Below are 56433 nucleotides of genomic sequence, written 5' to 3'. Positions count from 1 at the left end.
GAGGCCGATACCCTGGGCCGCGCCGGTGATCATGACGCTGCGACCGGAGAAACGTTCGGGGGCAAAGGAACTCATGATGCCGCCGCGGTGAGATCGCGCACGCCCGAGGTGGCGAACTTCTCGAAGTACAGATTGGCGGGGGTGATGCCGAGCTCGTGCAGCCGGGTTCGCACGGCCTCCACCATGGGCGGTGGCCCGCACAGATAGATATCGACCTCGCCGTCGCGCAGGTGCTCGCCGGTGAAGTGGTCGGTGACATAGCCCCGCTTGGCAGCGGTCGATGCCGGATCGGAAACGCAAGTGTCGTAACGGAAGTCGGCGAGCGTCTCGGTGAATTCGGTCAGCCGGTCGAGCTCCACCAGATCGTCGTCCTGGTTCACGCCGTAGAGCAGGCGTACCGGCTGCGCGTCGCCCCGAGACCGCATGGCTTCGAGGATCGACAGTATGGGCGCGAGCCCGGTACCGCCCGCGAGCAACAGCACCGGCCGGGTGACCTCACGCAGGAAGAAGCTGCCGCGCGGCCCGGTGAAGGTCACCGTATCGCGGACCCGGGCGCGGTCCCGCAGATACTCCGACATGGCGCCCTCGTCGAGCAGCCGCACGAGGAATGACAATTGGGCACTGTCGGGGCCGGTACTGAACGAATACGACCGTGCCGCAGTGGTTTCGGGCACCTCGACATTGACGTATTGACCGGGCAGGAAGGCCAGGGACTCCCGGTTCTCCACCTCGACGGTGAAACCCGCTGTGCCCGTGTAGAATCGCTCGATCGAGACGATTCGTGCGGTGAATGCCACCGCCCCGTCTTGGCGAGTTCGGAGGTGCCGGAGACACGCAGCGCCAGATCGCTGCGCGGGGTCATCTGGCAGGGCAGGCAATACCCGGCCTCGGCCTCTTCCTCGGTGAGTGCGTCGTCGATATAGAAACCGCCGTCGTAACTACCGGATTCGCAGAATGCCTTGCAGGTTCCGCAGGCACCGTCGCGGCAGTCCAGGGGAATATTGATGCGTGCTCGATAGGCGGCATCGGCGACGAGTTCGTCGGCGTCGCAGGGGACGAAACGGGTGACGCCGTCCTCGAAGCCCAGGGCCACTTGATAACTCATGATCGGCGCGCCCTCACACGTGGTAGATGTCGACGACATGGTGGACGTAGTCGTTCTTCAGCACGACCTTCTTCTTGCGAATCAACGGTCGCTCGCCGCCGAAATCGATGGTGTAGAAGGAGGTTCCGAAGTACGTGTCCAGGGTGTTGTAGCGGAAGTAGAGGGTGAACCAGTTGAATCGCACCTGCACCGTGCTGCCCTCGTACGCCAGCACCTCGACATTCGAAATATTGTGTCCCGTACGGGGTTCGGGCAGGCTGGTGGCGCTGGAGCGGTCGGTCTTGATGCGGAAGACGCGGTCCTCGATACCGCCGCGATTGGCGTAGTAGATGAGCGAGATCTCGGTCATCGGGTCGACGGTGAGGTCGCCGTCATCGGCCCAGGCGGGCATCCAGAATTCGGCGTCGGGGTGATAGCACTCCACCCATTCGTCGAATTCGTGGTCGTCGAGGTGCCGGGCTTCGCGATAGAGGAAGGACTCCACCGCCTCGCGGGTGACGGTTTCGCTGACTGCGGTCATGACGGCGCTCCTATTCGCTTGCGGCGGTGGCAGTTTCGAGGGCGGTGCGCAGGGCGGTGGCCCAGTATCCGTGCTGGATCGGGTACAGCCCCTCGTCTTCGACCTTCACGCCGCTGCTGATCGGATTGATGCCCAGCTTGCGCGCGTCCTCGTCCGGTCCGGCCAGTTGATGGCTCACGCCCCGGCTGAGATCGTTGAACGGCGCGTTGGCCGCCGCGTAGGTCTTCTGGCAGGACCGGAATTCCTCGAGATCGTCGGGAGTGGCCATGCCGGTGGCATTGAAGAAGTCCTCGTACTGCCGGATGCGGTTCGCGCGCGCGGCCGGGCTCTCACCCTTGGGGGCGATGCAGTAGATGGTCACCTCGGTCTTGTCCACCGAGATCGGCCGGAAATGCCTTATCTGCGAACCGAATTGGTCCATCAGATAGACATTCGGATACAGGCACAGATTGCGGGAGACACCGATCATCCAGTCGGCGCGATCCACCCCGAACTGGTCGATCAACGCGGCGCGGCGCTCGAACAGCGGCCGGTTCGCGGGGTCGGCCCATTTGGTCCACAGCAGCAGATGGCCGTGCTCGAAGGAGTAGTAGCCGCCCTGCTGTTTGGACCATTTGCCCGCGTCCATGGCCTTGGTGGCATTGCTGGATTCGCCGGTCTCGCGGCGGGTCGGCGCCGTTCTCCGCCTGCAACTTCCAATTGCCGTCGAAGGTGTAGGTGGAGGACCACCATTCTCGATGTGCCGCTGGTGCGTCCGCACAAGTTCGCCACCACCACCATGGATAAGCAGCCGCTGCTGCTGGTGCAGGTGCGCACCGCGGGCGGCACCATCGGCATCGGCGAGGGCGTCGTCCCCGGCGGACCGTGGTGGGGCGGCGAGTCGGTCGAGACCATGCAGGTGATCATTGAGAAATACCTGGCCCCGGTGGTGCTCGGCCGCCGCGCCGACGAGATCACCGGCATTATGCTCGATCTCGAAAGGGTGGTCGCCGGAGCCCATTTCGCGAAGGCGGCGGTGGATGTCGCGCTGCATGATGCCTGGGCGCGGGCGCTCGGCGTACCGGTGCACACCCTGTTGGGCGGCGCCTTCCGCGACAGCATCGAGGTGACCTGGGCGCTGGGCGCGGCCCCGGTGGCGCAGATTGTCGAAGAGGCACAGCACAAACTGGATCAGCGGCTGCACTACAGCTTCAAACTCAAGATGGGCGCGCTGGATCCGGCCGAGGACACCGCCCGCGTGGTCGCGGTGGCCACCGCACTGCGCGGGAAAGCCGGTGTGCGCGTGGATATCAACGCCCGCTGGGACCGGCTCACCGCACTGCGCTACCTGCCCGCGCTGGTCGAGGGCGGCGTCGAATTGATCGAACAGCCCACTCCGCGTGAGCAATTCGAGGTACTCGCGGAGCTGAATCGGTTGCTGCCGGTGCCGATCATGGCCGATGAGAGCGTGCAGAGTCCGCATGACGCGCTCGAGGTGGCGCGCCGGCGGGCCGCCGATGTGATCGCGGTGAAGACCACCAAATGCGGCGGGCTGGCGCGCAGCCGGGAAGTGGTGGCGATTGCCCGCGCCGCCGGAATCGCCTGCCACGGAGCGACCTCCATCGAGGGGCCGATCGGCACCGCCGCCTCGATTCACTTCGCCTGCTCGCAACCCGGAATCGACTACGGCTCCGAGCTTTTCGGTCCGCTGCTGTTCGCCGAGGAGCTACTCGTCGAACCATTGCGCTACGCCGAGGGACGGGTGGGGTTGCCCGCCGGGCCGGGCCTGGGAGTCGAGCTGAATCCGGACGCCGTCAAGACGTTCACCAGAAACTGACAGGAGTACGAAAACCCATGGCGCTCTTTCATATCCGCATGGATGTCCGCATTCCGCGGGACCTCGACCCGGTCGTGCGCGCGGAGACCGTCGCGCGCGAGAAGGAATACAGTCAGCAGCTGCAGCAGGCGGGAACCTGGCGGCATATCTGGCGAATCGTCGGGCAGTACAGCAATATCAGCGTCTTCGATGTCGCCTCCGCCGACGAATTGCACGAGATCCTGTGGAACCTTCCGCTGTTCCCGTACATGGATATCCAGATCATGCCGCTGACCCACCACGGCTCGGATATTCATCCCGCCGACTCGGCGCTGTCCGTGAGTAGGTAAGCGGCACAGCGTCTTTCCATCTCGAGAGTAAGGAGCAGGTTGTGGCGGCGCTCATGCGATTGCCCGACGCGGTGGCCGAACTGGTGCACGATGGGGACACCGTCGCACTGGAGGGCTTCACCCACCTCATTCCCGTCGCGGCGGGCCAGGAGATCATTCGCCAGCGCAGGCAGAATCTCACACTGGTGCGCATGACCCCCGATATTGTCTACGACCAGCTCATCGGCGCGGGATGCGCACGCGCGCTGATCTTTTCGTGGGGCGGCAATCCGGGAGTGGGTTCGCTGCACCGGTTCCGCGACGCCGTACAGCACGCCTGGCCGGCCCCGCTGCGGATCGAGGAGCATTCGCATGCGGGCATGGCCAATCGGTATGTCGCGGGTGCCTCCGGGCTGCCGTTCGCCGTGCTGCGCGGCTATGTCGGCACCGATCTGCCCACCATCACCGACACCGTCAAACCGATCACCTGCCCGTTCACCGGCGAAAAGCTCACCGCCGTACCGGCACTCAATCCCGATGTGACGATCGTGCACGCCCAGCGCGCCGATCGCAGCGGCAATGTGCAGCTGTGGGGTCTGCTAGGGGTGCAGAAGGAGGCGGTGCTGGCCGCGCGGCGCAGCCTGGTCACCGTCGAGGAGATCGTGGACGAATTGACGCCCGTGCCCGGCGCGATCGTGCTGCCGTCCTGGGCCGTCACCGCGGTCGCCGAGGTGCCCGGCGGCGCGCATCCGTCCTACGCCCAAGGGTATTCCGAGCGCGACAACGAGTACTACGCCGCTTGGGATGCCATCGGTAAGGACCGCGACGCCTTCACCGCCTGGCTCGATCAGCATGTCTTCACCGGGAGCAACGCGTGACCGCCGCCGAGATCGCACACGAGGCGCCCGTCGCCGAGTACACCGCCGATGAAATGATGACCATCGCGGCGGCCCGTGCGCTGAACAATGGCCAGAGATGCTTCGTCGGCATCGGATTACCCTCCACCGCAGCCAATCTCGCGCGTACTACACACGCGCCCGAGCTGGTGCTGATCTACGAATCCGGCACCCTGGGCTCCAAGCCGTCTCGGCTGCCCGCCTCCATCGGCGACGGCATTCTCGCCGAAACCGCCGATGCCGTGATCAGCGTGCCGGAGGTCTTCAACTACTGGCTGCAACCCGGCCGCATCGATGTGGGCTTCCTGGGGGCGGCCCAGCTCGACCGATTCGGCAATATCAATACCACCGTGGTCGGCGAATACGGCAGTCCCACAGTGCGATTGCCCGGAGCGGGCGGTGCACCGGAGATCGCCGCCTCCTGCGGTGAGGTATTCGTCGTGGTCCGGCAGACGCGGCGATCATTCGTCGAGCGGGTCGATTTCATCACCTCGTTCGGGCACGGCCGAGGCGAGGGGGAGCGGGCGGCATTGGGCCTGCGCGGTGCGGGGCCGACCCTGGTCATCACCGACGTCGGGGTCATGCGACCGGACCGGCACGGCGAACTCACCCTCGTCGCAACGCATCCCGGCGTCACCGTCGAGCAGGTCAGGGCGGCCACCGGCTGGGAGTTGCGGGTCGCCGAGCACCTCGAAACCTCCGCGCCGCCGAGCCCGGATGAGCTGGCGACACTGCGAAACCTGAAGGCGGCCTCGTGAATTCGATCGGATTGCACTACATCGACGAAGGACCGGCGGTAGCCCCCGCGGTCGTCTTCAGCGGTTCGCTCGGCAGTGACCTGCGCATGTGGGAGCCACAGCGAGAGGCATTGCTGGCGGCCGGATTCCGGGTGATCCGCTATGACCATAGGGGACACGGCGATTCGCCGGTCATCGCCGGGCCCTGCACGCTGGACGACCTCGGCTCGGATGTGTCGGCGCTGCTCGATCGCCTCGGCATCGACCGCTGCCACTTCGTGGGCCTCTCACTAGTCGGCATGGTGGGGATGTGGCTCGGTCAGCACGCCCCGGAACGAGTGCACACCCTCACGCTCTGCTGCACCTCGGTGGAGTTGGGCGGACAGGGAACCTATGGCGCCCGGGCGGATTCGGTCCGCGCGCACGGCACCGCGTCGGTGGCGGCCGCGGTCGTGGGGCGGTGGTTCACGCCGGAATGGCTGTCCGAGAACCCCGAGCGCGCAAGGTATTTCGAGGAGATGGTGGCCGCGACTCCGGCCGAGGGATATGCCGCCTGCTGTACGGCCATCGAAACCATGGACCTGGCCTCGGGGCTGATGCGGATCACCGCGCCGGTGCTGGTGATCGCCGGCGACGACGATCAGGCGACGCCGCCCGCACATGGAGAGCAGATAGCGCGGACCGTCGCACAGGGCACGCTGCGACGGGTCGGCCCGGCCGCGCACCTGGCCAATATCGGGCAGCCCGGCGCGGTCTCGGACCTCATCCTTGCCCACATTCGCGCGGAGGTCCGTCGAATGGATACGGCCGCAGGATGATTCGACGCGCGCCGACACCGTTACCCTCCGCGCGGCAACTTCGATGCGGAGGGTAACGGAGCAGGCGTTATCCGAGCGTGCCTACTTGACGGCCTTGCGGGCGCCGCTGAGGAAGGTGTTGATCAGGCCCTTGAGGCCGAGTTCGAGGGCCTTGGCCGGAATGGGCAGGCTGGGCTCGGACTCCATGGTGTAGACGACGCGGGTGCCGCCGGGTGCGTCGGTGAAGGTGATGGTGCCGACGTGCTGCTTGACCGGCGCGCCCTTGATGACGCGGTAGACCATGCGCTCACCGGGGACCAGTTCGGTGGTCTCCTCGGTGATGCCGACTCCGGCGAGGCCGATGAGGTACTGCGCGCCGACGCCCGACGGGCTGCCGACTCCCGGCTTCTTGAGCGAAATCTGTACCGGCAGATAGGAATTCAGGGCGTCGCGATCGCTGAAGAGTTGGTAGACGACCTCGCGCGGAGCGAATAGGACAGTATCGACGGTGGTGCTGGCCATAACGGTGGGTCTCCTCTCGAACCGTTGCGGTGAGCTTATCCTTACCGACGGGTAAGAAGACAGTCTCGATCTCACTGTCTCGAGGCTGACAAATCCCTTCAGCCCCACTGGTATCACTGTGACGAATGCCGAGCGGTCGGCGCGCCTTCACCAATGGTTGAGAGTTTGCGGTAAAGATCGATCGTTATGAAGATGCTGGCCCTGCTGTCGCGCACCACCGAAACGCTGCCCGGAATCACCGGGATGGCCCGGGTCGACCGCAATACCAGGCGTCTGCTGCAGCGCATCGGACCAGGTGACGTGGTGGTTCTGGACGAGATGGACCTGGATCGGCTCACCGCCGACCGGCTCGTCGAGGCCGGTGTCGCCGCGGTCGTCAATGCCTCGCCGTCCATCTCCGGGCGTTACCCGAATCTGGGGCCGGAGGTGCTGGTGGCCAATGGCATTCTGCTCCTGGACGCGCTCAGCTCCGATGTCTTCACCAAGATCAAGGACGGCGCGAAGGTCCGCATCGACGGCAGCGTGGTCTTCGCCGACAAGGTGGTGAAGAAGGAGCCCGAGGCTCTGGTCGAGGGCATCGAACTCACCGAGGCGGCGATTGCCGAGCGCATGGTCGAGGCGCGCAACGGCCTGGCCGATCATCTGGAAGCCTTCGCGGGCAACACCATCGAATTCATTCGCACCGAAAGCTCGCTGCTGATCGACGGTATCGGCGTGCCCGAGGTGAGCATCGACATGAAGAAGCGGCATGTGGTGGTGGTCGGTGACGGACCCGATCACGCCGAGGATCTCAAGCGCATCAAGCCGTTCATCAAGGAGTACGCGCCCGTGCTCATCGGCGTCGGTCGCGGCGCGGATACCTTGACCCGCCATGGATATCGCCCCGATCTGATCGTCGGCGATCCCGAGGAGATCACCGCCACCACCCTCAAATGCGGGGCCGAGGTGATCCTGCCCGCCGATACCGACGGGCACGCAAAGGGTTTGGAGCGCATCCAGGATCTGGGTATCGGCGCGACCACCTTCCCGTCCTCGGGCGCACCCGCCGATCTGGCGCTGCTGCTGGCCGATCATCACGGCGCGAGCCTGATCGTCACCGCCGGTGCCGCGGTCTCGCTGGACGACTTCTTCGATCGCGGCCGCCGCGACTCCAATCCGGCCACCTTCCTGACCCGATTGAAGATCGGCACCAAGCTCATGGACGCGAAAGCCGTTGCGGCGCTGTACCGGCACCGCGGCTCCGGCTGGGCCATCGCCCTGGTGGTGCTGGCCGCGCTGGTGGCTTTGATCGTGGCACTGCTGGCCACACATATGGGTGGTGAGGCCACCGCCTGGATCACCGATACCTGGGATCGCGGCTCGCACTGGATACACGGCCAGCTCGACGTGCACCTCTAGGTAGGGGACGCATGATTTCCTTTCGCCACCACGCGGTTTCGATCGCGGCCGTCTTCCTGGCCCTGGCGGTCGGCGTGGTGCTCGGCACCCGCACACAGAGTGCCGGATTCTTCGCCGGCTCCGCGGATCGGCAGCAGGTCGACGCGCTGACCGCCGAGAATGCCAGGCTCACAGAGCAATTGAAGGCGGCCGACGGCTTCCTGACCGGTGCGGCGGCCAAGGTGCTCGCAGGCAGTCTCGGCAATAAGACAGTGCTGGTCTTCACCACCCCCGACGCTGACAGCGCCGATGTGGATACCGTCACCACCGCGCTCACCACCGCGGGCGCGACGGTCACCGGGCAGGTTGCGCTCACCGGAGCGTTCACCGACTCCTCCGAGGGCGATCGGCTGCGCACCGCGCTCACCAATGTGGTTCCCGCCGGCGCGCAATTGCAGATCGACGCCGCCGATCAGGGCAGCCTCGGTGGCGACCTGCTGGGCCAGGTGCTGCTGACCGATCCGGTGAGCAATCAGCCGCGCGGCACCGAACAGGAACGCGGGCTGGCCCTGGAGACACTGCGCGGCGGCGGTTTCCTGACCTTCGCCGAAGTGCACCCGGCTCAGCTGGCGGTCGTGGTCACCGGTGCGGGCGCTCGCGCGGACGAGAATCATCGCGGAACCATCATCGCCAGGTTCGCCGGAGGGTTGCGGTCACACGGTGCCGGGGTGGTCCTGGCGGGCCGTTACGGAGCCGCCGAGGGCCCCGGACCGATAGCCGTGGCGCGCTCGGAGGCCCCGCTCGCGACCATCACCACCGTGGACAATGTGGACCATGAGATCGGCCGCATCACCACGGTCCTGGGCCTCACCGAGCAGCTGAACGGTGGCACCGGGCGATACGGCACCGGTGACAAGGCGACCTCGCTCACAGTCGCCGCCATGCCGCGCTGACCGAATCCCGCCCAGCTCCGGCCATAACCGCGCTATCACCTGGCAAGCGGGTGCGATCGAGCGGGAACGGCGCGCGTGGCATTCGATCGGCATACCGAATCCGTGTTACCGTGAAGTCCCGTGGGTCAATCACGGATTCCGGCGCGCGCGGCCACGAAACATATATTCGTCAGCGGTGGCGTTGCCTCTTCACTCGGTAAGGGTCTGACCGCCTCCAGCCTCGGTCAGCTGCTCACTTCACGCGGATTGCGCGTGACGATGCAGAAGTTGGATCCGTACCTGAACGTCGATCCCGGCACCATGAACCCTTTCCAGCACGGTGAGGTGTTCGTGACCGAGGACGGCGCGGAGACGGACCTCGACGTGGGTCACTACGAACGCTTCCTCGATCGCGATCTCTCGGGGATCGCGAATGTCACTACCGGCCAGATCTATTCGTCGGTCATCGCCAAGGAACGTCGCGGCGAGTACCTCGGCGATACGGTGCAGGTCATCCCGCATATCACCGATGCCATCAAGGCTCGGATCACCGCCATGTCGGGTCCCGACCTGCATGGTCAGGTGCCCGATGTGGTCATCACCGAAATCGGCGGCACCGTCGGCGATATCGAATCGCAGCCGTTCCTCGAGGCGGCTCGCCAGATCCGCCACGAAGTGGGTCGCGAGAACTGCTTCTTCCTGCATGTCACGCTGGTGCCCTACCTGGGCCCGTCGGGTGAGCTCAAGACCAAGCCGACTCAGCATTCGGTGGCGGCGCTGCGCAATATCGGTATCCAGCCCGATGCGCTGATCCTGCGCTGCGATCGCGATGTGCCGGAGCCGCTCAAGAACAAGATCGCGCTCATGTGCGACGTGGATGTCGATGCCTGCATCTCCACCCCCGACGCGCCGTCGATCTACGACATCCCCAAGGTGCTGCACCGCGAGGGCCTGGACGCGTACGTGGTGCGCCGCCTGGGACTGCCCTTCCGCGATGTGGATTGGACCGTCTGGGGCGGACTGCTCGATCGGGTGCACAACCCGCGCGAGCATGTCACCGTGGCGCTGGTCGGCAAGTACGTGGATCTGCCCGATGCCTACCTCTCGGTCACCGAGGCGCTGCGCGCGGGCGGTTTCGCCTCGCGGGCCAAGGTGAACATCCGCTGGGTGCAGTCGGACGAGTGCGAGACCGCGGCCGGTGCGCAGCAGCATCTGCACGATGTGGACGCGGTGCTGGTGCCCGGCGGGTTCGGTATCCGCGGTATCGAGGGCAAGGTGGGTGCGATCAATTACGCGCGCACCCATGGTATTCCGCTGCTGGGCCTATGTTTGGGCATGCAGTGCATGGTGATCGAGGCGGCGCGTTCGGTGGGTCTCACCGATGCCAACTCGACCGAATTCGAGCCCGATGTGAAGTACCCGGTCATCTCGACCATGGCCGATCAGCAGCAGGCTGTCGCCGGTGAGGCCGATCTGGGCGGCACCATGCGACTGGGCGCGTACCCCGCGATCCTGGAGCCGGGTTCGGTTGTGGCGCAGGCGTATGGCGAGACCGAGGTGTCCGAGCGGCACCGGCATCGCTACGAGGTGAACAACACCTACCGCGACAAGATTGCCAAGAGTGGCCTGAAGTTCAGTGGCACCTCGCCGGACGGCAATCTGGTGGAGTTCGTGGAGCTGCCCAAGGACAAGCACCCGTTCTTCGTTGCCACGCAGGCGCATCCGGAGCTCAAGTCCCGGCCGACGCGCCCGCATCCGCTGTTCGCGGCGCTCATCGCGGCGGCGCTGGAATACAAGCTCGCCGAGCAGCTTCCGGTGGAGATGCCGGAGGACAGCGGAAGCGAGAAAGTGACCAGCTGACGTTTGTCACGCTGTACGACGGCCCGGCCGAGCCCGTTCCCGCCCTCGGGAACCAGCTCCGCCGGGCCATCGGCGTTTTCGCACCCGCTCGGCAGATAAGGTTGCCCAATGGCTGAATCCGCGCCCGGAACACACGAATTCGATACCGTCTCCAGCACCACCGTGTACTCGGGAGCGATCCTGGCGCTGCGTTTGGATCAGGTCGCCATGCCCGGCGGGCGGGTCGCCGAACGCGAGGTGGTCGAGCATCACGCCGCGGTTGCCGTTGCGGCAGTGGACGAGAACGACAATGTCGTGCTGATCAACCAGTACCGCCATCCGATCGGGCGGCGACTACTCGAACTCCCCGCCGGGCTACTGGACAAACTGGGGGAGGACCCCCTCGAGGCGGCCAAGCGCGAACTCGCCGAGGAGACCGGCCTGGCCGCCCGCGAATGGTCGGTCCTGGTGGACATAGCCCTCTCACCCGGCTTCACCGACGAGGCCCTGCGCATCTACCTGGCCTCCGACCTCTACGAAACCGACCGCCCCGAACCCGAATTGGAAGAAGCGGACATCCAACTCCTCCGCGTCCCCCTCGCGGAAGCCGTCCGCGCCGCCCTCGCCGGCGAGATCACCAATGCGACAGCCGTCGCAGGTGTGACAGCCCTGATGACCGCCCGCGCCTCCGGCACCGAACTCCGCCCGGCCGATGCCCCGTGGCCCGGCATGCCGACCGCTTTCCTGGAACGCAAAGCGGCACAGGGTTAGTCGATAGCCACAACTCGGCTGCCCCACCTCGTCATCCCGGCATGCCTCCTCTCGTCATCCCGGCATGCTTTTGGCCGGGATCCACAGCGGCCAGTGGATCCCGGCCAAAAACGCGCCGGGATGACGAAGGGCCCGCGGATTACGAAGGGCCGCGCAGGATGTCAGGGAGCTCCCAGGGCCGCGCCGGATTTGTCGTGATGCGGTTGCCTGTCGGTGGCTGCTGCCATGATGTGCGGTGTGCTGAGCCGCCAGATCGACGTCTACCTCGACCATTTGACGGTCGAGCGGGGGGCGGCGCGCAATACGTTGTCGGCGTATCGGCGGGATCTGGTGCGGTATCGGGGATTTTTGGAGGGGCGTGGAATCGATACGCTCGCCAGGGTTTCCGAGCAGGATATCGCCGATTTCATGATTTCGCTGCGGGCGGGGGAGGGGGATCATCCGGCGCTGGCGGCCAGTTCGGCCTCGCGGGCGCTGGTCGCGGTGCGGGGGTTGCACAGGTTCTCGGCGGCGGAGGGGGTGACCGATGCGGATGTGGCGCATCCGGTGAAACCGCCCACACCCGCGCGGCGACTACCCAAAGCGCTCCCGTACGACCAGATTTCGCGGCTACTGGATGCGGCGGGCGGCGATATCGCCGATGCCCCGCGCGGTCTGCGCGATCGCGCGCTGCTGGAATTGCTGTACTCCACGGGCGCGCGTATCTCGGAGATGGTCGGTCTGGATGTCGACGATATCGACGCCGCCGAACGCGCTGTGCTGTTGCGCGGCAAGGGCGGAAAGCAGCGCATGGTGCCCATCGGGCGTCCCGCGCTGGCCGCGGTGGACAATTATTTGGTGCGTGGCCGCCCGGCACTCTCCATGCTCGGCAAGGGCAATCCCGCGCTGTTCCTGAATCATCGCGGCGGTCGCCTGTCCCGCCAGACCGCTTGGCAGGTCCTGCATTCCGCCGCCGGACGCGCCGGGATCGCGGCGCACGTTTCACCCCATACGCTGCGACATTCGTTCGCCACGCACCTGCTTGACGGTGGCGCGGATGTGCGGGTGGTACAGGAGTTACTCGGTCATGCCTCGGTAACGACCACGCAGATTTACACTCTGGTGACCGTCGGCACGCTGCACGAGGTGTGGGCAACCGCCCATCCACGTGCCCGCTAGCCGGGCTGAAGTGCAGGTTCAGGGTGCGTGTCCGAGCGTGGGTCTCAGACCGGCAGGCGGTAGCGTCTGTTAGGGACAGGACCGCACACGCGGCCGGGCGCGCCGTCCAACCGGCTCACCGGGTCGGGCGGGACAAGGGCAGGAACGTCGAAGGAGCAGCGGACGTGACGAAAGCCGGTGGTGCGGGCCAGCGGATCGAAACCGCCGCGCAAACCCTGTGGGAGGCGCCGGATGTGGCCACCGACAGCAAAGTTGTCGGGCCGACCGGACGCCCACTGCGTGAGATCGCGGAGCCCCCGGCCCCCGATCACACCGGGGACGCGCTGATTGTCGCCATGTGTAATCAGAAGGGCGGCGTCGGCAAGACCACCTCGACCATCAATCTCGGTGCGGCACTGGCCGAATACGGCCGCAAGGTGCTGCTGGTGGATCTGGATCCGCAGGGCGCGCTCTCGGCCGGATTGGGTGTGGCACACCACGATCTGGATATGACCGTGCACAATCTGCTGGTCGGGCCGGGCAAGGTCACGGTGGATCAGGTGCTGATCAATACCAAGGTCGAGCAGATGGATCTGCTGCCCAGCAATATCGATCTGTCGGCGGCGGAGATCCAGCTCGTCAACGAGGTCGGCCGCGAGCACACTCTCGGCCGGGCGCTGGCGCCACTGCGCAGCCGCTACGACTACATCCTCATCGACTGCCAGCCGTCGCTGGGTCTGCTCACCGTGAACGCGCTGGCCTGCGCGGATGGCGTGATCATTCCGATGGAGTGCGAATACTTTTCGCTACGTGGGCTGGCGCTGCTCAATGACACCGTGGAGAAGGTGCGGGACCGGTTGAATCCGGAGTTGAGCCTGTACGGCATCGTGGTCACCATGTTCGATGCCCGGCTCCTGCATTCCCGGCAGGTTATGACGCGTGTGGTCGAGGTCTTCGGTGACCTCGTCTACGACACGGTGATCTCGCGTACCGTGCGCTTTCCGGACGCTTCGGTCGCGGGTGAGCCGATCACTACTTGGGCGCCGAAATCCGGTGGCGCGGAAGCGTATCGGGCCATGGCGCGGGAAGTCATCCTCCGGTCGGGCCGTTGAACGATGCGCTCGAACCCGCGTCCTCCGGTGTGGTCGCGGATATTGTCTCGGCGGAACAGCCTGCTGAATCCGATAATTCAGACAAAAAGGTCGGATTTCATCTGCAGCTGAGCAACTTTCAGGGGCCGTTCGATCTGCTGTTGCAGCTCATCAGCTCCCGGCGGCTCGATGTCACCGAGGTCGCGCTCCACAAGGTGACCGACGAATTCATCGTCTACACCAAGGCTTTGACCGCCAGCATGTCCGAGGAGCAGGGCCTGCGCGCGGACAAGATCCTGGATCAGACCACCGAATTTCTGGTAGTCGCCGCGACTCTGCTCGATCTCAAGGCCGCGCGCCTGCTCCCGTCGGGTGAGGTCACCGACGAGGAAGACCTCGAATTGCTCTCGGCGCGCGACCTGCTCTTCGCCCGCCTGCTGCAGTACCGCGCCTTCAAGCAGGTGGCGGAACTGCTCGGCGAGCTCGAGGCCGCTGCGCTGCAACGCTATCCGCGCGCGGTATCCCTGGAGGAGCGCTACCTGGCGCTGTTGCCGGACGTTACGCTGGGAGTGGATGCCGCGGGCTTCGCGGAGGTCGCCGCGGCCGCGTTCCGCCCGCGCCCGACTCCTACGGTGGGCCTGGACCACCTGCACAACCACTCCATCTCGGTCGCCGAACAGGCTGCCTTGGTACTGGAAATGCTGAAGAGTCGCGGTATCGGCGGTTGGACCACCTTCGCGGAGATCTGCCATGACTGTGAGGTCGCGGTGCAGATCGTCGCCCGCTTCCTGGCCCTGCTGGAGCTGTACCGCGGCAAGACGATCGAGTTCGACCAGTCCGATCCGCTCGGCCCGCTCTCGGTGAGCTATGTGGGCGAGCCGGGCGACCGACCCGAACCGATCACCGTAGAGGAGGACTGGGGTTGACCGAGTCAGTGCCGAACCTGGACGACGTGGCCGAGAACACCGCTGCCGTGAGCGGTGTCCTGGGTGACATTGCCCACGACTCGGGCAAAGTGCCAACGGTCGCCGAGGCGATCATCGCGGCCGCCCGCCAGAGCGCCGTGGGATCGAGTCCCGTCGAAACGGAGTCGCCGGTAGTGCCCGGACAGACTCGGCTCGATCTCGGTGACGAGGCCGGCGAATTGGACTCGGACACCCTCGATGAGGTCGAGTTCCGCGGTGCGCTGGAGGCGATGCTGCTGGTCGTCGACGCCCCCGCACCGGTGGAATTGCTGGCCTCGGCGGTGAACGACACCGCGCGCCGCGTGGAGACGACCCTGCGGTTGATGTCGCGCGAATTGTCCGAACGCCGCAGTGGCATGGATCTCAGATTCGTCGGGGACGGGTGGCGTTACTACACGCGGACGGAGTTCGCGCCCTACGTGGAACGTATGCTGTTGGACGGCGCACGTTCGAAGCTCACTCGCGCTGCCTTGGAAACCCTGGCGGTTATCGCCTATCGTCAACCGGTTACCCGGGCCCGTGTGAGTGCGGTGCGCGGCGTGAATATCGACGGCGTGATCAGAACCCTGCTGGCGCGGGGGCTGCTCACGGAGGCCGGAACGGACCCGGAGACCAACGGCACCCAGTACGTCACGACCGAACTGTTCCTGGAACGGATCGGGCTGGCGTCCCTGGCGGATCTGCCGGCGCTGGCGCCGCTGCTCCCGGGCGTCGACCTGATCGACGAGATCAATGAGAGCCTGGACACCGACCCCCGGTACACCAGGCTGAAAAAACCAGCCGAGGCGGATATCGATCTCGGCACCGAGGATTGAAATTAGGACAACGTGAATACTCCCGCTCGCCGAGATGGCACACCGGAACGTAGTAAACGTGGATCCGAATCGCCCAGGGGCGATTCGCAGGCCGCCCGAGGCCGGACCGACAGGTCCGCGCAATCACGTGGTGGCGATTCATATGGAAGTGGAAGCTCGCGTGGTGGCTCGGCCCCGCGCGGCGGATCTCGCGGAGACTCGCAGTCGTGGGGGAGCGGCTCGTCCCGGGGATCGAGTGAAGGCTCGCGCGGTGGCGCGGGATACCAGGGCTCGCGCGATTCGCGCGGCGGCTCCGGCTATGAAGGCTCACGCGGTGATTCGCGCGGCGGGTCGGGTTACCAGGGTTCGCGCGGTGGTTCGACTGGTGGCTCCGGTTACCAGGGTTCGCGTGGCGGTTCGACTGGTGGCTCGGGCTACCAGGGTTCGCGTGGCGGTTCGACCGGTGGCTCCGGTTACCAGGGTTCGCGCGGTGGATCGACCGGTGGCTCGGGCTACCAGGGTTCGCGTGGCGGTTCGACCGGTGGCTCCGGTTACCAGGGTTCGCGTGGCGGATCGACTGGCGGCTCGGGTTACCAAGGCACGCGCGGTGATTCGCGTGGCGGTGCCGGTTCGTACGACGGCGCTCGCGGCGGATCGCGCAGTGGCGGTGGATCATTCGGTGATTCGCGTGGCGGTTCGGCCCCTCGTGGCGGCGCCCCGCGTACCGGTGATGCGCGAGGTGCGCAGGGCCGCACCGGATTCGGTGCCGATCGCACCGGTTTCGGCCAGGATCGCAATGCCTCGCGTGGTCGTATCGGTGGCGGGCGTCCGCTCGCGCCGAGCACCTCGCCCGCGCCCAAGAAGGCCAAGGTGCATCGCCCGTCGCCCGCCATGCCGGTGATGCTGAGCAATGCCAAGCCCGCGCGCCATCAGAATGTCGATGTCGATGCGGTGCAGGAGAATCCGAAGAAGCTCCCGTGGGGCGAGGGTGAGCGCCTGCAGAAGGTCCTGGCCAAGGCCGGTGTGGCCTCGCGTCGCGTGGCCGAGGACATGATCGATGCCGGTCGTATCGAGGTCGACGGTCGTATCGTGCGTGAGCAGGGCCTGCGCATCGATCCGGAGAACGCGGTCGTTCGTGTCGACGGTGTGCGTGTCGTGGTCCGTGACGAGCAGGTCTACCTGGCGCTGAACAAGCCCAAGGGCTGGCAGTCCACCATGTCCGACGAGATGGGCCGCCCGTGTGTCGGTGATATCGTCGCCGAGCGAATCGCGGCCGGGCAGCGCCTGTTCCACGTCGGTCGCCTGGATGCCGATACCGAGGGTCTGCTGCTGCTCACCAATGACGGCGATCTGGCGCACCGCCTGATGCACCCGTCGTATGAGGTCTCCAAGACCTACCTGGCCACGGTCAATGGCGAGGTCAATCAGCGCCACGTGGCCAAGCTGCTGCGCGAGGGCGTCGAGCTGGAGGACGGTCCGGCCAAGGCCGACAAGTTCCAGGTGCTCGAGGTCGGCCAGGGCAAGTCGCTGGTGAAGATCGTGCTGCACGAGGGTCGTAAGCACATTGTGCGTCGGCTGCTGGCCGAAGTCGGCCATCCGGTGACCGCGCTGGTGCGTACCCATGTGGGTCCGGTGGCCCTGGGTGATCAGCGCCCGGGTGCGCTGCGTGTGCTCGGTCGTGACGAAATCGGGAAGCTCTACGAGGCGGTGTCGTTGTGAATGGTGTGGGATCTGTGAAGGATCGGCTCGGCGGGCTGACGGGTATCTCCCCGCTGGTGGTCGCCATGGACGGCCCGTCCGGTACCGGCAAGTCGAGTGTGTCGCGCAAGCTGGCGACGCGTCTCGGGGCGAGCTACCTCGATACCGGTGCGATGTACCGGGTGGCGACGCTGCGTGTGCTGCGCAGCGGCGTCGATCTCGAGGACGCGGACGCGATTGTGGCGGCGGTCAAGGAATTGCCGTTGACCATCGGCACCGATCCGAGCCGCGAGGTGATTCTGCTCGATGGTGAGGATGTGTCGAGTGAGATCCGCGGCAATGCGGTGACCAAGGCTGTCTCCGCGGTGTCGGCGGTGTCCGAGGTGCGCGATCAGCTGGTCGCGTTGCAGCGCGATATCGCCACCACCGCGGGCCGAATTGTGGTGGAGGGCCGCGATATCGGCACCGTCGTGCTGCCCGCGGCCGATGTGAAGGTCTATCTGACCGCGTCCGCCGAGGCGCGGGCGCAGCGCCGCAATGTGCAGAACATTGCCGAGGGTCGCGGCGACGATTATCAGGCGGTGCTGGCCGATGTGCAGCGCCGCGACAACCTCGACTCCACCCGCAAGGTGTCGCCGCTGCGTCCCGCCGCGGACGCGGTGCTGGTCGACACCAGCGAGCTGAATAAGGACGAGGTTATCGACGAGCTGTTTCGCGTTGTGCGGCAGCAGATTTCGGCAGGAGGCGCGCAGTGACGCAGGACACCTTCGCCGGTGACGGCATCTGGTCGGATGAAACCGAGTGGGAGATCGCCGAACTCGAGGGCGAGCAGGACGCCGAGCATGCGCCGATGCCGACGCTGGCCATCGTCGGTCGGCCGAACGTGGGCAAATCGACTCTGGTGAACCGTATTCTGGGCCGTCGCGAAGCGGTGGTCGAGGATGTGCCGGGTGTCACCCGCGACCGTATTTCGTACGAGGCCACCTGGGCCGGACGGCGATTCCTGGTGCAGGACACCGGCGGCTGGGAGCCCGACGCCAAGGGGCTGCAGCAGGCGGTGGCCCGGCAGGCCGAGATCGCCATGCAGACCGCGGACGCCATTGTGGTGGTCGTGGACGCCGTGGTCGGCGCCACCGCTACCGATGAAGCGGTGGCAAAGGTGTTGCGCCGCTCCAAGACCCCGGTGATCCTGGTCGCCAACAAGGTCGATAATCAGAAGCTCGAGTCCGATGCGGCGGCGCTGTGGTCGCTGGGTCTGGGTGAGCCGCAGCTGGTTTCGGCCGCGCACGGCCGTGGCACCGGCGATCTGCTGGACGAGATTCTGGCCAAGCTGCCCGAAACTCCGCGTGAGGGAACGGGTTTGATCGGTGGCCCGCGTCGGGTGGCGCTGGTCGGTAAGCCGAATGTCGGCAAATCCAGTCTGATCAACAAGCTTTCGGGTGTGGAGCGCTCGGTGGTGCACGATGTCGCGGGCACCACCGTCGATCCGGTCGATTCGCTGGTCGAATTGGGCGGTAAGCCTTGGCGTTTCGTCGATACCGCGGGTTTGCGCCGTAAGGTCGCCAATGCCAGTGGTACCGAGTTCTACGCCTCGCTGCGCACCAAGTCGGCCGTCGAGGCCGCCGAGGTCGCGGTCATGCTCATCGACGCCTCGGAGCCGGTGACCGAACAGGATCTGCGGGTCATCTCCATGGTGGCCGAGACCGGTCGCGCGCTGGTGATCGCCTACAACAAGTGGGATCTGGTCGACGAGGATCGGCGCGAACAGCTCGAGCGTGAGATCGATCGCGAAATGGTGCAGGTGCGCTGGGCGCAGCGGGTCAATATCTCCGCTCACACCGGCCGCGCCGTCCAGAAGCTGGTTCCCGCAATGGAAACCGCCCTGGAATCCTGGGACAAGCGCATTTCGACGGGCCGCCTGAACAACTGGCTCAAAGAGGTAGTGGCCGCCACCCCGCCCCCCATGCGCGGCGGCCGCCTCCCCCGAGTCATGTTCGCCACCCAGGCGTCCACCCGCCCCCCGACCTTCGTCCTGTTCACCACGGGCTTCCTCGAGGCCGGCTACCGCCGCTTCATCGAGCGCAAGCTCCGCGAGGAGTTCGGTTTCGACGGTTCGCCGGTACAGGTGAACGTCCGCGTCCGCGAAAAGCGCGAACGCAAGAAGTAGCCGCAACACGCACACCGAGAGGCCCCCGGCGCAATGCCGGGGGCCTCTCGCCTTGTTCGGCTACCGCACCCAATCCTTCAAGGCCCCGGTATCCAACGTGACATCAACCGGCTCCGGCAGTTGCACCACGCTGCCGAAGGGGACAGTCAAGATCCGGTCGTACCGCGCCTGGTTCGGCTCACTGTGCACGGTGATCTCACACGTGTCGCGGTCGATCAGCAGATAGACCGGAATCCCGGTGTCGGCGTAGGCCCGTGGCTTCTCCACCCGGTCCCGCCGCTCGGTGTCCTGATCATCGGAGGTTATCTCGACCACCAGCAACACCGCCCCGGCAGCCGCCCATTCCCCTTGTCCGACAAAGGCATCCGCGTCGGCCAGCGCCCCGTCCGGTCGAGCGCGCCCTTTGCGGTATCGCTCGATCTTCAGCCCCTGCTCGGGAGTTAGGAACAGATCGGGCCGAGCAGTCAGGAATATGCGAATCAACCATTGCATGATCCGACTGTGATCCCCGTCCGGCACCGCCTTGGCTCCCAACTTCCCGTCGATGAACTCGAGCCGCACACCCTCCGTTATGCGATCGGCCGCGCGCGCGAGTTCCTCGAACTCCTCGATGGTCATGAGCGACTCATGCACGGCGGTCATTTCCTTACGGTAAGCGGCGTTGCCGGTCGGCGAAGGGCGAGCACACAGATACGCCCAGGATATCGCCGCCGGATCGGCGAGTCGCGTAGCTCGAGGTCAGCGGGTGTAGTTGGTCATGTAGTGCTCGTAGCCGTCCAGGAGGCGGTCCAGGGCGAAGCCGAAATCTCCTTCTTCCCAATGCATATCGTCGTCGTCGAAGGCGCGGTTGGTGAGGGCGCTGGTGATGGCGGGGTAGCGGGTGGGGTCCAGGACTTGGGCGAGGATGCCGGCGTAGTCGGTGTCGTCTTCGGCTTGGCCGATGGTGTCGCGCAGGAAGCGGGCTCGGCCTATGACGAAGAAGGACAGGTTCGTCACGAGCTGTAGGCGCTGGGGTTCGGGGATCGGTAGGGCGGCCAGAGCGGCCATGCCGGTTTCCAGCCAGTCCATATTGTTCGGGCCCAGTGGGGGAGTGGACATGGGGATGTCGAGCCACCAGTCGTGGACGCGGATGGCGTGGAATTCGGCCCAGGCCCAAGCCTGTAGGTTGGCTCGCCAGCCCGCGTCGGCGGGGAGTTGGGGCGGGGGCCCGATCACGCGGTCGAGGAGGATGTCGACCAGGGTGTCCTTGCTGTCCACGTACCGGTAGAGGGACATGGGGGTGAAGCCGAGTTCCTTGGCGATGCGGCCCATGGAGATGGCGGCGAAACCCTCGGCGTCGCCGATCGTGATGGCGGCCTCGACGATCTGGTCCAGTGACAGGCCGCGTTTGGGGCCGCGGGTGCCGGGGTCGTCGAGGTTCCACAGCAGCTTGACCGCTTTGGGCAGGACGCCTTCGTCGTGCCGATCCATGTAACCCTCCTGTGCTCGTGCTCCCTCACATCTTGCGCTATGAATGAAACTGTGTAGCCTATATACAAAGTGTAGGCCATATACAGTTACCGATTCGGGGGTTCCCCATGACAACCACTCTTCAGCCCGCCATCGAGGTGTCCGGGCTGACAAAATCCTTCGGCGAGCATCCGGTCCTGCGTGGCATCGACGTGAATGTGCCTGCGGGAACGGTCTTTTCGCTACTCGGGCCGAATGGCGCGGGTAAGACCACCATGGTCCGGATTCTCGCCACCCTCGGCAGGCTCGATGGGGGACAGGTGCGGGTCGGCGGCTTCGACCCGATCCGGCAGCCGGATGAGGTGCGCGGGATCATCGGCGTCACCGGCCAGTATTCGGCGGTCGATCCGGTGCTGACGGGGGAGGAGAACCTGCGCATGGTCGGCCGGCTCCTGCACCTCGGCGGTGCGGAGACCGCAAGGCGCGCAACGCGATTGCTGAAGCAGTTCGATCTGACCGAGGCCGCCCGCAAGCGCACCGGTTCGTACTCCGGCGGCATGGTGCGCCGGCTGGATCTGGCCATGAGCCTGATGGGCGATCCGAGCATTGTCTTCCTGGATGAGCCCACCACCGGCCTCGATCCGCGCAGTCGCCGCGAATTATGGTCTTTCATAAGGGATTTGGTGAACGGCGGCGTCACCATCTTCCTCACCACCCAGTATCTGGAGGAGGCCGACCAGCTGGCCGACCGCATCGCGGTACTGGATGACGGCCGAATTGTGGCCGAGGGCACCGCGGACGAGTTGAAGAAGCTGGTCCCCGGCGGCCATATTCGGATCGGCTTCGCCGATGAACGGGGCCTGGCGGCTGCCGCCCGCGCGGTGCCCGCCGCCGAAGCCGATCTGGAGCAGCTCATCCTGCAAATCCCCTCGGACGGCAGTGTCGGCGATATCCGCAGACTGCTGGGGCATTTCGACGATCACGATCTCACCATCGGCCAATTGGCCATTCACACACCGGATCTCGACGATGTCTTCTTCGCCCTGACCGGCAATACCTCGAAAGGCGCACAGCTGTGACCACTCTGGTTCGCGCGGCCCAGGATTCCACCACCATGATGGGCCGCAGTTTCCGCCATACCCTGCGTAGCCCGGACACCCTGCTGATGACAATTGTCATCCCACTCATGATCCTGCTGCTGTTCGTCTATGTGTTCGGCGGCGCATTGGATGTGGGCGGCAAGTACATCGACTATGTGGTGCCCGGAATCATCCTGCTCTGTGCGGGTTTCGGTGCGGGCGGCACGGCGGTGAGCGTCTCCACCGATATGCACAATGGCATTGTGGATCGCTTTCGCGCCATGGCGATTTCGCGCTCTTCGGTGCTCACCGGTCATGTCGCCGAGAGCGTACTGCGCAATATGATCACCACCGGATTGGTGATTCTGGTGGCGGTGGCGCTGGGTTTCCGCCCGACCGCGGATCCGCTGCGCTGGCTGGGTGTTCTCGGTTTGCTCGCGCTGTTCATTCTGGCGCTGTCCTGGCTGGCGGCGGCGCTGGGGCTGCTCGCTCCGAATCCGGAGGCGGCCAATGGTTTCACCTTCAGTTTCATGTTCCTGCCCTATGTGAGTAGCGCTTTCGTGCCGGTGCATACGCTGCCGGGTTGGTTGCGCGGTTTCGCCGAACATCAGCCGATCACCCCGATTACCGAGACGGTGCGCGGGCTGCTGATGGGCACTCCGGTCGGCCATAATCCGGTGACGGCGCTGCTGTGGTGTGCCGGAATAGGTTTGGTGGGTTACATCGGGGCGGGTGCGCTGTATCGCCGCCGCGGACTGAATTGAATCGTGGTCGCGGTCTGAACCGAGCGACTCATCGGGGAGATCCGGAGCCACCCGGATCTCCCCGATATTCGTCTACGCCGATATGCGCATCCAACTATGTGTTGTGCGCACGTCGAGGGAGGGGAGCCCTCGCCTCGGGTGCCTATACGCTCAGTTGCATTGCGCCGCAAGATCATCGCCGCGATGCGGCGATGATGGCCGACTGTGCATCTTAGGTAAAGGCGCCCGCTCGCGTGGGAATCCCGGTGTGGATGTTGGGTTTCGCACACTTCCTAACAAGCAAATGCTTGGGTTGATAACCTCGTGGGGCAGGAGGACGGTGACGGGCATCGGTCGCAATGCCGCGACACGCGCAATGCCAATCGGGACCGCGTTTGGACGCGGCCGTCGGGACTATCAATGGGGATGTTGTCCGGGGGCAATTCATTTCGGCTCGGCGTCGAGTAATGGAACGCCAGGTGTGTGTCGTCGCGCGCCGCCCGTCACCGGCAAGGCAATACGACAGGACACCCCATGAGCACAACACCGGTACTTCCGAACCCGAATCACCCACTGCTTGCCGTGGCTCGGGCCTATACGAACTACTTCACGCCGCAGGTGGTCGGCATCGAGAACCTACCGGCGGCGGGGCCGGCATTGGTGATCGGTAATCACTCGTCGATCTATTGGGCACCGGAGGTGTGGATCACCTTCATGGCGGCCATGGATCGCCGCCCGAATGAGCCCACCTTCGGGGTGGCACACGAAATCCTTTTGCGCGCACCGGGTCTCGGTGACAGTCTGCGCGAATTCGGCGTGATTCCGGCATCTCAGGAGGCTGCCTCGGCGGGGCTCAAGGATGGCGGTGCGGTGATGGTATATCCGGGTGGGGACTGGGAGGCGTGCCGCCCGTGGACCGATCGCGGCAAGGTGGATTTCGCCGGGCGTAAGGGTTTCATCCGGTTGGCGCTCAAGCTCGGTGTGCCGGTGATTCCGGCGGTGGCCAACGGTGGCCATGATTCGATCTTCATCGTGAGCCGTGGTGAGCGCACCGCGCGCCTGCTGGGCTTGGATAAACTGTTGCGCGCCAAGGTGTTTCCGTACACGGTCGGCCTGCCGTTCGGTGTCGCGCCGATTCTGCCGCAGATCCCGCTGCCCTCGCATGTGGACGTGAGCTTCCTGCCGGCGCTGGATTGGTCCACGCAGCCGGGCGATCCGGAGGATACCGAGTTGGTGGATCGCATCTACGACCGGACCATGAGCACCATGCAGACCGAATTGGACCGTCTCCGCGCGCAGACGCCCAACCCGGTGGCGACCGGTTTGAAGAATCATGCGGCGGCGCTGCCCGGTCCGCTCTCGGTCCTGGCGAATCTGCTGTAGCCGGAGGGCGTGGACGGCTCCCGAGTTGATTCCCGGGAGCCGTTCCGGCCTTGTGCGCGGACCTTCGGTGTGGGCGAGATGTCCGAGTAGGGGCGCGTCCCCGGTGGCGCGGTCCATGGATTGTGGTTAACTCTTGGCTATCGCATGGACCGGGAGGCTGGAAGACATGGCGCGCCTTGTTCACTCGGTGGCACCGGCGCTGGCGGCAATAGCCGCCCTCGCGGTGATCGCCGTGGTTCCGCCCCTTCTGGACGCGGCCGTACCCACCCGGGAGACGCGAGTTTCGGCGGGCACGGAGGTCAAGCTCACCGCCACGGGTATCGGCGCTCTGCACGGCGCGGAGGATCCTTCGAACGGTGTCACGTTCGCGGTCCCGGAGGCCATGCGCCGCATAGCCACCGGGGATATCTCCGCCGCGGTCTTCCGCTCCGATATCGGTGAGCAACGCCTCGGCATCGCCGTGGTCGATGGCATCACGGACTTCGATACCGCCGCACCGCGACTGCTGTTGCCGCTGCGCGCGGCCGGGCAGGAGGTGAGTTTCGACGGCGATACCGTCGACGCGGGTTCGTTCCACGGTCTGACCTGTGTGCTGCCCCGCACGGCGGGTGGCGTCTGCGCGGTCGCCAACTCCGGCGATATCGCGGTGACCATTACCGTCACCGGTCCGACCCGCGAGGCCGGGCGTGCGCTCGTCCTCGCGGTGCTGGCCTCGGCTAAGGCGGTGCAGGTATGACCTGGCCGGGAGCGGGCTCGCCGAGTGGCGGGGGAGTGCGCGGTCCGGTTGGTGCGGACGGGGATTGGTTCGAGCCACGGTCCGCGTTGTTCTGGGTGTACTTCCTGGCGGTGCTGGCGGGTCCGCTGGTGTTCGTGGCGCAGGCGGCGGGGATGATCCGGTTCGGCGGGGCGCAGGCGCTGGCGGCGTTGCCGGTTACCGCGGCGACGCTGCTGTTCTTTCGGTGGGTGTTGTTCGCGCTGGATCCTTTTCGAGCACGGCGTCGGTTGGTCGCGCCGATTCTGCTGGGGTTCGTCTGGGGCGCGTCGGTGTGGCCGGGGCTGGCATTGTGGGCGAATGATCATGTGACGCACGCGATTACGAACCTCGCAGGGGATTCTTTCGCCAGTACTTGGCAGGCCGCGATTGCCGCGCCGATCGATGAGGAGTTCATCAAGGCGATCGGCATCGCGGTGGTCGCGGTGCTGTTCCGGTCGCGATTGCGGCGGCCCATGGATGGCTTTCTGATCGGCGGGTTCGTCGGTCTGGGTGCGCAGATCTCCGAGGATGTGCTGTACAGCGTGCAGACCTCGCTGGCCGCGCCGCAGAGTCCGGTGGCCGATGTGCTGATAGTGGCGGTGCTACGTCTGGTCACCGCGCTGACCTCGCATTGGTCCATGTCCGCGCTGGCCGGTGTCGGCATTGTGGTGTTGCTGATTCGCACCGACCGCTCATGGGGTTGGCGGCTGGGTTTCTTCGCGCTTTTCTACGGCATGGCGGTGGCGATGCACTTCATCTTCGATTCGCCGCGCCCGGACAGCCTCGGCCGACTGGTGACATTCCTGCCGGTGATCATCGATCTGCTGATCTTCGGCCTGGCCTACCGCTGGGTCCTGGGCACCGAGCGGAAGTGGTTGCGCGCCACCATTTCCCAGCCCGTCATGCGCACTATCGGGACCGAGCCGCAACTGGCCTCGCTGCTCACCCGGCGCAGTCGCCGCCGGGCGCGCGCGGGCCTGCGTGCCGCCACCCGGATGGACCGTGGTCAGGCTCGCCGATATGAGCGCGATCTGATCGATCGCGTCGAACTGCTCTCGGTTTCGCCACCGCCGCCACACCCGATGTGGAACTACCAGCAAACGATGCCGAGGCAGCCGCGTGATACACCGGCAGACAGCCGTGACCAGGACTGAGCGTGCCGATTACCTGCGACTTGGGTACCGAGCGCTAGCTTGTTCGGTATGAGTGAGGGGAAACCGCTTCCGGATACGCCCGGTTCCGACCGGGCGCGCGAGCTGTTGGAACGACGACAGCAAGCTTTGTGCAACTATCTGGACGCCAGCGGTGATGTCGCGGGCACGCGTATTCGCGCCAACCTCACCGGGTGGCGGCGCTGGCTGCATCGCCTGCCCGGCGCCACCATCGCCAATGCCGCGAGCCGCCGCGATGTGCTGTTGCGCGAGCTGGCCCAGCACGGCGTCGGCGCGGACGATTACCGCTGGGGCGCACTCTCCGGCGGCTATCTGCGCAGCCGCGGCACCGCGATCGGCCTGGAGTTCACCCTGGCCGAGTTGATCGGCGAATACGAGAGCACCGACCCGCACTGGGTGCGTCAGCTGCGGGTCATTGTCGAATCCGCCGAGCAGATCCGCCCACTGGCGGCGCTGGGCGATCGGGTGGCGGTGGCCGATCTCACCGAACAGCTACTGGCCGTGACCCGCGCCGCTCCCGATGAGGTTGCGCGCCAACGGCTTTCGGATCATCTGCCGGGCGTGTTGCGCCCGCTGCCCGCCGATATCGAATCCCTGCGCCGCAGTGACGATCTGGTCGATGTGGTGTTCGATGTGTACGCGAACACCATCAAGCTGGACAACATCACGGTGAATCCGGAATTGCGCGGGAGCGGCCTGGGTTCGGCTGTGCTGCAACAGCTCTGCCGCACGGCCGATGCGCATCACCTGACCATCGTCGGTCAGTTGGTGCCGACCTATCGCGATGACGATTCGGCCGTGCCGCTCCTGGCGGCCTGGTGCCGTAAACACGGTTTCGCCGTGAATGAGCGCCTGGGCGGCCGTATTTCGCGCGCTCCCGCCAGCATTCCCTCGTAAGTCGTTCCGGGCGAAGCGGAGTCGAGATCGTTCGGTCGGGCCGACAGGAGCCAGCATGAAGGTAGACGGGTTCGATATCGCTCGAATCAGAGCGAGGATCGGCCGGCTCACCGCCGCCGATGTGACCGCGGGTATGGCCACCGGATTGTTCAGTATTCCGGAGGGTATGGCGTATGCCTCGATCGCCGGATTCAATCCGGTGGCGGGGCTCTACGCGGGTGTGATGCCGCCCATTCTGGGTTCGCTGACCGCTTCCACGGTGCTCATGGTCACCACGCTCACCAGTGCGATCGCCTTGACCGGGCAGTCGGTGCTCTCCGATGCCGGGCTGAACCCGCAGGATATGGGAAACGTTGCGGCACTGGCGATTCTGGTCGGCCTGGTGATGGTGCTCATGGGCGTACTGCGACTCGGGGTGGTGTTGAGCTTCGTGTCGAACGCGGTCATGATCGGCTTCTCCACCGGGATCGCGCTGTCCATCATCACCGGTGTGTTCGAGGATGCCACCGATTACAAACCGCACGGGCACAACAAGCTGGTGCAGGCGTGGAATTGGATTACCGGAATCTCGCACTGGCAGAGCACGACCACGCTGGTGGCGGTGGCGACCATCGCGGTGTGGGCGCTGGCGCGGGTGATTCCGAAGATCGAATCGCTGGCGCTGCTGGTGGCCATGGTGGTGGTGAGTGTCGGGGTGGCGGCATTCGGTGTGGATGTGGAATTGGTACGCGGCATCGCGGAGATTCCGGGTGCGCTGCCGGGTCTGTCGCTGCCGAATCTCGATGCCATGCCGCAGCTGCTGCCCGGTGCGTTCTCGGTGGCGCTGGTGGCGCTGGCGCAGGCGGCCGGGGTCGCGCCGTCCATGCCGAATCCGGATGGTTCGCGTTCGAATATGAACGGCGACTTCATCTCTCAGGGTGTGGCCAATATCGGCGGCGGGTTGTTCCAGGCGCTGCCCGCGGGTGGTTCGCTGTCGCGGACCGGGGTGGCCGCGAGTGTGGGCGCGCGGACGCGCTGGGCGGGCATCGTCTCCGGTGTCTTCCTGGCCGTGGTGGTGCTGACCTGTGCGGGTCTGGCCGAGCGGATTCCGGTGCCGGTGATCGGCGGGCTGATTCTGGTGGTCGGCGGTGAACTGATCTGGGGTAAACGCGCCGATATCGCCATGGTGTGGCGGACCTCGAAACTCTCCACCGCCGCCATGATCGCCACCTTCGCGGCCACCACCCAGCTGCCGCTGCAGCGGGCGATCGTGATCGGCGCGATGCTGTCGCTGCTGCTGTACTGCGTGCAGGCCACACTCGGCACCGAATTGACTGCGCTGCACAAGGATTCGAAGGGTGTGTGGTCGTTCGCCGAGGTGCCCGCCAAGCTGCCTTCGGGCGAGGTCACGGTGCTCAACTACGACGGCTCCAGCTTCTTCGCCGAACTGCCGCGCCTGGAAGCCGGGCTGCCCGACCTCGCCGGAGCCCGTAATGCCGTGCTGGTCCTGGCACTGCGCTCGGCCCCGGATATCCCGTCCTCCGCCATGCTGAAGTTGTTCCGCCGCTACGCGAATGAACTCCGTGCCGAGGGTGGCCAACTGATTCTCGCCGGTGTGCGCCCCGCCCTGGCACAGGCCCTGCGTCGCACCGGTATGAGCGACGTACTCGGCGCGGATGAGGTAATCCCCGCCTCGACTGTCCTGCTCGGACCACTGGATGAGGCCATAGCGCGTGGCCACGCCTGGATCGAGAGCCGCGAGGGCGATGCGGGGCCGGGCCGAAAGACATAGCGGCACCTGGTGACTGCGGGGGGAGTAGTGGCCGGGAGGGGCCTTTCCATAGCGGGAACGGCGAAATCGGGGCGGGGTGCGGGTGCGGGCCATACTCTCGGGTGGGTGAAGACATTGTTGCAGGTTGTCGCGGGTCATTTGCCTCCCACCGTTGCCGCACGGGTGCGGGTGGCGGCGGCGAATCCGCTGTTGGACGGGGTGCAGATCGAGGAGGTGGTGGCGCCGCTGGCGCAGTTGAGCGAGGGACAGGTGCGGGAGGTGCGGGTGGCGCTGGCCGATTTCACCGAGCCGTCACTGCCGCAGGTGTTGCAGGACGAATTGGTTGTGCTGCAACGGGATCCGTCACCGGCGGCATTGATCGCGGTGGTGCGGGATCTGCTCGCGGCCATTGCCGCCGCGTGAGGGTCGGCGTCCGGTCGGGTCAGCTGCGGCCGAGTAGGCGGTCCAGCACCTCGGGGTGTGTGGTGAGGTAGCGGTCGAAAGAGATGGGTGCGCGGCCGGTGACGTCCTCGACCGTGCTCGAGACGTCCGCGAGTTCGCCGGTGGCGATGGCTTCGTAGGAGGTCACCCATCCGGCGACCATCCAGTCGGGTGCACCGTAGTGGGAACGGCTTTCGTACGCTTCGGGAATCGACTCCGGTTTATAGGTGATGGGGCGATCGGTGTGCCGCGAGAGAATCGCGGCGACCTCGTCCAGATTCAATGCTTGCGGTCCGGTGACATCACGAACCTGGTTGTGCAGCAACTGCTCATCCAGCAGCACCGCGGTGGCGACATCGGCGATATCCTCGTGCGCGACCGCCGCTACCAGCCCGTCCCCGGCGGGTCCGCGAATCACCCCGGTCTCGGGATCGGCGAGCCCGGGCAGATGCACCTGATAGTTGTTGTCCCGCAAGAACGTGAACGGCAGTTCGGTCTGCCGGATCTGCTGTTCGGTGTACCAGTGATCTCGCGCGAAGGTGAAGGTGGCCTCGGGAGCCGCGCCCTGGAACGAGATGTAGACGATGCGCCGCACGCCCGCCGCGACAGCGGCCTCGATGGCGATGGTGTGGTCGGCCACCCGCAGCGCGCTCTCCATGGCCGAGACCAGGAGCAGCGTCTCCACCCCGGTGACCGCGAGCTCGAATTTCTGTCCGTCGCCGTAATTGGCGAACCGCACTTCGGCATCGGGCAGGGGTAACTGTTTGCTGGTGCTGCGGGCGATCAATCGCAGGTCCGCGCCTGCGGCGGCGAGGCGCTGGGCGATCAGTGTGCCGAGCTTGCCGGTCGCTCCGGTGACTCCGATTTTCGTCACGGTCGAACCTCCAGGTGCGGTGGAGTGATTTCGAGCCCTGCCCTTTGGCAGCCTACGCCCGCCCGGCCCGGGGCGTTCCGGGCACCGACCGCACCGGGGTGTCGGGGCGGTCGGATACGGTCGCAGGACTTATTGCCGAGCAGAGGTGAGGATCTTCGATGCCGCGGGATTTGGCCGATCTGTCGTTCGCGCGCTTTCTGGAAGGCCGCGAGGATCTCGCGATGGAGGGCGAATACGATTGCGCGCTCTTCGAGGGCCTGGTGCTCGAGGACGCCGAGGTGCGTGGCGCGCAGTTGACCGAGTGCGCCATGACCGGCAGCACCATCACCGGCGGCAGCATGCGCCACACCCGGTTCAACGACGTGTGGATCCAAGGGACGCAGTGGATTCGCGCCGATCTCTCCGAAACGTCTTGGATCGACACGGAATTGGTGATGAACGCCTGGTCCGGGGTGGAGGCGTTCGGTGCGCGGCTGCGCCGGGTCAAGTTCTACAATTGCAAATTCGATTCGGTGAACCTGCGCGGCGCGCACCTGAACGAGGTGTCGTTCGTGGATTGTGTACTGCGCCACGTGGATATCGGCGAGGCGAAGCTGACCTCGGTCACCTTCCCCGGCACCGAGATCGACGCGCTGTCCATGCGCAAGGCCACCCTGCAGAAGGTGGACCTGCGCACGGCCCGTTCGATCGGCATCTTCGAGGGCGTCGAATCCCTGCGTGGCGCAACGATAAACAGCTCACAGTTGATGGATCTGGCCCCGGTGTTCGCGCACAATATCGGGCTCAATGTCTCCGATCGCTGAGCGCGGGATCAGACCCCGTAGCCGCCGTCGATATCGAGTTTCTGTCCGCTGATGAAGTCGGCGCGATCCGAGGCCAGGAAGCACACCGCTTCGGCGATGTCCTCGGCATTTCCGAAGCGGCGCAAGGGAATATTGGCGCGCGTGATGTCCAGGGCGTGCTGGTCGAGCTCACCGGAGCTGATCAGCCGCTCGGCCATCCCGTCGGTGGTCATGCCCGGTCCGACGCAGTTGGCGCGAATCCCGAAGCGCCCCTCTTCGGCGGCGATGCCCCGAATCAGTGCCTCCACAGCGGCTTTCGGGCCGCTGGAGAGTCCGTCGCGAATGGGGAAGCGGGCGGTGGCGGCGGTGGTGACGGCGACGATATTGCCGCCGGTCTCGCGCAGATACGGCAGCGCGGCATGTACGGCGTTGAAGAATCCGGCGGCATCGTCGAGGAGCTGAGATCTGAAGTCGCTCGGGGAGATTCGGCTCAGATGCCGCATGGGAATATGCGGTCCGGCCGCGTACACCAGGGTGTGGATGCCGCCGAATTCGGCGGCCGCCTGCGCGACGACCTCGGCGGCGCGTTCGGCATCGGTGAGGTCGAGTCGCCACGACCGGGCTCGCCGTTCTTGTTCCTTGGCGAAGGTGAACAGCGGATCGAGTTTGCCCGCCGATCGGAAGTAGGTCAGCCCCACATGACTGCCGCGTTCGAGGAGCATGCGCGCGGTGGCCTGTCCGAGCCCGCCGCTGGCGCCCAATACGAGTGCGGCGCCGGGCCGATGACCGAAGTCGTCCATCTACTTCCTTCGGTGTGGGTCGCGCGGGTGGGCGCGACGAATATGAACAGGTCGGTAACACCTCATTGGTAGTCCACCGCGGCAAAACAAGCAAGTGCTTGGTTTGGTGACGGGCGGGTCAGTCCGCGGATTTGGGCCGGGCGCGCAGATGTGCCCGCTCGCCCTGTTTGCCGAAGAGACTGAGGAATTCGACCGGTTCGTCGTCCGCCGCGCCGAACCAGTGCGGTTCGCGGGTGTCGAATTCCGCGGCCTCGCTCGGTGACATGATGAAATCGTGTTCGCCCAGAATCACGCGCAGACGCCCATTGAGCACGTACATCCACTCGAAGCCCTCATGCGTCTTCGGATCCGGTTCCCGGCTGGCGCCGCCCGGAATCACCAGCTTGTACGCCTGGATACCACCGGCCCGCCGGGTCAACGGCACCATGGTCATTCCGCCGCGGTTGATAGGGCGCATATGGATGCGCGGATCGCCGGTGGGTGGCGCGCCCACCAGTTCATCGAGGGTCACCCCGTGAGCCTTGGCCAGCGGGAGCAATAGTTCGAGGGTGGGTCGCCGCGCGCCGGACTCCAGCCGAGACAGGGTGCTCACCGAGATTCCGGTGCTCGCGGACAACTCCGCCAGGGTGGCTTCGCGCTTGCGGCGCAGGTCGCGCAGGCGCGGGCCGACCGCGTCGAGAGCCTGATCGAGTTCGGTGCTCATGCTCCGATTTTGCCGTATCGGCAAATCCGCTTGCCAGATTTGTGGATCTTCTCGCATGGTCGATGACAAGCGAACGAGGAGATCATGGTGACGGATCGAATGGCGGACAGCTACGACGTGGTGGTGATCGGCGGCGGCGCGGCCGGATTGAACGGTGCGCTCATGCTGGCGCGGGCCCGGCGCACGGTGCTGGTGATCGATGCCGGCGAACCCCGCAATGCCCCCGCCGACGGGGTACACGGTTTGCTGGCGCGGGAGGGAATGCCACCGGCGGAGTTGCTCGCGCGCGGGCGTGCGGAGGTGCGGCCCTATGGCGGGCATATCGTCGCGGGCACCGTCGTCGCCGCGACGCGGGACCGCCGGGGCGCGACGCAGAACAACGAGAGCGCGGAGCTGAACGGCGGGGCCACGACGCAGAACAACGAGGACGCGACGCGAGACAATTATGCCGCGACGGGGGACAGTGGAGCCGCTACGCGGGACGGCGTTGGTGCCACGGCGAATGGCATCGGCTTCATCGTCGAACTGGCCGATGGTCGAAGCGTGCGGGCGCGGCGGCTGCTGGTGACCTCCGGGCTGGTCGACGAATTGCCGAATGTCGAAGGGCTGCAGGAGCGTTGGGGTCACGATGTGATCCACTGTCCGTACTGCCATGGCTGGGAGGTGCGCGATCAGGCTATCGGCATTCTAGGTAGCGGACCCATGTCGGTGCATCAGGCGCTGCTGTTCCGGCAGTGGAGCCCGGACATCACCTACTTCGCCCACACTGCCCCGCCCACCGAGGAACAGGCCGAACAGCTTGCGGCACGGGGTATTCCGGTGCTGACCGCCGCGGTCGCAGCACTCGAGATCGCCGATGACAAGCTCGTCGGAGTGCGGCTCGCGGATGGCACGGTGGTCTCGCGTACAGCCGTCGCGGTGGCCTCGCATATGGTGGCGCGCGCGAATTTCCTTGCGGCCCTGGGTCTGAAGGCTGTCGAGCATCCGTCCGGTATGGGTGAGCACATTCCCGTAGACCCGACCGGGCGCACCGAAGTGCCCGGAGTCTGGGCGGCGGGCAATGTCACCGATTTGAGCGCACAGGTCGGCCCGGCCGCCGCGGCCGGCGCGAATGCCGGAGCAATGATCAACTTCGATCTGGTGAACGAGGAGACAGCCGCCGCTGTCGCCGCCTATCGCGCCCGCACCTGATCCAATCCGCTGCCATCCGTCGGGCGCAACCTGTTATCGATCGCCGAATCCCACACTGTGTCAGGCGAATCGGCGAGTGAGGGGATGACGGCGGGCACGCCGGGGCCGGCTGTCTTGTCAACCTGCCGTGGAGGTACCCGGTCGCACTGTGGTCACACCGAGACTCGCGTGGGCTGCTTCGTCGAAGGCTCTGATGCGGGTGGACTCATCGCAGGCGCGCCAGGTGAATCCCCACTGCATGGGCGGGGTACCGGCAATCGGCACGAAGGCGATATCCGGTCGCTGATAGAAGCGGTTCACCTGTGCTCCGCAGATGAATGCGCCCTCGCCCGCGCCGATGCAGGCCAATACCTCCTGGAAGGTGTGCACCACCCTGCCGTGCGCGATGGGTCGGCCCGCTGGGGTGTGGGTCGGGACGTGGTCCTCGACCCAGGAGCGCGGGACGGTCTCGGGCACACTCAGCAATGTCACCCCCGCCAGATTCTCGAGCTCGACCTGCTCCCGGTTCGCGAGCGGATGCTCCGCCGATACGGCCAGCATCCGCGGTTCGGTAATGAGCGCGGGCCCGTGGACCAGTGCCGGATCGTCGATGGGCCGGCTCACCAGCACCATGTCGAAACCGCTGGTGAACCAACCCAATCCGTCGGCGAGTTGGGCATCGCGAATCCGCAGTTCGGTTTCGGGATGTGCGGTACGGAAGCCCGCCGCGGTGGCGTGGCAGAGCTGCCCCGCGGCCGCGCCGATGAAACCGACGGTGAGGGTGCCCTCGAAGCCGCGCCCCGCGCCGATGGCCCGCCGAACGGCCTGCTGGATCCGTTCATGACCCGGCCGTAGATCGCTGAGCAACTGCTCGCCGATGCGGGTCAGCGCGACCCGGCGCGTGGTTCTCTCGAACAGTTGCGCGCCGACCCGCCGTTCGAGCTGTCCGATGGTCTGGCTGACCCGGCTGGGGGAGACCCGCAACTGCTCCGCGGCGCGCCCGAAATGCAGGTGTTCCGCCACCGCGAGGAATCCCTCGATTTCGTAGAGCTCCATGGACCTTCGTTCGTTTGCTGAGTGGCAATACGTAAGCGTTGAGCGAACCGTCATTGTTCCCGTGCCCCGAAGTGGGCATCCTTCAAGGTGGATATCCACTCGTCCTCGAGGGAAGGCATGCCTTGACCACCGCCACCCAGAACGAACTCCGCACACTGCTGGCTCGTGCCCGCCGTCTCGATGGTGAACTCGTCGAGGGCGCTACTCCGCTGAGCGATTCGGTAATCCGCCCGCTACTCGCAGCCGTGGGCGAAACAGCTTCCGCGACAGTCGAACCCGAGCCCGGCGACCCGCAGCAGCGACTCTGGGAGCTGGCCGAGGACGCCACCCGCCTGCGCGCCACCTGTGACCTGCCCGAATTACAGGAGGCGGTGGCCGCCCTCCAGCACCTGTCCTGCGTATTCGCCTCGGACACAGACACTTTGGCCGAACGAGTGGCTGAACTCACCGAGATCCAAGGTGTTTCACCGACCCATATCGATGTCGCACCGGACGGACCGTACCTGCTCACCAATCCCGAACAGCTCACCAATTGGCTGGGCGAACCGATCCGCACCTTCCCGCAGATGGCGCTGTGCCGTTGTGGCGCTTCGGAAATGAAGCCGCTGTGCGATGGCAGCCACGCCCGGATCGGATTCACCGGTGCCAAGGATCCCGAACGGGTACCCGACCAACTCGACACCTATCGCGGCGTAGGGGTGACGGTCACCGACAATCGCGGTCTCTGCGCACATGCGGGATTCTGCACCGACCGAGTACCCACCGCCTTCCGCGCCACCGAGGAGCCCTTCGTAGCACCCAGCGGCGCGCGTGCGGACGAGATCATGTCGGCGGTGCGCGCCTGCCCGTCCGGAGCGCTCGGCAGCCCCGAAGTGGTTCTCCCGCACCGTGATCCGGCCATCGAGGTATCGAAGGACGGCCCCTACCGCGTCACCGGCGGTGTCCCGCTCGAGGGCGACGACACCCGCGAGCACTACAGCCTGTGCCGATGCGGTCAATCACGCAACAAGCCGTTCTGCAGCGGTATGCACTACTACGTCGACTTCCAAGACCCGCCGATGTCGGAGGAGCCCAGCCTGTACGAATGGGCAGGCGGCCTACCCGCGCTCACCCGAATGACCAAGATCTTCTACGGCAAATACGTAGCCCAAGACGACCTCTTGGCCCCTCTCTTCGCCCGCATGTCCCCCGACCATCCCGAGCGGGTAGCGGCCTGGCTCACCGAAACCTTCGGCGGCCCAGCCCTTTACACCGAGCAATACGGCGGCTACGACCATATGGTCGCCGAGCACGCCGGTAAAGCACTCACCGAACAGTGGCGCGCCCGCTGGGCCCAACTGATCTCCCTGGCCGCCAATGACGCGGGCCTCCCACGCGATGCGGAATTCCGCGCCGCCTTCGCCTCCTACGTGGAGTGGGGCTCCCGTATAGCGGTCGAAAACTCCCAGCCCGGCGCGAACCCACCCCCACACATGCCGGTACCCCGCTGGTGGTGGGTATGCAACGCCACCCCCGGCTCCCGCATCTCGGCACTCGCCCCCAAAACCGACCAGCCCATAGCCCTTCCCTCCGCCGACGAACCGCTCGGCTTCGCATCCCACATCAAGCCACTGTTCCGCGAAATGGACCGCAAATCCATGAGTTTCGTCTTCGACCTGTGGTCCCACGACGATGTGACCCAGCATGCCGAGGCCATTCTGGCCCGCCTACGCCAGGGTTCCATGCCGTGTGACGGAGCCTGGCCCACGGACCACGTGGATGCCTTCCAACGGTGGATCAAGGACGGCTGCCCCGCCTGAGCACACTCGGCGAGCACCCTGCCGGTTGGCAGGCAGCGCCCCAGATACCAGGAGTAAGTAGGGTGAGCGGGTAGCCTGGGCGAGGAATCTCCGCCCGAAAAGTCTGGCTCGGCGACGCCCCGCATGCGTGAGGAGCTCGGTGTATGACTCAGTTGACCAGCGCGAGTGACGATACTTCGGCCGATAATATCGGCGGGCCGGGTGGCCGGACCGTCGCGCCGAAACCCTATTCGCTGGATGACAGTCCCGGACCACTGAGTCGAGCTGAGCTCGGGACCATCGATGCCTGGTGGCGCGCTGCGAACTATCTGGCTGTCGGGCAGATCTATTTGATGGCGAATCCGCTACTGCGCGCACCACTCGAGGCCGAGCAGATCAAGCCGCGGCTGCTTGGGCACTTCGGGACGGTCCCCGGGTTGAATCTGGTGTGGGCGCATGCCAATCGAGCCATTCTCGGCCGCGATTTGAATGCGGTGTTCGTCGCCGGGCCGGGTCATGGCGGGCCCGGGCCGAATGCCTGTGCCTGGTTGGAGGGCACGTACTCCGAGCTCTACAGCAATATTTCGCGTGACGGCGATGGTATGCGAGCGCTGTTCGCGCAGTTCTCGTTTCCCGGCGGTGTGCCGAGCCACTGTGCGCCCGAAACGCCGGGATCTTTTCACGAGGGTGGTGAGCTCGGGTATTCGCTGCTGCACGCTTTCGGTGCGGCACTGGACAATCCGAGTCTGACGGTCTTCTGTGTGATCGGTGATGGTGAGGCCGAGACCGGTCCGCTGGCGGGCAGTTGGCACGCGAACAAATTCATCAACCCGGCGCGTGACGGCGCGGTGCTGCCGATTCTGGCGCTGAATCAGTACAAGATCGCGAATCCGACCATCCTGGCGCGTATTCCGGAGTCGGAGCTGGTGTCGCTGCTGCGCGGGTACGGGTATGAGCCGGTTATCGTGTCCGGGACCGATCCGGCTGCGGTACATCAGGATATGGCCGCCGCCATGGATCAATGCCTGGATCGTATTGCCGAGATTCAGCGGCTCGCGCGTACCGGTCATGGGACACGCCCGATCTGGCCGATGATCGTGATGCGCACGCCGAAGGGCTGGACCTGTCCACCCGTGGTGGATGGTGAACGGGTGGAAGGCACGTTCCGGGCGCATCAGGTGCCGCTGTCGGCCGCTCGCACGAACGCGGAACACCGTGCGGTACTTGCGAAGTGGATGGAGTCGTATCGGCCCGAGGAGCTCTTCGACGAGTCGGGCAGGCCGGTCGAGGAATTACTGGGACTGGTGCCGGCGGGTGACCGGCGGATGAGCGCCAATCCGGTCAGTAATGGCGGGACGCTCATGCGTGATCTGAAGCTGCCCGATTGGCGGGACTACGGCGTGCAGGTGTCCACGCCGGGCGGCACCAAACATGAGGCGACGCAGGTGCTCGGCACCTGGCTGCGAGATGTCACCGCCGCCAACCCCGACAACTTCCTCACCTTCGCACCGGATGAGCTGGCCAGCAATCGATTACAGGACATTCTCACCGTCACCGGCCGCGACTGGCAGGCCGAAATCGGCGAGTACGACGTGAAATTGGATCGCACGGGCCGGGTCATCGAGGTGCTCTCGGAGCATATGTGCGAGGGCCTGCTGGAGGGCTATCTGCTCACCGGCCGGCACGGCGTCTTCACCTGCTATGAGGCGTTCATCCACATTGTCGACGCCATGTTCAACCAGCACGCCAAATGGTTGGACGCCAGTGCGGCGGTGTCCTGGCGGCGACCCATCCCGAGCCTGAACTACCTTCTCTCATCACATGTTTGGCGGCAGGACCACAATGGGTTCACCCATCAGGATCCGGGATTCCTGGATGTGGTGCTGAACAAGTCGCCGGAGATCGTGCGCGTCTATCTACCGCCGGACGCGAATACCCTGCTCTCGACGTACGACCACTGCCTGCGCTCGCGGCACTATGTGAATGTGGTGGTGGCGGGCAAACAGCCACAGGCGGACTGGCTTTCGGTGCCGGAGGCGACCGTGCACTGCGCGCGCGGCGCGGGCATCTGGGAGTGGGCGGGCAATAACGACGAGCTGGGCACGACCCCGGATGTGGTGCTCGCCTGCGCGGGCGATGTGCCCACACTGGAGACTCTGGCCGCCGCCGCGATTCTGCGGGAACGCCTGCCGCGGTTACGGATTCGAGTGATCAATATTGTCGATCTGATGCGCCTGCAGCCGCAGGACGAGCATCCGCACGGGCTCGCGGACAGCCTCTTCGACACCATGTTCACCACCGACCGCCCCGTCATCTTCGCCTTCCACGGCTATCCGTGGCTGATCCATCGACTCACCTACCGGCGTGCGAACCACTCCGGGCTGCATGTGCGCGGCTACAAGGAGAAGGGCACCACCACAACACCTTTCGATATGGTGATGCTCAATGACATGGACCGGTATCACCTGGTCATGGATGTCATCGATCGGGTACCCGGGCTGCGCGCGCAGGCGGCCGGGCTCCGGCAGGAGATGGTCGACGCCCGCTGGACCGCCCGCGCCTGGACCCGCGAGCACGGCGAGGACATTCCGGAGGTCGCGGACTGGACCTGGCCCTACCCGCGCGGGTGATTTCCCGAAGTGGGTAGCGCAAGTGAACTGACTCACCTACGCTGGGCGAATGACGGAGTGGCAGCCCACGGCATGCATCCTGTGCGAGTGCAATTGCGGCATTCAGGTGCTGCTCGGGCCGGACGGCAGGTCGTTCGAGAAGATCCGTGGCGATAAACTGCACCCCGCCTCGGCGGGCTACACCTGCAATAAAGCGCTGCGCCTGGATCACTATCAGAACGGCCGCACCGGCCGGGTGACCACACCCCTGCGCCGCCGTGCCGATGGCGAGTACGAGGAAATCGACTGGGATACCGCGATTTCCGAGATCACCGCGCGCATGCGGGAGATCGGACTCCGTTACGGCGGCGAATCGATCTTCTACTACGGCGGTGGCGGCCAGGGCAATCACCTGGGCGGGGCGTACGCGCCCGCCACCATGGCGGCCTTCGGAATGAAGTACCGGTCCAGTGCGCTGGCGCAGGAGAAGACCGGTGACTTCTGGGTGGGTGCGCGCATGTTCGGCCATCCGGTGCGCGCCGATGTGGAGCATGCCGAGGTGGCCTTCTTCATCGGCAAGAATCCCTATCAGTCGCACGGGTTTCCGCGTGCGCGGACGGTGCTCAAGGAGATCGCGAAGGACCCCGAACGCGCCATGATCGTGCTCGATCCGGTGCGTACCGAGACCGCGGAGCTCGCGGACTTCCATCTGCAATTGCGACCCGGCACCGATGTATATCTGTTGTCGGCGATGGCGGCAATTCTATTGCGCGACAACCTCATCGAAACCGCGTGGCTGGACGAGCACACCCGGGGACTCGATGAGGTGGTCGCTGTGCTGAGCGGTGTGCCCATCGAAAAGTACTGCGCCATAGCCGATGTCGATATCGACCTCGTCGTGGCCGCGACCCATCGGCTGGCGCGGGCGAAGTCGGTGGCCGCGCTGGAAGACCTCGGCGTTCAGATGAATCGGCACTCCACGGTGGTGAGCTATCTGGAGAAACTGGTGTGGTTGCTCACCGGCAACCTCGGCAAGCCCGGCACCCAGTACGCCTTCACCGGTATGGCCGCCATCGGGCATGATCGCGGTCATCCGGCGGGGGAGGGGCCGCGCAGTCCGGTGGCCGGTGCGCCGATCATCAGCGGCCTGGTGCCGTGCAATGTGATCACCGAGGAGATCCTCACCGATCACCCGGCCCGCTATCGCGCCATGTTCATCGAGAGCAGCAATCCCGTACACTCTCTGGCGGATTCGGCACGCATGCGCGCGGCACTGGAATCCCTGGAGTTGGTGGTCGTGGTCGATGTGGCCATGACCGAGACCGCGCGCCTGGCCGACTATGTACTGCCCGCCGCAACGCAATTCGAGAAGTACGAGGCGACGTTCTTCAATTTCGACTTCCCGCACAATATCTTCCACCTGCGGCACCCGGTGCTGCCCGCACCGGACGGTGTGCTGGCGGAGCCGGAGATTCACGCCCGGCTGGTCGAGGCGGCCGGCGTGCTCACCGAGGACGACTACCGTCCGCTGCGTGCGGCACTCGAGCAGGGCCGCGAAGCCTTCGCTATGGCCTTCCTGGGTGTCCTCGCCGACCGGAACAAGGCGAAACTGGCTCCGGTACTGCTGTATCGGACACTCGGGGAGACCCTGCCGAATGGTGCGGCAGCCGCGGCCATGCTGTGGGCGGCGGCCTACAACTGCGCACGCAAATTCCCCGCGAGCGTCGAACGCGCCGGGTACGGAACAGGATTGGAAGCAGGCGAGCGGCTCTTCGAAGCCATTCTCACCGGCGCGCACGGCATAGTGATCACCGAGGACGACTATGACGAGACCTGGAATCGCCTGCGCGACAATAAAGTCCAGCTGAGCATTGCCGAACTGCTCCAAGTGGTGGCGACGCTCCCCGAACCCGATGCCGAGGCGAGCCAGTGGCCCTTCGTGCTCTCCGCAGGTGAACGCCGTTCCTTCACGGCCAATACAATCGTGCGAGATCCACTGTGGCGCAAGCGCGATAGCGTCGGCACGCTGCGCATGAGCCCCGCCGACGCCGAGGAAATGGGCCTCGCGCCGGGTGATCTGGTCCGCGTGACCACCAAGCGCGGCAGTGTGGAGGTGCCCGTCGAACCCACCGACCGCATGCGCCCCGGACACCTGTCCCTGCCCAATGGATTCGGCCTCTCGGTCACCGATGCCTCCGGCGCGCAGGTCACCACCGGTGCCGCACCCAATGAACTCACCGAATTCGACTCACGTGACGAATGGGTCGGCACCCCGTGGCACAAGTATGTCCCGGCCCGATTGGATACCGTGAACGCATGAAACGCACGACGTTCGCCAACTGGCCGTGCACCGTGGCCCGCACGGTGGACCTCATCGGCGACTGGTGGACGCCGCTGGTCCTGCGCGAAGCCTTCTACGGCGCAAAGCGTTTCGACGATTTCGAACGGATTCTGGGCCTGAGCCGCAATGTGCTCACCCAGCGCCTGACCCGACTCGTCGAGGAGGGTCTGCTGGCGCGCGTGCAATACCAGGAGCGACCGCCGCGCTACGAATACCGCCTCACCGACCAGGGCCGCGATTTCTTCCCCATTATCGCGGCCATGATGCACTGGGGTGACCGCTATCTCGCGCCCGACGGCCCGCCGGTAGTCCTGCACCACACCACCTGCGACCACGACACGCACGCCGAAGTCGTCTGCGCCCACTGCCGCGAACCCCTGCGGCACGCCGATATCTCTCCTCGCCTGGGCCCCGGCTTCCCCGACCGGCACCGCGAAACTGCCCTCGCCACAGGACGATTCGACGATTCCGAGCCGGGCCAGGTCGACTAGAGGTGCGAATGCCCGCCGAGCGACGCGGTATGCACGGCGGCACGATGACACCCGACGCGCAGATTATGGCGCTCGACGGCGGTCAGGGTGTGCCGCGCCTTCATTCGCCGGGCGGAATCGCCCAGTACCGACAACATCGCCAATGCACGTGAGCGTGTGGTGACCATCATGACCATCTCCTCGAAATGAATTCCCCAAGATTCATCTCGCGCTGCCCCCCGGTCAACTCCCAGCGGCCTTCCTCCGGAATTCTGTACGGAACTCGCACGGGCCGGCCCGGATCCTTTACGGTTCTGCCCGGCGGCCGGAGTTCCGGACAGCCGCCCGCCCTTGCGATTTGCGCGCCCGCCGAGGAGTTTTCGAATTGTATGTTTCGGTCTGCGGGTGATTGGTTCGTAGACTGTCCGAGTGCCTCGAAGATCGAGTACTTCACAAGTGGTTGTCGACGACACCTCCCAAACTCGCCGCATATACGACGATCTGCGTCGCAGCATCATTACCGGCGTCTACCGCGAGGGGGAGAAGCTGCCCGAAGCCCGGCTGGCGGAGATGCTCGGAGTGTCCCGGCTGCCTGTGCGGGAAGCACTGACGCGCTTGGAATTCGACTGGATTGTCAGCGCCAGCCCGCGCCGCAGCGCGATCGTGCGATGCTGGGATCGGACCGCCGTCGAGGACCTCTTCGATGTGCGTATCGGCCTGGAGCCGGTCGCGGCGCGCTTGGCCGCCGCCCGCATTCGCCAGGGCGCGGATTGCGCGCCATTACTTGCCGCCCTGCAGGATTCGCATAGCGCCACCGCCTCCAGCGACCCGCTCCGCAGAGCCGAAGCCAGTGCCAATCTGCACGGCGCGATCGTCGATCTGGCGGGTAATGCTCTGCTCGCTCAGTTGATGCGCGCCATTCTCGCCCGCATGGCCTGGCTCTTCTACCTGATCCCCCCGCGTGATTCGGCGCAGCGGACCCGGCTGGACGACCACATGGACCTGATCGCGGCGATAACCTCCGGCGACGAGCGCCTGGCCGAATACGCCATGCTCAGCCACACCGAGGCGGGCCGCATTCCCACCCTCGCGATCCTCGGCGAACTACGGCACTGAACCTGCTCGAGTCTGCGATCTCGGCGGTATTTCACGGTTTTCGCCGCCCCGGCCGCACACTCGTGAGCTGTCGCGGCGCGGCCGTTCCGTGTGTGACGGAACGGCCGGGCAGCGCAGGATCATGCGCCTACAGCAACGCGTCCTGCGAGGATGGCGGCCGCGGTGTCGGCGGGCCACTCCAGACCGGCATCGAGTTTGGTGAGGACGTCCGCGGCGGGGGCCTCGACCAGGATGCGTTCGATCTGACTGATCATGCCTGCCGCGGGGCCGCCCTTCTTGGCGACATCGCCCTGGGTCCAACCCATTTCGCGGCGACGGGCCTTCACCCGGTCGGCCAGCGCCGCGATATCGAGGCCGCCCGCGGCCGGGGTCGCCCCCGCCTGGTCAGCCGGCTTCGCCGCGGATTCCGCCTTGACGCCGGTGGCCGACTCGGTTTCGGTGCTCTTCGGCGCGGTGCTGCCCGAGGTAGCTTCGGCCTCGGCCGCCTGCTGCTTCTTCGAGACTCCGCCGCCTGCCAGGAACGCCTGAGTGTTCAGTCGTGAACGCTTTCGCCTACCTATTTTTGCCATATGGCCCTCCCTGATCTGTCGATGCTCACGGTCGTCGGAGCATGGGGAAGACTGCCACGACTACACGTAACCCCCGGGCATGAGCGGAAGCTCGGCGTGCCGCGAACCGGTGGCTAACTGTGTTCGGAGCCGACGGGGGTCCGGATGGGCCGGGTATCGGTGCAGGTCGGCCCCGGTGCGTGCGCGACGCCGAACGGCGGAATCGAGCTGTGAACCTTCGTATCAGGGAACGGGCAGCGCTCAGCGCCGCGCGGATGCGCGCTCCCGCACCCGATTCAAGGTGAGATGCCAGAAGGTGCTCGCCAGATCCAGTGGAATGCGGGGTTTGGCAGCGCGTTTGGTCATCTCCGAGCGGGTTCTGCGGAGCAGATCGGCCGGGGCCTTGTCCGGGTGCCGGGTAGCGTCCGCAGTACCTCGTACGGGCCGACGGCATCGAGCACGGTCATGCCCGGGTACAGGACTATGGCGATCTGGAAGGTCATGCGGGACTCTCACTTTCGGTGCCGATTCGAACGCGGGTGAACCGGGCGCGATACTCGCCAGGCGGTATGCCCAAGTGGCGGTGGAAGATTCGGTAGAGGGTTTCGGGGCTGCCGAGTCCGACGGCTGCCGCGACACGATCCAGGGGCTGATCGGTGTTCTCCAGCCGCCGTGCCGCGCCTATGCGTACCTGTTCGACATAGCGGGCGGGGGTGGTCCCGGTCTCGGCGGCGAAAACGCGGGAGAAGTGCCGGGTGCTGGAATCCGTCGTAGACCACCATCAGCACCACCCCGCATGCGGTTCAGCCTGCGCCGCGCGCCGCGATGGCGTCAATGCCACGACTATTGCAAATCCGGCCATCGACTGCCGGTCACAGCGCCTGAGCGACGGCTTGGTATGAATGCCGGGTGGCCCGACACCAGTTCCTCTGCCCCCTGCGCTGGTCCGATATGGATGCGGACGGCCATGTGCACAATGCCGAACACCTCCGCTACCTGGAGGAAACCCGCATCGACGTCTTCCGGTCGTATGGTTTCGGCGGCTCGTGCGTGGTCGCGCAGATGGATATCGACTATCTGACGCCGCTGCGCTATCGCTCGCATCCGGTGCGGGTGGAGACCTGGGTGACCAAGATCGGTGGCTCGTCCTTCACCCTGACGCAGGAGATCCGCGATGACGACGTCGTCTACTCGACCGCGACCTGCACCATGGTCGCCTTCGATCGCGAGGCGCAACGCTCGCGCACACTCGACGATTCCGAACGCCGCATGCTCGAGGAGTTGAGCGCCTGATGCACACCTACGCCATCCAATTGCGCCGCACCGATATGGACGCGTTGCAGCATGTGAACAATGTGATCTTCGCGCAGTATCTGGACGAGGCCCGCACCGATCTGCTGGCCGGGCACGAATCACCCGATGCGCCATGGCAGGTCGTGGTCGCGGGGCAGCGGCTCACCTATCGCACACCGCTGGTGTTCCGTCCCGAACCGGTTACGGTCACCACCACCCTCGAACGCGTCGGCACCACGTCCTTCACCCTGCGACACGAGGTGCGGGACGCCGAATCCCTTTATCTCACAGCGACTTCCACGCTGGTGGCCATCAGGGACAGTAAGCCCCGCCCGCTCACGCCCGCCGAACGTGACTACCTCACCACCCTGGCCGCTCCGCAAAACTGATCGCCGGCAGGCGGTGACCGCGCATATGATGAATGTACCGCCTGGTCAGCGCTTTAAGGGGGTCCATCATGGCCAAGATGACCAATGACGAACTGCTCGATGTCTTCAAAGGTATGACGCTGCTCGAACTCTCCACCTTCGTCAAAGCCTTCGAAGGCGAATTCGGGGTCACCGCCGCCGCCCCGGCGTACGCTCCGCCGACGTCCAACGGCGCACTCGCCGAGGCCGAATCAGCCGATGAGCAAACCGAATTCGATCTCATTCTGGAATCCTTCGGCGAGAAGAAGATCCAGGTGATCAAGGCGGTCCGGGAGCTCATTCCGGGCCTGGGCCTGAAGGAGGCCAAGGATCTGGTCGAAGCCGCGCCCAAGCTGGTCCTGGAAGCGGTCTCCAAGGATGCCGCCGAATCCGCTCGCATCAAACTCGAAGCCGCGGGAGCTCGCGCCGCCCTGCGCTGATAGCCCCGAGGATCGGATGCGCCCGGTTCGGACCGCCGATCTGAGACAGTGGGGTATGAGGTGGTCGGTCGTCGTCGTTGCCGTGCTCGCACTGGTCGCGGGATGCGGCAGGGCCGCAACGGTTTCGGAGTGGCGCGAGCTGCCGTTACCGGCGCAGGGTGCGCGGGTGGTCGAGTTGGTGCCGGTCCGCGATGGCGTGCTGGCACTGGGGTCGGTGCCCTCCGGGATTGATCGGGCCCCGGCGGCGTGGACGTCGGCCGATGGAAGTCATTGGCATGCACTCACGGTGGAGCCGCATAGTCCCTATGGATTTCTCGCGGAACTGATTTCGGCCGGGGTCGGGGACAGGACCGTGGTGCTCGGCCGGGCTTTCGGTGGGGCGCACGGGAATCCGCGTATGACGGTCTGGAGTGGGGACAGCGCGAAGCTTGTCGAGTATCCGCAGATCTTCGAACTGTTCGGCGGCCCGCATGCGATCGCGGTGACCGCGGCGGCATCGCTGGGGGCGACCGATCTGCTGATCGGCGGTTGGGACGGGGTGGCTGGTCGCTACGGTGCCGCCATCTGGATTTCGGTCGATGGCGCGAATTGGCCACGCAGGGTGGATGATCCGGCGCTGTCCTCCGGGCCCGGTGAACTGACGGGCGCGTCCGCGATAACCACCGGCCCACCCGGATTCGTCGTGGTCGGCGAGACACAACGCGACGGCACCCAACTTCCGCTGAAGTGGATCTCCCCCGACGGAGTCACCTGGCAGCGCACCCCTTTACCCGGCACCGCCGCCCTCGCCACCCAGGTCGGCTGTAATCCCACCCGCTGCACCATCTTCGGGCAATCCACCGCCGCGTCGCCGACGGTGCTCTGCTGGCCGACCGATACCGCCGCTGCCCTGCCCGGCCCCGCGGCGACGACCATCGACACCGTGAAAGTTGTAGTTGAGGACACCCGGACGCTCGCGGTAGTGCGACTCGACGGCGCTGTCCACCTCCTGTCGGTCAGCCCGAATTGCACCGATTGGCAGGACCTCGCCCTGCCGGTTCCCGCCGCGCGAGCGCAATTCGCCGAACTCCCGACCGGCCTGCTCCTGAGCACCATCGAGGACAATGGCAGTCGGCTCTGGCTCCGCGCCTGAGCGGCTAGGCCCGCTGACGCGCCTCCTGGCCGAAGGAACCCAGTGGGAGTGAGCCGTCGGGCAGGACGAGTTCGCCGGATTCCAGCCGGGTGCGCAGATAGCGGAATATCTGTGCGGTTTGGGCGAAGAGGTGTTCGCCGGCACGCAATGGCGCGCGTTGTGGGTGATCGGCGGAGCTGAATTGCGGGAGCGGCTGGACCACGGTGTCGTAGTCGACATTGAAGAAGAGGGGGAACGAGTATCGCTCCTCCTTCACTTTGCGGACCCGGTGCGTGGTGGCGACGAATTCACCATTGGTCCAGAGTTCGAGCATGTCACCGATATTGATGACGAAGGTGTCCGGAATCGGTGGGACATCGATCCATTCGCCCGCGCCGTTCATCACCTCCAGTCCGGGTGCGGTCGGTTTGAGCAGCGTGAAGCATTCGAAATCACTGTGCGCGCCGATGCCGATCGAATCCTCCGCGGAATCGTCATAGGGGTAGTGGATCAGGCGCAGTTGACTCGGCGTCTTGGTGGCATACCGCAGGAAGATGTCCGGGTCCTCGCCGAGCGTGACCGCGAAGGCCCACAGCAGCTGCCTGCCCATATCGAGAACGGCCTGATAGTAGGCGGTCACCGTGTCGGCGAAACCCGGTAGCGCGGGCCATACATTGGGTCCGAGCATGGGATTGCCGGCCAGGTGGTCCGGATCGTCGGCGGGTAGGTCGAGCGCGGTGTCGAAGGCTTCCTTCAAGTCCGGTTTCTGACCGTCGAAGCCCTCTTCGCCGGTGGGGACGTATCCCCGATGGCACTCCGACAGTCCGATATAGGAGCGCATCTTCTCCTCGATCGGCAGTGCGAAGAAACGCTCGGTGGCGGCGAGGAGGCCGTCGAACAGTGCGGGGTCCACCCCGGATCCGCTGACATAGAAGAACCCGACTTCGCGTGCGGCCCGGCCGATTTCATCCGCCACGGCCAGCCGATCCGCCGGATCATCGGAGCGCAGTCCGCCGACGTCGATGACCGGAACCGAGGTGAACGAGGTTACCTTGCTCATAGCGTCACATTTCCTTCCGTATAGCCGACCAGCCACTCCCGGATGAGCGGGGTGCCGTGTGCGTCGATGTCGTTGGTGTGCAGGTGGATTCGGGTATCGCCGACCCAGCGCGGGACGAGCCCTTGTTGCTCGCGGTAGGGGAGTGCGGAGTCGGTGATGATCCAGTCGCCGCCGCGGACCGATCCGAGTGAGAGCTCCACGGCCCCTTCGGTATCGCGCCGAGCCCAGCCGAACAGATCGTCGACCCGGACCAGCAGCGCCTGAGCGCCGGCGGGATCCTTCAATTCCATTGCCCAGCAGGACTGTCCCGGCGTCTCCCGCGCCCAATGCTCGAAATAGTCGGCGTGCACACCGATTTCGACCAGGAGGTCCCCGGTGTAACTCATCCGTCCCTCGTCCGGATGCGGGCCGGGCGGCTGCAATTCGATACCGCGCCGCCAATGGAACACATCGGAGTACTGGGTGAGCTGACCCGCGAACCCGTCCTGCATACGCATCCAGGCGCGCTGCTGATCGGTGAGATCCGCGGCGCAGCGCACCCCGCTGAAATCGGGCCGGGGCATGGGACGGCGCAGGTCGACGAAGCGGGTAATCCCTTGCAGCCAGCGCACATCGGTGGTGATGTCCTGTGAACCGTCGACGTCCACCAGTAGCGTGCGTTCCCACAGCCCCGCGCACTCGGCCATCCGGACCGGCGTCCGCGCCTCGCGTGCGGTCATTGCGGGAACCGTTCGTGGAAGTGCTTGGTCCAGTGCGGCCAGGCATGCGGATCATGGCCGGGGATCAGCGGATACCCCCGGTCGTAGGCGAGCTTCTTGAGCCGCCGGATCGGCTCGACGGTCTCCTCCGGAGTGACCCCGACGAATCCGCCGATGGCCTTCTCGTGTTCGATATTCTCGTCGAGATCGGCTGCGTCGAAAGCGAATACGAATCCGCCACCGCCGACCGTGCGATCCAGTTCCACCATGAAACTCTGATGCCCGGGGGTGTGCCCGTAGGTCGGCACCGCGGTGATTCCGGGTGCGATCTCGGCCTCCCCGTCGGCGAGCTGCCAGTCGATGCGGGGATCGTCGTAGTCGACGCGCGCCATCGCATGATGTTCGGGCTCGGGATGATTCGAGAGCCCGTACTCCAATTCGATGCGCTGTGCGTGCACCGGCACCTTGCCCGCGAACAGCTTCAGCCCGCCCGCGTGATCGTGATGCAGATGGCTGACCGCGACCGCGTGGATATCGTCGATATCAATGCCGATGTCGTGCAACGATTCCTCGATCGGCTCACCGGGACCCGGCAGCACCGGAATGTACTCCACGCTCGGGTAGAACCGCCGATACAGTGCCGGATCGCGAATCAGCGCGGTATTGAATCCGGTATCGAGCAGCACCCACCCGCCATCGGTCTGCAACAGCACGCCGGGTGTCGGCTCCCGCAGTCGCTCATGCGCCGGAGCACCGTGTACCGAAATGGATTTGGGCAGATCCTCCCACCCGAGGGTGAGCAGGACGATGCGGCGTACCAGTCCCGTCATGGCTCACCCCACCGACAATCCGGCCAGTCGCAGCGAATTCGGTTCGGTGATCACATGCGATTCCGCCACGCCTTTGAGCCACGGCTGCGCGACCATGAAGTCATTGACATCGGCGATATTGAGCCAGCATCCGGTGGCCTGCGCCTGCGCGGCGGCACGCGAGAATACCTCTGCCGCGCCGGATTCCCGACCGGTGGCCAGCGAGGAGGTGACATCGGCGGACGAGCAGTTGAGGTAGTTCAACCCGCCGTCCGGATCGAAATTGATATGCCCCCAGGTGTACGGGGACGGTGCGTCCGGCCAACCGCCGAGCAGCAGCATCTCGGGTGCGTCGCCCGGGGCCGAGCCCACCCAGCCGTAGATCTGCGAGGTCGGGTACCCCTGCACCTTCGCGGTGAGGCCGAGCGCGGCGAGCTGGGTTTGGATCAGATCCCCGACCAGCTGGTTGTCCGGGTTGCTGGAGTCGTAGCCGACGGTCACGGTCTTCTGATCGGCGGGCAGCCCGGCAACGATCTTCGACAACGCCGAAGTGTCATGGACGACAGTCTGTTTCGCGAGTTCGGGCGCGATCATATTCGGCGGGTACACCTGAGTGCCGACTTCGCCGCGGCCGGAGTACGCCTGTTTGACGATCTGGGGCAGATCCAGCGCCTGGTTGAGCGCGGTGCGCGCGCCCTGATTGGTGAACATGCCCTTGTGCGGGTTCACGTAGAAGTAGTCCGACATCATGGTCGCCAGTGAGAAATTCGCGAACTTGGCATTGCCCATGTACGACGACACCGCCGTACTCGGCAGATCGTGCAGCACCGCCGCCAGCTGCCCATTGTTGAATTGCAGCTGCTGTGCGGAGCTGTCGGTGACGACCGGCAGATCCACCGTGGTGAAATACGGCTTGCTACCCCAGTAGTCGCCGAAAGACGCCATACCGTAGTGGGATCCGACCTGCGCGTCGGTGAGCGTGTACGGCCCGGTGCCCAGATCGTGGGTGGTCAGATAGGTCTGGGTATTGTCGGTCCCGGCATTGGCGGCCAGCCCGGTGGGGCTCAGCATGCGCGGGCCGTAGGGTGAGGCGAGGTAGTCCAGGAAGACGGCGTTCGGTGCCTTCAAGGTGATCGTGGCGGCGTAATCACCCTGTGTGGTAACCGATTCGATATCGGAGACCATGTACGCCGGTCCCTGATTCACCGCCAGCCGCCGATCGAACGACGTCTTGATCGCCGCCGAGGTGAACGGCGTCCCATCGTGGAATTTCACGCCCTGGCGCAGCGTGAAGGTGAAGACCTTATTGTCCGGCGAGGCAGTCCACGCGGTGGCCAGCAGGGGCTGCATGACGGCCTTGTCGGTCCCGGGTGCGTATTGCAGCAGACCCTCGTACAGGTTGGTGGTCAGCAGCAGTCCCTGGCCGGCGTAGTAGACGTCCGGGTCCGGCGGCTGCCCCGGATCCTGCAGGAAGGACAGGTGCAGCACCTTGTCGGTGGGCGCGGCATTGGGGGTCTGGTTCGCCGAGCCGCAGGCGGTGAGGGTCAGGAGTGTCGCGGAGGCCACCGCGGTGGCCGCGAAAAGCCTTCGGGCAGAAGAGATCATGGAGTGGTGTTCCTTCGGTCGTGCGGGTGGGCGGCGGGAGTCAGGCGGCCACGATGCGGGGATCGGCCGCGCCCTGGAGTAGATCGACGACGGTATTGACGACGACGTAGACGGCGCCGAGTAGCAGGGTCACCCCCGCGATGGCGGGGAAGTCGGCCACCGGAATGCTCTGGGCGATGTACTGGCCGATGCCCGGCCAGCCGAAGACCTGCTCGACCACCAGCACGCCCGAGAACATCAGTCCCACTTGCAATCCGGTCATGGACAGGGCCGCGCCGACGCAGTTCCGTAGTACATGGCGCAGCAGAATCCGGGTCGGGCCCAGACCCTTGGCCTTCGCCGTGCGGGCGTAATCGCTGTTCACGTCGGTCAGCAGACTGGACCAGAGGGTGCGGCCGATGGCGACGGCCGGGCCGAGCGCGATGACCGTCGCGGGCAGTATCAAATGCGCGAAAGCGTCTGTGACGACATCGAATCGCCCGGCGAGCAGTCCGTCGACCGTGAGTAGTCCGGTCGGCTCGGTGGGTGCTCCGGCGACCGCGGATCGGCCGTTCGCGGGCACCCAGCCCAGCTGCTGATAGAACACGATCAACCCGACAATGCCCAGCAGGAACATGGGAGTCGACGCCCCGGCGAACAAGACCGCTCGCAGCACGCCCGCACCGGGCCAGCGCAGGGTGCTGGCGAAGGCCAGCAGCGCGGCGAGCACGAGCGCGATGAGCATGGCGTACAACGCCAATTCCAGTGTCGCGGGCACGAAATGGGCCAGGTCGGTGCTGACCGGGCGGCGGGTGCGATACGAGGTACCGAAGTCGCCGTGCGCGGCGGCGGTCAGATAGTGCCAGAACTGTACGGGCACCGGACGATCCAGTCCGAGTTCATGCCGCCGCGCCTCGATGGCCGCGCGCGAGGCCGAACCACCCAACTGCGCGTGCACCGGATCCAACGGTGAAATCCGCTGCAGCACAAAGACGACGGCCGTGAGGGCGATGAGAATCCCGACCATGGCGGCGAGCCGGGAGAGTATGAAACTACGCACGCTAACCGTCCTTCTTCATGAGGTTGCGCAGACAATCGCCCGCGATGGTGCCGATCAGCGCCAGCACGGCCACCCCCAGACCCGGCATGACCGGAATCCACCACTGCTGCAGGAAGTAGGTGAGGTTGCGGGCCGCGTCCGCGCCGAGTTCCGGTGCGGGAGCGGCCTGTCCGAGACCGAGAAAGGACAGCGACGACAGTGTGAGGATCAGCGTGCCCAGATCCAGGCTGGCGGCCACCAGCGCACCGGGTGCGGCTCCGGGCAGCAGATGCCGCAATGCGAGCCGAATCGGCCGCACCCCACTGAGTTTGGCCGCCTCCACATGTGGGCGCGCCGCCAGTGCGGCGATCTGGCCGCGCACCAGCCGGGCGTAGAACGGCCACCACACGATCGAGACCGCGATGAGCGTATGGGTGAATCCGGGGCCGAGCGCGGCGACCACGGCAATGGCCAATACCGGTGCGGGCAGCGCCAGGAACGCATCGGTGATCCGCATGAACAACCTGTCGATCCAGCCACCGGCGGCGCCCGCGACCAAACCGATCAGACCACCGAAGGCGAGCCCGCTCGCCACTACCGCGAGTGCGGCGAACCAGCTGGCGCGCATACCGTAGAGCACCCGGCTGAGCAGATCGCGGCCGATATTGTCGGTGCCGAGCAGGAACCCGCCGTGGCCGGGCCCCTGTAGCGGCAGGCCCACCGGTAGCAGTGGATCGTAGGGTGCGAGTATCGGCACCGCGATGGCGACGAGCGTCACCACCCCGATCAGCGAGACACCCAAGCCATTCCAACCGCCGGGAAATGCCCGGGGCGCCAGCGCGATTCGCGCACCGCGCAATCGTGTGAGCGCGGGCAGGGCCACACTCATGTCAGCTCACCTTCTGTTCGATACACGCCACCTGATGCGTCCCGCCGGGCGTGCCCTCCAGCCGGACATCGAGGCGCTCATCGGCGCAGGCGTCGACCGCGATGGGGCAGCGCGGGTGGAAAGCGCAACCGGACGGGGGAGCGAGCGGGCTCGCGGGCTCACCCTCGGGCGCGACCGGTTCATGCGCGGGATCGGGGATGGAGGCGATGAGCGCGCGGGTGTACGGATGAACGGGATTGCCGAGAACCTGTTCGGCCGTGCCGATTTCGACAATGCGGCCGAGATACATGACGGCGATGCGGTCGGCCACCACCCGCGCGACGGCGAGATCGTGCGTCACGAAGACGACCGACATATGCAGGCTCCGGCGCAGATCGCCGATCAGATTGATCACCGAGGCGGCGAGCGAGACATCCAGGGCGCTGGTCGGTTCATCACACAGCAGGATCGAGGGCGGCACCACGGTGGCACGCGCCAGCGAAACCCGTTGTCGCTGACCGCCGGAGAGCTGATTCGCGCGCGCCTTCGCGATCTCGGGTATCAGGCCGACCCGGCGCAGTGACTCCTCGACGGCGCTCTTGCGCTCGGCGCGCGACATACCCGAGCGGAGCAATCGCTCGGAGATCAACTCGCCCACCGACAGCCACGGTGTCAGGGACGCACCCGCATCCTGGAACACCATCTGCGGACGCTCGCGGGCATCCTCGCCGCGGATTTCCACGGTGCCGCCGGACGCCTGTTCCAGGCCCGAGATCACCCGCAGCAGTGTGGATTTCCCGCAGCCGCTCTCACCGACCAGTGCCACCGACTCACCGCGCTCGACGGTGAGCGATACCCGCCGCAGCGCGTGCAGCGTCGCGCGGTTGCGCAGCCCGCCGACGGTGAAGGTCTTGGTCACATCACGCAGGGTGACAGCGGCCGGCTCCGGCTCGATATCGGCTGTATCGGGGGTATGCGATGGGCTTCGGGTCGCGCTCTCGAGGACTGCGGTGGGAGCGGCGTCGAGGGTGGTGATCGGCAGGATGCACGCCGAGACATGCTCGGGGGCAATCACAGTCGGTTCGGGAGGAGTGGCGGAGCAGCCCGCGGTGGCGTGCTCGCAGCGCGGCGTGAAAGCGCAGCCCGACAGCGGATTCGCCGGGCTCGGCACCTCACCCGGTAGCGCGGCGAGCCGCTGATCGACGGGCGTCTGCAAGGTCAGCCGCGACCGCAGCAGTCCGCGTGTATACGGATGCGCGGGTGTGCCGAGAACCTCTGCGGTGGGACCGATTTCGGCGATCCGACCGGCGTACAGCACGGCCAGGCGGTCCGAAATCTGCGCCGCCACACCGAGATCGTGGGTGATCATCAGAATCCCGCAGCCGATCTCATCGCGAATGCTCTTCAGCAGCGCGAGAACCTGCGCCTGCACCGTGACATCCAGGGCCGTGGTCGGCTCGTCGGCGATAATCAATTCCGGGCTGCCCGCGATCGCCATGGCGATCATGACCCGCTGGCGCAGCCCACCGGAGAGTTCGTGCGGATAACTGCGCATCCGCCGCGCGGGTTCCGGAATTCCCACCGCGGTCAGCAGCCGCAGCGCCTCCTCGGCGGTACCGGCCGCCTCGATCACCTGCGCGCCGATCCGCATGGTCGGATTCAGCGAGGTCATCGGATCCTGAAAGACCGCACCGAGATCCAGCCGTCGCACCCGGCTCAGCGTCCGGCTGTCATCGGTGATCATGTTCGCCCCGGCGACGGTGATCGAACCCCGTATTTGGGTGCCGGCGGGCAGCAGACCCAGTAGCGAGAAGCCGAGAACGCTTTTGCCGGAACCGGATTCGCCGACCAGTCCGAGAATCTCGCCGCGCCGCACCCCGAGCGAGACTCCGCGCAGCGCATACACCTCGCGGCCGCTGCGGCGAAACGTGACGCGCAGATCCTCGACGGTGGCGACCTCGGCCACCGCGGTGTCCAGTATTGCCGTGCCCATGAACGCTCCTGCCATCAACCTGTCAATCGATAGTTTTTATGTGCCGCCGCCTTTTTCGATGACGTGCACGTATCGCTTGTGCTGCCCCTGGTAACTTCTGGATTGCCGGATGTTTCTGTCGAGTGACAGGAATCTGCGAAACCCGCCGGGGCCCTTGCCTTCGGCGCGTTCAACTGCGCGAACGCCGGCGCGCGGACCCGGGCGGCGGTGAACTCGAGCGCGCGGAGAACGGTCGCGCGATCAACGATTCCGATGCCTCGATCGGACCGGCGCGCGGAGCCGGAGCGGCGCCGCGATGCGTTGTTACCGTCGGATCGTCTACCGGATGGACAACTGTCCGGTACTCCCGAGGTTTGGACAGATGCGATGACCGAGGACACTGCGCAGCCCACGCCGCGCCGGAAGACGATCAGTAGTCCCTATATTCACCGTTTACAGCGCCGCCACTTTCTGCTGTTCGATGTGCTGCCCATTATCGGCACCGCCGCGGCCTTCGCCTTCCTGCTGGTGCGGCCGTTCGGTGTGCTGGAACTGGCGCTGCTGTTCCTGATGTGGCTCGTCACCGGGCTCGGCGTGACCGTCGGATATCACCGCCTGTTCACGCATCGCACCTTCAAGGCGGCCCCGTGGGTGGCGGAACTGCTGGCGGTACTGGGCTCGATGGCCGGGCAGGGCGGTGTGCTCTCGTGGGTCGCATTGCATCGGCGGCACCATGAATACAGTGACCGCGAGGGAGATCCGCACTCGCCGAATCTCTCCGGGGGCGGGCTCGCGGGTGCGATTCGCGGCCTGGCCCATGCGCACTTCCTGTGGATGCGCCGCCACGAATACCCGAATATCGTGCACTACGCGCCAGACCTGATCAAAGATCGCCGACTGGTGCGCGTCGCCCGGCTGTACTACTACTGGGTCGCGCTCGGACTGCTGGTGCCCGCGGTCTTGGGTGGCGTGCTCTCGATGAGCTGGACCGGTGCGGTGAGCGGTCTGCTGTGGGGCGGCTTCGTCCGCATATTCGTGCTCGAACACATTGTGTGGGCGATCAATTCGTTCCTGCACATGTTCGGCACCCGGCCCTACGAATCCCGCGAGAACAGCCATAACGGCGGCATTTTCGCGCTGGTGACGCTCGGCGAATCCTGGCACAACAATCACCATGCCTTCCCGGAATCGCCGTCGTTCGGACTGGATTGGTATCGGCTCGATCCCGGTTACTGGCTGATTCGACTGTTCGCCGCCTGCGGGCTGGCCTCGGAATTGAAAGTGCCGTCGCAGGCGCGCATGTCCGCCAAACGTATTGCCTGACAACCGATCACCCCAGAGAGGTATATCGTGGATACCGATAGAGAAGCCATTGTCATCTGGTGCCGGGAGTATCTGGCGAACCTGCTGGAGGTTCCTGCCGCGACCATCGATCCGGCCGCGGACTTCGACCGGCTCGGCATCGATTCCGCGCTCTCGGTGGCCCTGTTGATCGAGGTCGAGGACCGCTACGGCGTCGACCTGCCGCCCGAGGACCTGTACGAGAATCCTACCCTCGATGCGGTCGCGGCGCTGGTGCATGAGCAGACCGCACCGAACGTGGCCTGAACCATGGCCACGATCGATGCCGAGCGGACCGCTGCCGCGGCTGCCGCGATCCGCCACCACTACGATATCGGCAACGAATTCTATCGACTCTGGCTGGACCCGACCCTCAGCTACTCCTGCGCGCTGCGCGAAAAACCGGATGACACACTGGAACTCG

General features: G+C 65.8%; 56 protein-coding genes and 4 pseudogenes (2 of these 60 running past the window's edge). 38 read left to right on the top strand and 22 right to left on the bottom strand.

Annotated elements, in window-relative coordinates:
* The 4 genes and pseudogenes from GFY24_RS31335 to GFY24_RS31320 form a co-directional block, all read right to left on the bottom strand.
* On the bottom strand, positions 1-75 hold the start of the coding sequence (locus GFY24_RS31335; RefSeq protein WP_153808707.1) for a 1,6-dihydroxycyclohexa-2,4-diene-1-carboxylate dehydrogenase. The gene continues 717 nt to the left of window position 1, outside the view; only the first 75 of its 792 coding nucleotides appear in the window; it begins with the start codon at positions 73-75; the stop codon falls past the left edge of the window.
* A gap of 38 nt (positions 76-113) precedes the next feature.
* Positions 114-1105 (bottom strand): annotated as a pseudogene (gene benC, locus GFY24_RS31330) (benzoate 1,2-dioxygenase electron transfer component BenC); the annotation flags it as partial.
* 13 nt (positions 1106-1118) lie between these two features.
* Positions 1119-1625 carry a benzoate 1,2-dioxygenase small subunit gene (gene benB / locus GFY24_RS31325; RefSeq protein WP_153808706.1) on the bottom strand — a complete coding sequence of 169 codons (507 nt, stop codon included), beginning with the start codon at positions 1623-1625 and terminating at the stop codon, positions 1119-1121.
* A gap of 10 nt (positions 1626-1635) precedes the next feature.
* Positions 1636-2350 (bottom strand): annotated as a pseudogene (locus GFY24_RS31320) (RHO alpha subunit C-terminal catalytic domain-containing protein); the annotation flags it as partial.
* Positions 2351-2355: 5 nt separating this feature from the next.
* Here GFY24_RS31320 and GFY24_RS31315 point away from each other — a divergent pair.
* Genes GFY24_RS31315 through pcaD form a run of 5 tightly spaced genes read left to right on the top strand, consistent with a single transcriptional unit; the run spans position 2356 to position 6200 of the window.
* Positions 2356-3441, top strand: coding sequence for a muconate/chloromuconate family cycloisomerase (locus GFY24_RS31315; RefSeq protein ID WP_309231569.1), 1086 nt, complete (start codon positions 2356-2358; stop codon positions 3439-3441).
* Between the two features lie 17 nt (positions 3442-3458).
* Positions 3459-3770, top strand: coding sequence for a muconolactone Delta-isomerase (gene catC, locus GFY24_RS31310; RefSeq protein WP_153808703.1), 312 nt, complete (start codon positions 3459-3461; stop codon positions 3768-3770).
* 41 nt (positions 3771-3811) lie between these two features.
* Positions 3812-4627, top strand: a complete 816-nt coding sequence (locus tag GFY24_RS31305; RefSeq protein ID WP_309231562.1) for a CoA-transferase — start codon at positions 3812-3814, stop codon at positions 4625-4627.
* A 53-nt stretch (positions 4628-4680) separates the two neighbouring features.
* Positions 4681-5403 carry a CoA-transferase subunit beta gene (locus GFY24_RS31300; protein ID WP_153808734.1) on the top strand — a complete coding sequence of 241 codons (723 nt, stop codon included), beginning with the start codon at positions 4681-4683 and terminating at the stop codon, positions 5401-5403.
* Positions 5400-6200 carry a 3-oxoadipate enol-lactonase gene (pcaD, locus tag GFY24_RS31295; protein WP_309231560.1) on the top strand — a complete coding sequence of 267 codons (801 nt, stop codon included), beginning with the start codon at positions 5400-5402 and terminating at the stop codon, positions 6198-6200. Before GFY24_RS31300 ends, pcaD begins: the two co-directional genes overlap by 4 nt.
* Positions 6201-6281: 81 nt before the next feature.
* Here the strand turns inward: pcaD and GFY24_RS31290 are convergent, their stop codons facing one another.
* Complete coding sequence (locus GFY24_RS31290) at positions 6282-6701, bottom strand: SRPBCC family protein (RefSeq protein ID WP_153808702.1); 420 nt, start codon at positions 6699-6701, stop codon at positions 6282-6284.
* 186 nt (positions 6702-6887) lie between these two features.
* Here GFY24_RS31290 and steA point away from each other — a divergent pair, with 186 nt between their 5' ends.
* From steA to der, 11 genes are all read left to right on the top strand, one after another.
* Entirely contained in the window at positions 6888-8099 is a 1212-nt protein-coding gene (steA, locus tag GFY24_RS31285; protein WP_153808701.1) for a putative cytokinetic ring protein SteA, read from the top strand.
* Between the two features lie 11 nt (positions 8100-8110).
* Positions 8111-9031 (top strand): copper transporter, encoded by a 921-nt coding sequence (locus tag GFY24_RS31280; protein WP_153808700.1) that lies wholly within the window; start codon positions 8111-8113, stop codon positions 9029-9031.
* 120 nt (positions 9032-9151) lie between these two features.
* Positions 9152-10870, top strand: a complete 1719-nt coding sequence (locus GFY24_RS31275; protein WP_309231559.1) for a CTP synthase — start codon at positions 9152-9154, stop codon at positions 10868-10870.
* 108 nt (positions 10871-10978) lie between these two features.
* Positions 10979-11620, top strand: a complete 642-nt coding sequence (locus tag GFY24_RS31270; RefSeq protein WP_153808699.1) for an NUDIX domain-containing protein — start codon at positions 10979-10981, stop codon at positions 11618-11620.
* 228 nt (positions 11621-11848) lie between these two features.
* A complete protein-coding gene (gene xerD, locus GFY24_RS31265; RefSeq protein WP_153808732.1) occupies positions 11849-12778 on the top strand; it encodes a site-specific tyrosine recombinase XerD in 930 nt (309 codons plus the stop codon).
* Between the two features lie 194 nt (positions 12779-12972).
* Positions 12973-13869 carry a ParA family protein gene (locus GFY24_RS31260; protein WP_309231568.1) on the top strand — a complete coding sequence of 299 codons (897 nt, stop codon included), beginning with the start codon at positions 12973-12975 and terminating at the stop codon, positions 13867-13869.
* On the top strand, positions 13866-14774 hold the full coding sequence (locus tag GFY24_RS31255) for a segregation/condensation protein A (RefSeq protein ID WP_153808698.1): 909 nt from the start codon (positions 13866-13868) through the stop codon (positions 14772-14774). Before GFY24_RS31260 ends, GFY24_RS31255 begins: the two co-directional genes overlap by 4 nt.
* 173 nt (positions 14775-14947) lie before the next feature.
* A complete protein-coding gene (gene scpB / locus GFY24_RS31250; RefSeq protein ID WP_375336126.1) occupies positions 14948-15628 on the top strand; it encodes an SMC-Scp complex subunit ScpB in 681 nt (226 codons plus the stop codon).
* Positions 15629-16477: 849 nt separating this feature from the next.
* Entirely contained in the window at positions 16478-17326 is an 849-nt protein-coding gene (locus GFY24_RS31245) for a pseudouridine synthase (RefSeq protein ID WP_375336124.1), read from the top strand.
* 65 nt (positions 17327-17391) lie between these two features.
* A complete protein-coding gene (gene cmk, locus GFY24_RS31240) occupies positions 17392-18060 on the top strand; it encodes a (d)CMP kinase (protein ID WP_153808728.1) in 669 nt (222 codons plus the stop codon).
* Complete coding sequence (gene der, locus GFY24_RS31235) at positions 18057-19472, top strand: ribosome biogenesis GTPase Der (protein ID WP_309231558.1); 1416 nt, start codon at positions 18057-18059, stop codon at positions 19470-19472. The genes cmk and der overlap by 4 nt, the downstream gene beginning before the upstream one ends.
* 60 nt (positions 19473-19532) lie before the next feature.
* On the opposite strand, the gene GFY24_RS31230 is transcribed toward der, so the two are convergent.
* Entirely contained in the window at positions 19533-20114 is a 582-nt protein-coding gene (locus GFY24_RS31230; protein ID WP_153808697.1) for a Uma2 family endonuclease, read from the bottom strand.
* Positions 20115-20210: 96 nt separating this feature from the next.
* The gene (locus GFY24_RS31225; RefSeq protein WP_153808696.1) at positions 20211-20942 is read right to left on the bottom strand and encodes a TetR/AcrR family transcriptional regulator; all 732 of its coding nucleotides are present in this window, start codon (positions 20940-20942) and stop codon (positions 20211-20213) included.
* A gap of 107 nt (positions 20943-21049) precedes the next feature.
* Here GFY24_RS31225 and GFY24_RS31220 point away from each other — a divergent pair, with 107 nt between their 5' ends.
* From GFY24_RS31220 to GFY24_RS31185, 8 genes are all read left to right on the top strand, one after another.
* On the top strand, positions 21050-22000 hold the full coding sequence (locus tag GFY24_RS31220) for an ATP-binding cassette domain-containing protein (protein WP_153808695.1): 951 nt from the start codon (positions 21050-21052) through the stop codon (positions 21998-22000).
* A 35-nt stretch (positions 22001-22035) separates the two neighbouring features.
* A complete protein-coding gene (locus GFY24_RS31215) occupies positions 22036-22764 on the top strand; it encodes an ABC transporter permease (protein WP_153808727.1) in 729 nt (242 codons plus the stop codon).
* 513 nt (positions 22765-23277) lie between these two features.
* Entirely contained in the window at positions 23278-24126 is an 849-nt protein-coding gene (locus GFY24_RS31210) for a lysophospholipid acyltransferase family protein (protein WP_153808694.1), read from the top strand.
* A 166-nt stretch (positions 24127-24292) separates the two neighbouring features.
* A complete protein-coding gene (locus GFY24_RS31205) occupies positions 24293-24862 on the top strand; it encodes a hypothetical protein (RefSeq protein WP_153808693.1) in 570 nt (189 codons plus the stop codon).
* Positions 24859-26034 carry a PrsW family intramembrane metalloprotease gene (locus tag GFY24_RS31200; protein WP_153808692.1) on the top strand — a complete coding sequence of 392 codons (1176 nt, stop codon included), beginning with the start codon at positions 24859-24861 and terminating at the stop codon, positions 26032-26034. The genes GFY24_RS31205 and GFY24_RS31200 overlap by 4 nt, the downstream gene beginning before the upstream one ends.
* Before the next feature lie 48 nt (positions 26035-26082).
* On the top strand, positions 26083-26949 hold the full coding sequence (locus tag GFY24_RS31195; RefSeq protein WP_153808691.1) for a GNAT family N-acetyltransferase: 867 nt from the start codon (positions 26083-26085) through the stop codon (positions 26947-26949).
* Positions 26950-27004: 55 nt separating this feature from the next.
* Positions 27005-28720, top strand: a complete 1716-nt coding sequence (locus GFY24_RS31190) for a SulP family inorganic anion transporter (RefSeq protein WP_153808690.1) — start codon at positions 27005-27007, stop codon at positions 28718-28720.
* A 105-nt stretch (positions 28721-28825) separates the two neighbouring features.
* Complete coding sequence (locus tag GFY24_RS31185; RefSeq protein ID WP_153808689.1) at positions 28826-29122, top strand: hypothetical protein; 297 nt, start codon at positions 28826-28828, stop codon at positions 29120-29122.
* Positions 29123-29141: 19 nt separating this feature from the next.
* Here GFY24_RS31185 and GFY24_RS31180 read toward each other — a convergent pair whose 3' ends face one another.
* On the bottom strand, positions 29142-30014 hold the full coding sequence (locus GFY24_RS31180) for an SDR family oxidoreductase (protein ID WP_309231556.1): 873 nt from the start codon (positions 30012-30014) through the stop codon (positions 29142-29144).
* Positions 30015-30172: 158 nt separating this feature from the next.
* Between GFY24_RS31180 and GFY24_RS31175 the strand changes: the two genes are divergently transcribed.
* Positions 30173-30817, top strand: a complete 645-nt coding sequence (locus tag GFY24_RS31175) for a pentapeptide repeat-containing protein (RefSeq protein ID WP_153808687.1) — start codon at positions 30173-30175, stop codon at positions 30815-30817.
* Between the two features lie 8 nt (positions 30818-30825).
* On the opposite strand, the gene GFY24_RS31170 is transcribed toward GFY24_RS31175, so the two are convergent.
* Positions 30826-31596 carry an SDR family NAD(P)-dependent oxidoreductase gene (locus GFY24_RS31170; protein WP_153808686.1) on the bottom strand — a complete coding sequence of 257 codons (771 nt, stop codon included), beginning with the start codon at positions 31594-31596 and terminating at the stop codon, positions 30826-30828.
* A 118-nt stretch (positions 31597-31714) separates the two neighbouring features.
* Complete coding sequence (locus GFY24_RS31165; protein WP_153808685.1) at positions 31715-32299, bottom strand: helix-turn-helix domain-containing protein; 585 nt, start codon at positions 32297-32299, stop codon at positions 31715-31717.
* An 84-nt stretch (positions 32300-32383) separates the two neighbouring features.
* Between GFY24_RS31165 and GFY24_RS31160 the strand changes: the two genes are divergently transcribed.
* Positions 32384-33490: an NAD(P)/FAD-dependent oxidoreductase gene (locus tag GFY24_RS31160; RefSeq protein ID WP_153808684.1), complete on the top strand. Its 1107-nt coding sequence runs from the start codon at positions 32384-32386 to the stop codon at positions 33488-33490.
* 117 nt (positions 33491-33607) lie between these two features.
* Here the strand turns inward: GFY24_RS31160 and GFY24_RS31155 are convergent, their stop codons facing one another.
* A complete protein-coding gene (locus GFY24_RS31155) occupies positions 33608-34525 on the bottom strand; it encodes a LysR family transcriptional regulator (RefSeq protein WP_194853087.1) in 918 nt (305 codons plus the stop codon).
* Between the two features lie 122 nt (positions 34526-34647).
* Between GFY24_RS31155 and GFY24_RS31150 the strand changes: the two genes are divergently transcribed.
* The 4 genes from GFY24_RS31150 (at position 34648) to GFY24_RS31135 (ending at position 41744) form a co-directional block, all read left to right on the top strand.
* On the top strand, positions 34648-36324 hold the full coding sequence (locus GFY24_RS31150; protein WP_153808682.1) for a CDGSH iron-sulfur domain-containing protein: 1677 nt from the start codon (positions 34648-34650) through the stop codon (positions 36322-36324).
* 143 nt (positions 36325-36467) lie between these two features.
* Complete coding sequence (locus tag GFY24_RS31145; RefSeq protein ID WP_153808681.1) at positions 36468-38933, top strand: phosphoketolase; 2466 nt, start codon at positions 36468-36470, stop codon at positions 38931-38933.
* Positions 38934-38982: 49 nt separating this feature from the next.
* A complete protein-coding gene (locus GFY24_RS31140; protein ID WP_153808680.1) occupies positions 38983-41232 on the top strand; it encodes a molybdopterin-dependent oxidoreductase in 2250 nt (749 codons plus the stop codon).
* Positions 41229-41744 carry a helix-turn-helix domain-containing protein gene (locus GFY24_RS31135; RefSeq protein ID WP_153808679.1) on the top strand — a complete coding sequence of 172 codons (516 nt, stop codon included), beginning with the start codon at positions 41229-41231 and terminating at the stop codon, positions 41742-41744. Before GFY24_RS31140 ends, GFY24_RS31135 begins: the two co-directional genes overlap by 4 nt.
* Here the strand turns inward: GFY24_RS31135 and GFY24_RS31130 are convergent.
* A complete protein-coding gene (locus GFY24_RS31130; protein WP_153808678.1) occupies positions 41741-41914 on the bottom strand; it encodes a hypothetical protein in 174 nt (57 codons plus the stop codon). The two genes, GFY24_RS31135 and GFY24_RS31130, sit on opposite strands and share 4 nt — an antisense overlap.
* 238 nt (positions 41915-42152) lie before the next feature.
* On the opposite strand from GFY24_RS31130, the gene GFY24_RS31125 reads away from it, so the two are divergent.
* The gene (locus GFY24_RS31125; protein ID WP_153808677.1) at positions 42153-42839 is read left to right on the top strand and encodes a GntR family transcriptional regulator; all 687 of its coding nucleotides are present in this window, start codon (positions 42153-42155) and stop codon (positions 42837-42839) included.
* Between the two features lie 119 nt (positions 42840-42958).
* Here GFY24_RS31125 and GFY24_RS31120 read toward each other — a convergent pair whose 3' ends face one another.
* From GFY24_RS31120 to GFY24_RS31110, 3 genes and pseudogenes are all read right to left on the bottom strand, one after another.
* Positions 42959-43408, bottom strand: coding sequence for a helix-turn-helix domain-containing protein (locus GFY24_RS31120; RefSeq protein WP_153808676.1), 450 nt, complete (start codon positions 43406-43408; stop codon positions 42959-42961).
* Positions 43409-43788: 380 nt separating this feature from the next.
* Positions 43789-43890 (bottom strand): annotated as a pseudogene (locus GFY24_RS31115) (DJ-1/PfpI family protein); the annotation flags it as partial.
* A pseudogene (locus GFY24_RS31110) lies at positions 43887-44138 on the bottom strand (helix-turn-helix domain-containing protein); the annotation flags it as partial. The pseudogenes GFY24_RS31115 and GFY24_RS31110, both read right to left, overlap by 4 nt.
* A gap of 158 nt (positions 44139-44296) precedes the next feature.
* Between GFY24_RS31110 and GFY24_RS31105 the strand changes: the two are divergent.
* The 4 genes from GFY24_RS31105 (at position 44297) to GFY24_RS31090 (ending at position 46659) form a co-directional block, all read left to right on the top strand.
* On the top strand, positions 44297-44680 hold the full coding sequence (locus tag GFY24_RS31105) for a thioesterase family protein (protein WP_309231555.1): 384 nt from the start codon (positions 44297-44299) through the stop codon (positions 44678-44680).
* A complete protein-coding gene (locus GFY24_RS31100; RefSeq protein WP_153808675.1) occupies positions 44680-45069 on the top strand; it encodes a thioesterase family protein in 390 nt (129 codons plus the stop codon). The genes GFY24_RS31105 and GFY24_RS31100 overlap by 1 nt, the downstream gene beginning before the upstream one ends.
* 68 nt (positions 45070-45137) lie before the next feature.
* Entirely contained in the window at positions 45138-45527 is a 390-nt protein-coding gene (rplL, locus tag GFY24_RS31095; RefSeq protein WP_153808674.1) for a 50S ribosomal protein L7/L12, read from the top strand.
* 55 nt (positions 45528-45582) lie between these two features.
* On the top strand, positions 45583-46659 hold the full coding sequence (locus GFY24_RS31090; RefSeq protein WP_153808673.1) for a hypothetical protein: 1077 nt from the start codon (positions 45583-45585) through the stop codon (positions 46657-46659).
* Between the two features lie 4 nt (positions 46660-46663).
* Here the strand turns inward: GFY24_RS31090 and GFY24_RS31085 are convergent, their stop codons facing one another.
* Genes GFY24_RS31085 through GFY24_RS31055 form a run of 7 tightly spaced genes read right to left on the bottom strand, consistent with a single transcriptional unit; the run spans position 46664 to position 54689 of the window.
* Positions 46664-47698 (bottom strand): isopenicillin N synthase family oxygenase, encoded by a 1035-nt coding sequence (locus GFY24_RS31085; protein ID WP_153808672.1) that lies wholly within the window; start codon positions 47696-47698, stop codon positions 46664-46666.
* A complete protein-coding gene (locus GFY24_RS31080; protein ID WP_153808671.1) occupies positions 47695-48417 on the bottom strand; it encodes a hypothetical protein in 723 nt (240 codons plus the stop codon). Before GFY24_RS31080 ends, GFY24_RS31085 begins: the two co-directional genes overlap by 4 nt.
* Complete coding sequence (locus GFY24_RS31075; protein ID WP_153808670.1) at positions 48414-49226, bottom strand: N-acyl homoserine lactonase family protein; 813 nt, start codon at positions 49224-49226, stop codon at positions 48414-48416. The genes GFY24_RS31080 and GFY24_RS31075 overlap by 4 nt, the downstream gene beginning before the upstream one ends.
* Before the next feature lie 3 nt (positions 49227-49229).
* Positions 49230-50810, bottom strand: a complete 1581-nt coding sequence (locus GFY24_RS31070) for an ABC transporter substrate-binding protein (protein ID WP_153808669.1) — start codon at positions 50808-50810, stop codon at positions 49230-49232.
* A gap of 40 nt (positions 50811-50850) precedes the next feature.
* Positions 50851-51849, bottom strand: a complete 999-nt coding sequence (locus GFY24_RS31065) for an ABC transporter permease (protein WP_309231554.1) — start codon at positions 51847-51849, stop codon at positions 50851-50853.
* Between the two features lies 1 nt (position 51850).
* Entirely contained in the window at positions 51851-52717 is an 867-nt protein-coding gene (locus tag GFY24_RS31060) for an ABC transporter permease (RefSeq protein ID WP_153808668.1), read from the bottom strand.
* A gap of 1 nt (position 52718) precedes the next feature.
* Entirely contained in the window at positions 52719-54689 is a 1971-nt protein-coding gene (locus GFY24_RS31055; RefSeq protein WP_228566815.1) for an ABC transporter ATP-binding protein, read from the bottom strand.
* Positions 54690-55055: 366 nt separating this feature from the next.
* Between GFY24_RS31055 and GFY24_RS31050 the strand changes: the two genes are divergently transcribed.
* The 3 genes in view from GFY24_RS31050 to GFY24_RS31040 are tightly spaced (at most 27 nt apart) and all read left to right on the top strand, a layout consistent with a single transcriptional unit that may run on beyond the window.
* A complete protein-coding gene (locus tag GFY24_RS31050; protein WP_153808666.1) occupies positions 55056-55991 on the top strand; it encodes a fatty acid desaturase in 936 nt (311 codons plus the stop codon).
* Positions 55992-56018: 27 nt separating this feature from the next.
* A complete protein-coding gene (locus tag GFY24_RS31045) occupies positions 56019-56276 on the top strand; it encodes an acyl carrier protein (protein WP_309231553.1) in 258 nt (85 codons plus the stop codon).
* Positions 56277-56279: 3 nt separating this feature from the next.
* Positions 56280-56433, top strand: the 5' portion of a protein-coding gene (locus tag GFY24_RS31040) for a cyclopropane-fatty-acyl-phospholipid synthase family protein (RefSeq protein WP_153808665.1). 743 nt of this gene lie beyond the right edge of the window; only the first 154 of its 897 coding nucleotides appear in the window; it begins with the start codon at positions 56280-56282; its stop codon lies beyond the right edge, outside the window.

Origin of the sequence: Nocardia sp. SYP-A9097 (assembly GCF_009649815.1) — a bacterium.
Lineage (GTDB): Bacteria > Actinomycetota > Actinomycetes > Mycobacteriales > Mycobacteriaceae > Nocardia.
Note: the sequence above shows the minus strand (reverse complement) of the source record. Positions and strands in the feature narration are given on the sequence as shown.

Excerpts from the sequence above, each read along its gene's own strand:
- benB (WP_153808706.1), bottom strand. The coding sequence starts at position 1,625 with ATGACCGCAGTCAGCGAAACCGTCACCCGCGAGGCGGTGGAGTCCTTC.
- catC (WP_153808703.1), top strand. The coding sequence starts at position 3,459 with ATGGCGCTCTTTCATATCCGCATGGATGTCCGCATTCCGCGGGACCTC.
- GFY24_RS31300 (WP_153808734.1), top strand. The coding sequence starts at position 4,681 with ATGATGACCATCGCGGCGGCCCGTGCGCTGAACAATGGCCAGAGATGC.
- GFY24_RS31290 (WP_153808702.1), bottom strand. The coding sequence starts at position 6,701 with ATGGCCAGCACCACCGTCGATACTGTCCTATTCGCTCCGCGCGAGGTC.
- steA (WP_153808701.1), top strand. The coding sequence starts at position 6,888 with ATGAAGATGCTGGCCCTGCTGTCGCGCACCACCGAAACGCTGCCCGGA.
- GFY24_RS31280 (WP_153808700.1), top strand. The coding sequence starts at position 8,111 with ATGATTTCCTTTCGCCACCACGCGGTTTCGATCGCGGCCGTCTTCCTG.
- GFY24_RS31270 (WP_153808699.1), top strand. The coding sequence starts at position 10,979 with ATGGCTGAATCCGCGCCCGGAACACACGAATTCGATACCGTCTCCAGC.
- xerD (WP_153808732.1), top strand. The coding sequence starts at position 11,849 with ATGTGCGGTGTGCTGAGCCGCCAGATCGACGTCTACCTCGACCATTTG.
- cmk (WP_153808728.1), top strand. The coding sequence starts at position 17,392 with ATGGACGGCCCGTCCGGTACCGGCAAGTCGAGTGTGTCGCGCAAGCTG.
- GFY24_RS31230 (WP_153808697.1), bottom strand. The coding sequence starts at position 20,114 with ATGACCGCCGTGCATGAGTCGCTCATGACCATCGAGGAGTTCGAGGAA.
- GFY24_RS31225 (WP_153808696.1), bottom strand. The coding sequence starts at position 20,942 with ATGGATCGGCACGACGAAGGCGTCCTGCCCAAAGCGGTCAAGCTGCTG.
- GFY24_RS31220 (WP_153808695.1), top strand. The coding sequence starts at position 21,050 with ATGACAACCACTCTTCAGCCCGCCATCGAGGTGTCCGGGCTGACAAAA.
- GFY24_RS31215 (WP_153808727.1), top strand. The coding sequence starts at position 22,036 with ATGATGGGCCGCAGTTTCCGCCATACCCTGCGTAGCCCGGACACCCTG.
- GFY24_RS31210 (WP_153808694.1), top strand. The coding sequence starts at position 23,278 with ATGAGCACAACACCGGTACTTCCGAACCCGAATCACCCACTGCTTGCC.
- GFY24_RS31205 (WP_153808693.1), top strand. The coding sequence starts at position 24,293 with ATGGCGCGCCTTGTTCACTCGGTGGCACCGGCGCTGGCGGCAATAGCC.
- GFY24_RS31200 (WP_153808692.1), top strand. The coding sequence starts at position 24,859 with ATGACCTGGCCGGGAGCGGGCTCGCCGAGTGGCGGGGGAGTGCGCGGT.
- GFY24_RS31195 (WP_153808691.1), top strand. The coding sequence starts at position 26,083 with ATGAGTGAGGGGAAACCGCTTCCGGATACGCCCGGTTCCGACCGGGCG.
- GFY24_RS31190 (WP_153808690.1), top strand. The coding sequence starts at position 27,005 with ATGAAGGTAGACGGGTTCGATATCGCTCGAATCAGAGCGAGGATCGGC.
- GFY24_RS31175 (WP_153808687.1), top strand. The coding sequence starts at position 30,173 with ATGCCGCGGGATTTGGCCGATCTGTCGTTCGCGCGCTTTCTGGAAGGC.
- GFY24_RS31170 (WP_153808686.1), bottom strand. The coding sequence starts at position 31,596 with ATGGACGACTTCGGTCATCGGCCCGGCGCCGCACTCGTATTGGGCGCC.
- GFY24_RS31165 (WP_153808685.1), bottom strand. The coding sequence starts at position 32,299 with ATGAGCACCGAACTCGATCAGGCTCTCGACGCGGTCGGCCCGCGCCTG.
- GFY24_RS31160 (WP_153808684.1), top strand. The coding sequence starts at position 32,384 with ATGGTGACGGATCGAATGGCGGACAGCTACGACGTGGTGGTGATCGGC.
- GFY24_RS31155 (WP_194853087.1), bottom strand. The coding sequence starts at position 34,525 with ATGGAGCTCTACGAAATCGAGGGATTCCTCGCGGTGGCGGAACACCTG.
- GFY24_RS31145 (WP_153808681.1), top strand. The coding sequence starts at position 36,468 with ATGACTCAGTTGACCAGCGCGAGTGACGATACTTCGGCCGATAATATC.
- GFY24_RS31140 (WP_153808680.1), top strand. The coding sequence starts at position 38,983 with ATGACGGAGTGGCAGCCCACGGCATGCATCCTGTGCGAGTGCAATTGC.
- GFY24_RS31135 (WP_153808679.1), top strand. The coding sequence starts at position 41,229 with ATGAAACGCACGACGTTCGCCAACTGGCCGTGCACCGTGGCCCGCACG.
- GFY24_RS31130 (WP_153808678.1), bottom strand. The coding sequence starts at position 41,914 with ATGATGGTCACCACACGCTCACGTGCATTGGCGATGTTGTCGGTACTG.
- GFY24_RS31120 (WP_153808676.1), bottom strand. The coding sequence starts at position 43,408 with ATGGCAAAAATAGGTAGGCGAAAGCGTTCACGACTGAACACTCAGGCG.
- GFY24_RS31100 (WP_153808675.1), top strand. The coding sequence starts at position 44,680 with ATGCACACCTACGCCATCCAATTGCGCCGCACCGATATGGACGCGTTG.
- rplL (WP_153808674.1), top strand. The coding sequence starts at position 45,138 with ATGGCCAAGATGACCAATGACGAACTGCTCGATGTCTTCAAAGGTATG.
- GFY24_RS31090 (WP_153808673.1), top strand. The coding sequence starts at position 45,583 with ATGAGGTGGTCGGTCGTCGTCGTTGCCGTGCTCGCACTGGTCGCGGGA.
- GFY24_RS31085 (WP_153808672.1), bottom strand. The coding sequence starts at position 47,698 with ATGAGCAAGGTAACCTCGTTCACCTCGGTTCCGGTCATCGACGTCGGC.
- GFY24_RS31080 (WP_153808671.1), bottom strand. The coding sequence starts at position 48,417 with ATGACCGCACGCGAGGCGCGGACGCCGGTCCGGATGGCCGAGTGCGCG.
- GFY24_RS31075 (WP_153808670.1), bottom strand. The coding sequence starts at position 49,226 with ATGACGGGACTGGTACGCCGCATCGTCCTGCTCACCCTCGGGTGGGAG.
- GFY24_RS31070 (WP_153808669.1), bottom strand. The coding sequence starts at position 50,810 with ATGATCTCTTCTGCCCGAAGGCTTTTCGCGGCCACCGCGGTGGCCTCC.
- GFY24_RS31060 (WP_153808668.1), bottom strand. The coding sequence starts at position 52,717 with ATGAGTGTGGCCCTGCCCGCGCTCACACGATTGCGCGGTGCGCGAATC.
- GFY24_RS31055 (WP_228566815.1), bottom strand. The coding sequence starts at position 54,689 with ATGGGCACGGCAATACTGGACACCGCGGTGGCCGAGGTCGCCACCGTC.
- GFY24_RS31050 (WP_153808666.1), top strand. The coding sequence starts at position 55,056 with ATGACCGAGGACACTGCGCAGCCCACGCCGCGCCGGAAGACGATCAGT.